Consider the following 54324-nt stretch of genomic DNA (forward strand, 5'->3'; position numbering starts at 1 on the left):
CAAGACGTTGTCGGCCCGTAGGTCCCCGTGGAGCAGGGTGCCGCCCGCCGCCCCCTCGGCCCAGCCGGACTCGAGCTCGGCCAGCTCGCCGAGGTGACGCAGCGCCCACGGGTCGAGCCCGTCGGTGTCCTCCTCCAGTAGGCGGCGCCAGCCGCGGAACGACGAGTCGAGGGCCTCGGCCACGGGCGGCGCGGCGATCGGGGCGGGGGTGAGCTCGGCCGACATCCGCCTGACGGCGTCGAGCACCCGGTCGAGCTGGTCGCGCCGCCACGGCAGCTCGGGATGCTCGCCCTCGACGTCCTCGAAGACCAGCGCGACCCAGCCCTCCAGTTCGAAGCCGGTCAGCAGCCTGGGCGCGGGCACGGAGTCCGGCAGCGCGGCGGCGATCTCCAGCTCGGCGCGGTAGATGCGGACGCTCTCGGCATTCGGCTCGGGGCCGACGGCCTTGACGAAGGCGCGCCTGCCGTTCTCCGCGCGCAGGCGGGCCGCGGCCGCCGGGGAGAAGCCGCCGGGCTGGGTGACCGCCTCGGTGACGCGCGCCCCGAGGAAGTCCTCGACCTCCGCGCGCACCTGCGGGTGCACATCGCCCCAGGGCAGGCGTACGCCGGACGCGGGCGGGCTGGTGTTCACAGTCACCCCTCCATGATCCTGGACGAGGGGAAGGGGACCGCAAACCGTTTTTCAGGCGCGTGAGGCGTACACGATGATGTTGTCCAGGTATTCGCCCTTGGCGTAGTCGAACTTGCCGCCGCAGGTGACCAGCTTGAGGCCGTCCTCCAGGTACACGCGCCTGGTGGGGAAGCTGTCCTTGTGCACCTGCTCGATGTGGTCGACCTTGAAGCTCACGACCTTGCCGTCGCTGCGCTCGACCTTGACGGTCTCGCCCTTGCGTAACTGCCTGAGCTTGTAGAACACGGCGGGGGCCGTCTTGGTGTCGACGTGGCCGATGATCACCGAGGCGCCCTTCTCGCCGGGCACGGCGCTGCCGGAGTACCAGCCGGCGACCTTCGGCTTCTCGTACGGGGGCAGCTCGACCTCGCCGTCCTTGGACAACCCGAGCTTCATGAGCGGCGCGTCGACGTCGATCGAGGGGATGTCGATGCTCTCGGGCACGATCGACGCGGTGGGCGTGGAGCCGGTCTGCATGCCCTTGCCGAACGCGACCAGCAGCAGGCCCGTGGCGGCGCCGGCGAGCACCACCCGTCCAGGGCGGGCCATCGCTACGCCTTGCGGCGCTTGACCGCGAAGCCGATGCCCGCGACCAGGGCGAGGCCGACCAGCACACCCGCGGGACCGATCGGGATCGAGGAGTCGTCGCTCGCGTCCATCCCGTACGTGCCGCCGCCGCCGGCCTTGGGCGCCTTGCTCGGCACGGTGGAGGGCACGGCCTCGGCCGCGGCGACCCTGAGGGTGGCCCGGCCCAGGTCGTTGGTGCCGTCGCACTTGACGTCGACCCGGTAGGAGCCGCGTCGGACCGTTCCCGAGACCTGCGCCTCGCCACGCACCCAGGGCGAGCCGTTGGCGGGCGTGGCGGTCGCGGTGGGGGTCGCCGTGGCCCCGGCAACGGGGTTGAGCACGACCCCGTTCACGAATGCGCGCGAGGTCCCGGTGCCGGTGTGCGCCGGGCCGCCGGTCGGCACGGGGCAGTTGGCCAGGATCCACACCTTGGAGGTCTCGCCCGCGGTGACGCGGTCGGGGTTGAGCTGGACCGAGATGGTCTGCCTGGTGGTCGTGGGCCGCGGGCTGCCCGTGGCGGTGGCGCTCGGGGCGGTGGCGCTCGGAGCGGCGGTGCCGCTGGCTGTGGGGGTGGGCGTGGCTGTGCCTGTTGGATTTGTCTCGGCGGAGGCCGTGCAGCCGGTCAGACCGACCATCACGATGGCACCCGCATACGCGACTCGCCTGACCCTGAGCACCGGCCGCACCCCACTCCGCCGTCGTACCACCCAGCATCCATCAGAAATATGGATGTCGCCCCTCCTGATACCCAGAAAATCTGGGCCAATCCCTGACCAACGATCATGATTTATGTCTTTGGCCTGGTACGTCAAGGGTGCCAGTATTGCCGAAAATTGACGGCTGTTTTAGCCTTCCAGCGGCTCAGACGGCGTGTCGGCCCATCTCGGACCCACTCCGCGCAGGGTGACAATGCGGGCCTCCTCGCCCGCCTCGCGGTCGATGTGGATCTCCAGCCGGTCGTCGGCCAGCCCCTCGACCAACCCCTCGCCCCACTCCACGACGGTGACGGAGTCTTCCAGCGAGGCGTCCAGGTCGAGGTCGTCGACCTCCAGGTCGCCGCCGAGCCGGTAGGCGTCCACGTGCACGAGCGGCGGCCCCTGGCGCAGCGAGGGATGCACCCGGGCGATCACGAACGTGGGCGAGGTGATCGGGCCGCGTACTTTGAGCCCTTCGGCGATGCCCTGCACGAGCGTGGTCTTGCCGGCGCCGAGCGCGCCCGACAGGACGAGCAGGTCTCCGGCGTGCAGCAGCCCGGCCAGGCGGGCGCCGTACGCGCGCATGTCCTCGGCGGTCGCGAGCCTCACTGCATCTCCACCCTCTTGATCAGGTCGCGCAGCGCGTCGTTGACGGCGCCCGGCCGCTCCAGCTGGATGAGGTGGGACGTGTCGGGCACCTCGGTGAGCTGCGCCTTGGGCAGCGCGGCGGCGATGGCCTTGCTGTGCTCGGGCGGGGTGAGCCAGTCGCGCTCACCCACCATGATCGCGGTGGGCACCGGGTCGAGGACGTCGAGCGCGGAGAGCTTGTCGTGGTTCATCAGCGCCGGGTAGAAGTCGGCCACCACCTCGGTCGGTGTGGCCCTGATCATCGACTCGGCGAAGTCGACCACGGTCGGGCTGACGTTCTTGGAGTCGCCGAAGCCCATGTAGCGGGTCATCAGGAACGCGATGTCGCTGCCCGCGCTGCGGGTGCGGTCGACCAGGGCGCCGCCCTTGCCCAGGATCGAGACCGTGGACGGGGCGATCTTGTGCACCACCTTGGACACCATCGCGGGCAGCCCCAGCGTGAGCTCGGCCAGCTTGCCCGCCGAGGTCGCGATGAGCGCCACGCCGCGGATCTTGTCGGCGAAGAGCTCGGGGTGGCTGTCGGCCAGCGCCATGATCGTCATGCCGCCCATGGAGTGGCCGACCAGCACGCACGGGCCCGGCACGAACCGCTCGATCACCTCGGCGAGGTCGGCGCCCAGCCGGTCGATCGTGCTGTCGTCGGAGCCCGCGCGCTGCGAACGCCCGTGCGAGCGCTGGTCCCACAGCACCATGCGGTAGTTTTCGCGCAGGTCCTTGCGCTGGTAGTGCCAGGACTCCAGGTTGAGGCAGTAGCCGTGGCAGAAGACAACGGTCAGCTCGGCGTCTTCGGGCCCGTCGATCTCGACGTGCAACGCTTTCCCGTCCGAGGTGATGAGCGTGCGCTCCCTGCCCCGCAGCTCGCCGAACGGCTCGCTGGCCTCGGCGTCGGGGCGCAACCTGATCCGGCCGACCGCGTACCGCTTGGCCAGCGCCGCCGCCGCGACGCCGGCGGAAGCCGCACCGACGAGCGCGCCGGCGATGCCTACCCTGCGCCGTGTTGTCGTCGTCATCTCCCCGATCCTTCTCCGCTCATGCCCGACGCGAAGTGCCCGTCGTCACTCCGAGCGCCTGTGCTCGTAGACCCGCGGCACGCGCGACCCGATCCTGGTCACGATCTCATGCGTGATCGTGCCGAGATTATCCGCCCACTCCTGAACGGTCGGCTCGCCCCCGTCACCGGGCCCGAACAGCACGACCTCGTCGCCCGCCGACAGGGGGTCGTCGCCCATGTCGATCATGAACTGGTCCATGCACACCCGGCCCGCGATCAGCCTGCGCCGCCCGCCGGCCAGCACCTCGGCCCGCCCCGTCGCGTGCCTGAGGATCCCGTCGGCGTATCCGAGCGGCACGAGACCGAGCGTGGTCTCGCGGTCGGTGACGTACAGGTGAGCGTATGACACGCCCGAGCCCTCCGGAACCCGCTTGACCAGCCCGGCCTGCGCCACGAGCGTCATCGCCGGCCTGAGCCCGAAGTCGCCCAGCTCGGGGACGGGGCTGAGGCCGTACATCGCGATGCCGGGCCTGACCAGGTCGTAGCGGGCCTCAGGGAGCGTCACGGTGGCCGCGGAGTTGGCGAGGTGCCTGATCACGTGGGAGCCTGCCGCGCCGGCCCGCTCGGCCAGCTCCAGCGCCGTCCTGTACGCCTCCTGCTGCTGCTCGATCGACGGGTGGCCGGGGATGTCGGCGCAGGCGAAGTGGGACCAGAGCCCGACGATCTCGACGACGCCCTCGGCCTGGAGCTTCAGCGCCCCGTCGAGCAGCCCCTGCCAGGCGGCCAGCGGCGAGCCGCCCCTGCTCATGCCGGTGTCGGCCTCCAGGTGCAGCCTGGCCGTGCGCCCCGTGCGGCGGGCGGCGGCCTCGATCTCGCCGAGCAGCCCGGCGTCGGAGGCCGACAGCTCGATGTCCTGGTCGAGGGCCTCGTCCAGGGGCTCGCCCGGGGTGATGAGCCACGACAGGATCGGCGCGGTCACCCCGCCCGCGCGCAGCTCGAGCGCCTCCCGGACGAACGCCGTGCCCAGCCGGCTGGCCCCTCCCTCGATCACGGCCTCGGACGCCGGCACCAGGCCGTGCCCGTACGCGTCGGCCTTGACGGCGCCCATCAGCTCCGCGCCGCCGGCCCGCTCCTTGAGCAGGGCCACGTTGTGCCTGATCGCGGCCAGATCGACCCGCGCCTGCGCCGGTGTGGCCATCGAGGAGTACATCCTTCCAGTGTGGCAGCTCACGCGGGTGGTCGAGCGCGATTTCCGCCCCCGCCCGACGACCCGCCGCCCCTACGACGAGCGGCCCTCGCCGGTCACCGCGCGGATGGTCGCCGGCACCGCCGCGGCCACGTCGGCCGCGGTCAGAGGCGCGCCGTCGGCGGCCCGCCGCCCGGCGAGCCCGTGCAGGAACGCCCCGCAGGACGCCGCGTCGTAGCAGCTCAGCCCCTGGGCGAGCAGCGCCCCGGCGATCCCCGCCAGCACGTCGCCGGTCCCCCCGGTGGCCAGCCAGGACGTGCCCGTGACGTTCACCCTGACCGGCCGCGACTCCTCGGCCACCACCGTCGTGGAGCCCTTGAGCAGCACGGTCACGCCCAGCTCGGCCGAGGCCCGGCGGACGTGCTCCAGCCGGGCGGCCTCGATGGCATCCCGGTCGGCGCGGATGAGCCGCGCCAGCTCTCCGGCGTGCGGCGTGATCAGGACGGGCGCCTGCCGCCGCAGCAGCCCGCGGTCCCGGGCCACCAGCGTCAGCGCGTCGGCGTCGATCAGCACGGGCACGTTGGACGCCAGCACCTGGGCGGCCACCTCGTGTGCCCACTCGCCGGTGCCCAGACCCGGCCCGAGCACCCACGCCTGCACCCGGCCCACGTCCTCGATGGAGGGCCGGTCCAGCTCGGTGACCACGGCCTCCGGCCAGTGCGCGCGCACCTGCGCGACCGGCGCGCCGGGGCCCGCGTACCGCACCATGCCGGCCCCCGCCCGCAACGCGCCGCCCACGGCCAGCACGGCGGCGCCGGTGAACAGGTCGCTCCCCGCGGCGACGCCCAGCACGCCCCTGCGGTACTTGTCGGACTCGTTGCCCGGCCGCGGCAGCAGGAGGTCCACGTCGCCGCCGCTCAGCGCCGCGACGTCGGGATCGGGCAGGTAGGCCCCGAGCCCGATGTCCACCAGCTCGACCCTGCCCGCGTGCCCGGCGCCGGGATCGACGAGCAGGCCCGTCTTGTACGCCCCCATGGTCACGGTCACCCGGGCCCGCACCGCCGCGCCCTCCACCCGGCCGCTGCTCGCGTCCACGCCGCTCGGCACGTCCACCGCGACGACCGGCCCGCGGGCCGCGTTGGCCTCCTCGACGAGCGCCCGGTACGGCTCCCGCAGCGCCCCTGAGGCCCCGATCCCGACGAGCCCGTCGATGATCAGGTCCGCGCGCTCCAGGACGTCACGCTCGACGACCCGCCCGCCTGCCTGCCTGAGGGCGGCGAGCCCGGCCTCGTGCGTCTTGGACCCGGCCAGGACGGCGCCCACCCACGCCCCGCGCCTGGCCAGCCGCTCGCCCGCGTAGAGCGCGTCCCCGCCGTTGTCGCCGCTGCCGACGAGGAGCACGACGCGCCTGCCGTAGACCCTGCCCAGCAGGTCGGCGCAGACGGCGGCGAGCCCGGTGGCGGCCCGCTGCATGAGCGTGCCCTCGGGCAGCCGCGCCATCAGCTCGTGCTCGGCACCCCGGATCTGGTCTGCGGTGTAGGCAGTGTTCATGGCCTCACTTCGTTCGGCTGCTCGGTCGCCATATGCCGCCGGCACTCCCTCGCGGTGTTCATGGCCTCACTCCGTGAGGCGCGCTCGGTCGCCATACGCCGCCGCCTTCCCCCGCTCTGGTCGCTTCGCTCCCGCCACTCCTCCAGGCGACGGCACTCCCTCGCGGTGTTCATAGCCTCACTCCGTGAGGCGCGCTCGGTCGCCATACGCCGCCGCCTTCCCCCGCTCTGGTCGCTTCGCTCCCGCCACTCCTCCAGGCGACGGCACTCCCTCGCGTTCATGACCTCAGAAGCTATCCCTCCGCGATCACATAGGCCACGGCCACGCCCGCGTCATGGCTGAGCGAGACGTGCCAGCGCTTGACCCCGAGGTCGTAGGCGACCTCCGCGGCCTTGCCGGTGATCCGCAGCTCGGGCTTGCCGCGCTCGTCGCGGCGCACCTCGGCCTCCAGGTGGGCCAGCCCCCTGGGCGCGCCGAGCGCCTTGGCCACCGCCTCCTTGGCGGCGAACCTGGCGGCCAGCGACCGCACCGGCAGCTCTATCTCGGTCTCGGTGAACAGCCGCTCCTTGAGCTGAGGCGTGCGCTCCAGCGCCGCCTCGAAGCGGTCGATGTCCACGACGTCAACGCCGATGCCAAGGATCATCACCCCAGCGTACTCAGAACAGCCCGCGCTCCCACGGACCCCAGATAGCGAATGACCTGCCCTGTTTCGCCTGGACGTTGACGTACAGGGTGTGGCCGCCGGGCCCGAACGTCGAGCCCGCGAACTCCGCCCCGGCGTCGTCGGGGATCGGCTCCAGGCGGCAGAAATCGAAGACCTCCCCCGATTTCGTGAGCCCGCGCAGGTAGTTGTCGCCGTCGCCGTCCTCGCACAGCACGAGCGTGCCGCGCCGGCTGGCCGTCACGTTGTCGGGCAGGTCGAGCACCGACGAGCGCGGCGACTCGTAGGCGAGCCTGAGCCGCCCGCTCCACGTCTCGTACGCCCACACCTGCCCCCGCCCCTTGCCGAACCCGGAGGGCGGCGTGTCGCCGGGCGCGGTGGCCCCTCCCTGGGTGGAGACGAAGTACACGACCCCCTGGTGGAAGACGGCCCCCTCCAGCCGGGAGAAGACGGCGGCGCCCGCCTCGCGCCCCTGCGTGCCCACGGCCTGGACGGCGTCGTCGTAGGCGGGCCTGCCGGTGAAGGTCGGGTCGGGGTCCTCGATGTCCATCCAGACGGTCTGGTACGCGGCCCCGGGCTGCTGCCCCACGGACAGGTCCTTGCGCTTGGCGCCCTTGACGGCCAGCATCTGCAGCCGCCCGCCGTCGAGCAGCCGTCCGGCCTGGACGGGGTGCTTCGGCGGCAGGTACCGGTAGAAGCCTGAGGGGAAGGAGAAGTTGTCCTCGGTCATGTAGAGCGCGCCCGTCGAGGGGTCGAACGCCACCGACTCGTGCGGGAACCGGCCGGCCGACTTGATCGGCCTGGCGGTGGCGGCGCGGTTGACCGGCACCTCGAAGATGTAGCCGTGCTTGCGCGTGAGCTTGGAGTTGTCGCCGCCGGAGAAGTCGTCGGCCACGTCGGGGCCGTTGACCGTCTCCTCGCAGCTCACCCAGGCCCGCCATGCCATGGGGCCACCCGAGCAGTTCATCATGGTGCCGTTGAGCGAGGGGGCGGCCTGGATCACCTCTCCGTAGCGCGTGACGCGCAGCGTGGAGGTGCCGCCCCCGGCCATCGGGTCGTACGCCTTGGCCTTGTCGCCGAACGCGCCGACGGGGCCGTTGACCTCGTGGTTGCGGATCAGGATCGCGCTGTCCTTGGGGCCGGAGAACGCCGCCATGCCGTCGTGCCTGCCCGGCACGGCCGACCCGTCGCTGAACTTCTCGCCGGCGGCGCTGAACGAGCGATATTTGAACCCCTCGGGCAGGTGCAGCCGCACCTTCCCGTCACGCAGGTCGGGCACGGGCCTCAGCCGCCCGTAACCCCCCTGCGCGGGCTTCGCGCCTCCTTGCGCTCCCGCGCACGCGACCCCGGCGAAGGGACCCGCGACGGCGATCACGTTCGTGATGAAGCGACGACGGTCCATGAGACCTCCCAGCCCTGCACAGTAGCCGCCGACACATGTTCATACGCGTGGTTCGGCAAGACGGATCTTCATTCCCCGAACTGAGTCTCGGTAATCCCACGTCTTTGTCCACAGCCTGTGGATCTCGCTGCGCGCACCCGGCCATGATCCGGTTTGCCGCTCATCGCTACGCTGCCTAGGTGAACAACGGCTACGTGGAACTGAGCAGGGAGCAGTGGAGCGAGCTCCGCAAGAACACGCCCTTGACTCTCACCGCAGACGAGCTGGAAGAGCTTCGCGGCGTCGACGACCCCATCGATCTCACTGAAGTCACCGACATCTACCTCCCCCTGACCCGGCTGCTGAACCTGCACTTCACCGGGTCCAAAGAGCGCAGCAGCGTGCTGAGCGCGTTCCTGGGGCATCCCGAGCAGCGCGTCCCGTACATCCTGGGCATCGCGGGCAGCGTCGCGGTCGGCAAGTCGACGACGGCGCGGCTCCTGCACACCCTGCTGGCCCGCTGGCCCGAGCACCCGCACGTGGAGCTGATCACCACCGACAGCTTCCTCTACCCGAACGCGGTGCTGGAGGCCAAGGGGATCATGCACCGCAAGGGCTTCCCGGAGAGCTATGACCGCAGGGCGCTGGTCAGGTTCGTGGCGGAGGTGAAGGCCGGGGCGGCGGAGGTGCGCGCGCCGATCTACAGCCATCTGGAGTACGACATCGTCCCCGACGCACGCCAAGTCGTGAAAAGTCCGGATATCTTGATCATTGAGGGGCTCAACGTCCTCCAGCCGGCCCCGCCCACGTCCCTCGCCGTCAACGACTACTTCGACTTCTCCATCTACGTGGACGCCAAGGTCGAGGACATCCGCACCTGGTACGTCGACCGCTTCCACAAACTCCGCCGCACCGCCTTCGAGGACCCGAAGTCATACTTCCGCCACATCGCGGAGCTCTCGTACGACGAGGCCACGACCTTCGCGGTCAACGTCTGGCGCGACATCAACGAGCGCAACCTCGTCGAGAACATCGCCCCCACGAGGGGCCGCGCCGACCTCGTGCTCAAGAAGGGCGCCGACCACTCGGTACGGCGGGTACGGCTCCGCCAGACCTGAACACCTCCTCGAACAGGTAACGGGCGAACCTGCCCCCGCACTCCTGGTCGTCCACCGCGGCGAACCAGCACTCCTCACCATGGTCGTGACATCGGTATCGGATCATGCGCGTCAGCCTCATGCACATATGTCAAAACGCCATCAACGTCCAATAGACGACAATGGCCTCTGTGCTACATCTGCGACTGATCAGCCCGGCCGCGCGGACCGACGAGGCGACGGCGGTGTTGGAGGACTGCCCGGGCGTCACCAACATCGTCGTCCTGCCGGGCGCGGCCCGCGAGCCGGCGGGCGACGTGATCCTCTGCGACGCGGCGCGCGAGTCGGCCAACGAGGTGCTGAACAAGCTCAAGTGGCTGGAGACCGAGGGCTCCATCGCCATCGAGCAGGTGGATCTGTCGCTGTCCAGGGTCGCGACCGACGCGGTCGAGGAGGCGCCCGGCGAGCCCGACGACGCCGTGGTGTGGGAGGAGCTCGCGCACAGGGTGCACGCCGACTCCCGCATGACGTGGGCGTACCTGGCCTTCCTGGCCATCGCCACGCAGCTCGCGGGCATCGGCATCCTGCAGAACTCCCCCATCCTGATCGTCGGCGCGATGGTGCTCGGGCCGGAGTTCGGCGCGATCGCGGCCATCTGCTTCGGCCTGCTGCGCGGCAGGTGGCACCTAATCATCGCGTCGCTGAAGACGCTGGTCGTCGGGTTCGCGGTGGCGATCGCGATCACCTTCGCCTGCGCGCTCGTCTCGAACTGGCTCGGCTGGATCGACGCCGGCCATCTCATCCGGAACGAGGAGGTCCAGTTCATCGTCAAGCCGGACCGGTGGTCGTTCATCGTGGCGCTGCTCGCGGGCGCGGCCGGGGTGCTGTCGGTCACGGCGGGCAAGTCGTCGGCCCTGGTCGGCGTCTTCATCTCGGTCACCACCGTGCCCGCGGCCGGCTACGTGGCCGTCGCGCTGGCGCTGGGCGACTGGAAGGAGGTCTCCGGCTCGGTCTCGCAGCTCGCGGTCAACATCCTCGGCATGATCATCGCGGGCACGGCCACGCTGCTGGTCCAGCGGAAATTCTGGCCTCAAGTAGGACGGCGTTCATCCGTCTGAACGAGGCGGCGGCCCCGGCCCGCCGGGTACGGTCGGGCACATGCACATCCTCGCCACCGAGGGGCTGACCAAACGCTTCCCCACCGTCACCGCGGTCGACCAGCTCACGGTCACCGTGGGGCCCGGCGTCACCGGTCTGGTGGGGGCGAACGGCGCGGGCAAGTCGACGCTGATCAAGATCCTGCTCGGCCTGCTGCCGCCCACCGGCGGCGCGGCCAAGGTGCTCGATCTGGACGTGACCGCGCAGGGCGCCGAGATCCGCCGGCTCGTCGGTTACATGCCCGAGCACGAATGCCTCCCGCCCGACGTCTCCGCCACCGAGCTGGTCGTCCACCTCGCACAGATGTCCGGCCTGCCGCGCACCGCCGCCCGCGAGCGCGCCGCCGACGTGCTGCGCCACGTGGGCCTGGCCGAAGAGCGCTACCGTGCCGTCGGAGGCTACTCCACGGGCATGAAGCAGCGCGTCAAGCTGGCCCAGGCCCTCGTGCACGACCCCAAGCTGATCTTCCTGGACGAGCCCACCAACGGCCTCGACCCGCGCGGCCGCGACGAGATGCTGACGCTGATCAGGCGCATCGGCACCGAGTTCGGCATCAGCGTGCTGGTCACCTCCCACCTGCTGGGCGAGCTGGAGCGCATCTGCGACCACGTGATCGTCATCGACTCCGGGCGGCTGCTGCGCTCGTCCGCGATCGGCGAGTTCACCCAGGCCACGCAGACCGTCACGGTCGAGGTCGAGGAGGGGCTGGAGCCGCTGGCCGCCCGGCTGACCGAGGCCGGCCAGACGGTCTCGCAGCAGGGCCGCCTGCTGGTGGTCAAGGTCCTCGGGCCCGAGACGTACGACGCGATCCGGGACGCCGCCGTCGAGCTGGACCTCTGCCTCATCCGCCTCGAACAGGGACGTCACCGCATCGAGGACGTCTTCAGGGAGGAGGTGGCGGGTGTCTGAGATCTACGACATCGGCTACCGCCACTACGACGGGCCCCGGCTCGGCCGCGCCTACGCGACCCGGGCGCTGACCGTCCACAGCCTGCGCGGCATCTTCGGCCTCGGGCGCACGGCCCGCAGCAAGATCATGCCGTTCTCCCTCTTCGTCATCATGCTCCTGCCGGCCATCGTGGCCGTCGCGACGATGGCCCTGGCCAAGCAGCGCATCCTCCCCCACAGCGGCTTCGCCGTCATCATGCAGGCCGTCGTCGCGGTCTTCCTGGCCGCGCAGGCGCCCACCGCGGTCGCGCCCGACCTGCGCTACCGCGTGCTGCCGCTCTACCTGTCGCGTCCCGTCTCGGTCGCCGAGTACGTGGGCGCCAAGGTCACAGCGATGACCGCGGCGCTCTTCCTGCTGGTGGCGGCGCCCCTGACGTTGATCTACGCCGGCGAGCTGGTGGTGGACATGCCCGGGCCGCCGGCCACCGGCGAGTACCTCGGCTCCGTCCTCATGGCGCTGGTGCTGGCCGTGCTGCTGTCGTCGTTCGGGCTGGCGCTGGCCTCGTTCACGCCGCGGCGCGGGCTCGGGGTGGCCTCCGTGATCGCCGTCTACCTGCTGTCGTCGGCGTCGGTGCCGTTGATGTACGCGTCCCTGTCCGCCTCGGGCCACGAGGCCGCGGCCTCCTGGGCCTGGCTGGCCAACCCGTTCTGGCTGGTGGACTCCGTACAGTCCTGGCTGTTCGGCACCCCGCCGCACATCCCCGACGGGGACTACCCGAGCGGCCCCGCCTCGGCCGCGCTCCTCGTGGTGCTGGTGGCGCTCGCCCTGGGCGCCCTCGCGCTGCGTTACAGGAAGGCGGCCTCGCGGTGAAGATCGAGCTGTCTCAGGTTTCCCGCTGGTACGGCAACGTGGTGGCGGTCAACGACGTCACCATGACGATCGGCCCCGGCGTCACGGGCCTGCTCGGCCCCAACGGGGCGGGCAAGTCCACACTCCTGCACATGATGGCGGGCTTCCTGGCGCCCTCCGGCGGCTCGGTGACGCTGGACGGCCAGCAGGTCTGGAAGAACCACCATATTTACCGAAATATCGGCCTAGTCCCGGAACGGGAGGGCGTCTATGGCTTCCTCACCGGGTGGCAGTTCGTCCTCTCGGCCGCCCGCCTCCACGGGCTGGGCGACCCGGTCGAGGCGGCCCGCAAGGCCCTGGCCACGGTCGAGATGGAGGAGCCCAAGGACCGGCGCGTGGAGACGTACTCCAAGGGCATGCGCCAGCGCGTCAAGGTGGCCGCGGCGCTCGTCCACGACCCGCCCGTGCTCCTGCTCGACGAGCCGTTCAACGGCATGGACCCCCGCCAGCGCCTGCACCTCATGGACCTGATCCGCACCATGGGCACGGCGGGCAAGACGATCCTGTTCAGCTCCCACATCCTGGAGGAGGTCGAACGGGTCGCCCAGCACATCGAGGTCCTGGTGGCGGGCCGGCACGCGGCGTCGGGCAACTTCCGCGAGATCCGGCGCCTGATGACCGACCGGCCCCACCTGTTCGTGATCCGTTCGAGCGACGACAGGAAGCTCGCCGCCGCTCTCATCCGCGACCAATCGACGGGCGGCATCACCCTCCGTCCCGACGGCCTGGAGGTCCAGGCCGCCGAGTTCCGCCGCTTCGCCTGGCTCCTGCCCCGGGTTGCCCAGGCGGAGGGCGTACACCTGCACCAGGTCTCCCCGGCGGACGAGGACCTGGAGAGCGTCTTCTCCTACCTCATCACCAGGAGCACCTGATGAATCCGCGACGGACTTCAGCGACCGAGCCGCCGAACGGAGTGAGGCCATGAACACAGTCGTTGCTGGTATCACTTACCGCGCTTTGCTCGGGCGGCGGCGGATCATCCTGCTCCTGCTGCTGCCGCTCGCCCTGATCGGGCTGGCCGTGCTCTTCCGCGTGCTCGGCGGAGGCGACCAGGGCGCGGCCGTGGAACTGATGCAGCAGTTCGCCATCAGCACCATGCTCCCCCTGCTGGGCCTGATCGCCGGCACGGGCGTCATCGCCCCGGAGATCGACGACGGCACGATCATCCACCTGATGTCCAAGCCGATCTCCCGCCCGGTCATCATCCGGACGAAGTTCCTGGTGGCGGCCTCGCTGATGGCCCTGTTCGGCGCCGTGCCCACTTATGTGGCGGCCTGGATCCTGGCCGGCAACGAGGACGGCATCGCCCCGGGCTTCGCCCTGGGAGCGCTGGTGGCCGGCATCGCGTACGCCGCCGTCTTCCTCCTGCTGGGCGTCGTCACCCGGCACGCGGTCACGATCGGCATCATCTACGCCCTCGTCTGGGAGAGCGTGGTGGGCAACTTCATCCAGGGCGCCCGCAAGTTCTCGATCCAGCAGTGGGGCCAGACGATAGCCAAGCAGATCTCCGACTCGGCCTTCGTGCAGGCGGACGTCGCCCTGAGCTTCGCCGCGCCGGCCCTGATCGTCGTCACGGTGGTCGGCGTCTTCTGGGCGGGGCAGCGGCTGCGGGTCTTCTCGCTCACCGGGGACGAATGAACGAACGGCCCGCGGGATCACCCCGCGGGCCGTTCGAACAGTCGCTCAGACGCAGGCCGTGCGCACCACGCCGGCGAGCCGGTCCGCCACCTGGGTGGCGTGCTCCTCCGACGCGGCCTCGACCATGACCCGGATCATCGGCTCGGTGCCGCTCGGCCTGATCAGGACGCGGCCCGTCTCCCCCAGCTCGGCCTCCGCCTCGGCGACGGCGGCCAGCAGCTCGGGGGCGGCGGCCTTGCCCTTGTCCACGTCCTTGACGTTGATCAGGATCTGCGGCAGCGGCGTCATCACCGCGGCCAGCTCCTTCAGCGGCACACCCGACTTGGCCACCACGCCCAGCAGGTGGAGCGAGGTGAGCAGGCCGTCGCCGGTGGTGGCGTGGTCGAGCATGATGACGTGGCCCGACTGCTCCCCGCCCAGGTTGTAGCCGTCGGACTTCATCCGCTCCAGCACGTAGCGGTCGCCGACCGCGGTCTCCACCACGGTGATGCCCGCCTCGCGCATGGCCAGCTTGAAACCCAGGTTGGACATCACGGTCGCCACCACGGTGTCCTTGGCCAGCAGGCCCTCGCCGTGCATGGCGGCGGCGAGGATGGCCATGATGTGATCGCCGTCGACGATCTCGCCCGTGTGGTCGATCGCCAGGCAGCGGTCGGCGTCGCCGTCGTAGGCCACGCCCAGGTCCGCCCCGCGCGACACGACCACCTGCGCGAGCTTGTCCAGGTGGGTGGAGCCGTGGCCGGCGTTGATGTTGAGGCCGTCGGGCCTGGCGCCGATGGCCTCGACCCTGGCGCCCGCCCGCACCAGCGCCTCCGGGGCCACCATGTGGGCGGCGCCGTGAGCGCAGTCGACCACGATGTTCAGCCCGTCGAGCGCGGCCTTCATCGTGGTCAGCAGGTGGGAGACGTACCGGTTGGCCTCACCGTAGGCTTCCCGCACCCGGCCGACGGCCGAGCCGACGGGGAAGCTCCAGTCCTCGCCCAGCCGCCGCTCGATCTCGTCCTCGACCGCGTCGGACAGCTTGAAGCCGCCGCGGGCCAGGAACTTGATGCCGTTGTCCGGCGCCGGGTTGTGCGAGGCCGACAGCATGACGCCGAGGTCGGCGCCGAGCGCGGCGGTGAGGTGGGCGACGGCCGGGGTGGGCAGTACGCCGAGGCGCAGCACGTCCACACCGGACGCCGCGAGGCCGGCGACCACCGCGGCCTCGAGAAATTCTCCCGAGGCGCGGGGGTCCCGGCCCACGACCGCCACCGGCCTGCTCTTGCGGCCGGCAGCGGCGAACGCGCCCGCATCGCCGAGGACGTGAGCCGCCGCGACCGAAAGGTCCATGGCGAGCTGCGCCGTGAGGTCGCGACCGGCGACCCCACGTACCCCGTCGGTGCCGAAAAGGCGCGCCAATTTAGCGCTTGCTGTACTGCGGAGCCTTGCGGGCCTTCTTGAGGCCGTACTTCTTCCGCTCCGTGGCGCGGGCGTCACGGGTGAGGAAGCCGGCCTTCTTCAGCGGCGGCCGGTTGACCTCGACGTCCAGGATCGCCAGGGCGCGGGACAGACCCATGCGCAGCGCGCCGGCCTGGCCGGTCACGCCGCCGCCGTCGATGCGCGCGATGACGTCGAACGCCTCCTCGGCGCCGAGCACCACGAAGGGCTCGTTGACGATCTGCTGGTGGACCTTGTTCGGGAAGTAGACGTCCAGCGAACGACCGTTGATCGTCCACTTGCCGGTGCCGGGGACGATGCGCACGCGGGCGATCGCCTCCTTGCGGCGGCCGGTGCCGTACGAGTTGCCCGTGGTGACGGGCTTGCGCACGGGCGCGTCGGCGCTGGCGGCGGACTCGGTGGTGTACTCGGACGGGAAGTCCTCGCCGGAGAATTCCTCCAGCTCGGCCTCGACGGCCGTCTCGACACCGGTGGGCTCAGCCACGGTTCTCCTCTAACTCTTTCGAACTACTACTGGGCGATCTGGGTGATCTGGAACGGCACCGGCTGCTGGGCCTGGTGCGGGTGCTCCGAACCCGCGTAGACCTTCAGCTTCTTCGCCATCTTCCGGCCGAGGGAGTTCTTCGGAAGCATGCCCTTGACGGCCTTCTCGACGGCCTTGTCCGGCCGCTTCTCCATGAGCTCGCCATAGCTGACGGAACGCAGACCGCCCGGGTAGCCCGAGTGGCGGTAAGCCTTCTTCTGCTCAAGCTTGTTGCCACTGAGCGCGATCTTGTCCGCGTTGATCACGATGACGAAGTCACCGGTGTCGACGTGGGGAGCGAAGATCGGCTTGTGCTTGCCGCGGAGCAGGGTCGCGACGTGGCTGGCCAGCCGGCCCAGCACGACATCGGTCGCGTCGATGACGTACCACTGACGCTGGACGTCGGCGGGCTTCGGTGAGTACGTGCGCACGGTCGTAGCCTTCTTTATGCTCGCGTCTTCGGCGCTGTCGGATGCGACAGCTACATTTGGTCGGTCGGTGCGGGCACACGACGGCCCGGACCTTCCGTCTCCTCATCACGGGAGATGACGCCGGACGCGCCGCGCATTGGTCACGCGGGACCTATGCACACAACGAACCTAAGCTACTCGCCCAAAGGCGCGCAGGTCAAAACGACCAGTAGCCCTGGGCGAGTCTACCCGAACGCAGAACGGTTCGGTTTCGTTTCCCTGGGACCTCTTCTTTCCCAGGACCAGACATCCCTATCGTTAGCGGCGGTATGTGGCAGAACTCTCACTCCCGGCCAACCCAGCGGGGCGCTCGACGCCGGAATCACCTGGGGGTGCTGGCCTGCCTCATGACCGTGCTCTTCACGGGGGTGCTGCTCGGCCGGCTCACCGACGACGCCGAGCCGACCCCCCACGTCTACCTCAACGAGACCGCCCCGCCCGCGGCGGCCACCGCCAACCCCGCGCCGACGACGGCCAGGAAGGCGCAGCAGCAGGTCGAGATGATCCCCAGGGAGATCACGACCAAGGCGCTGCCTCGCGACCGGGCCACCCCCAAGGCCACCAGGACGCCCGACGGCCAGATCGCCGGTTTCAACACCCAGGACAACCCGGCGATGCTCAGCGACGGCAGCGGCGGCGTGCAGATCATGCCCGGACTGGCGGCGAAGGTCGTCTCGCTGACCAACTCCGCCAGATCCCGCCACGGCTGCACGGCGCTCCGGGTGGACGCCGGTCTCTCCAGCTCCGCGCGTACGCACTCGCTGGAGATGGCCCAGAGCGGGCAACTCGCGCACACCTCCCCCGACGGCTCGTCGCCGTGGGACCGGATGGAGCGGGCGGGATACCGCTGGGGCGCCGCCGAGAACATCGGCGCCGGCTACAGCACCCCCGACGAGGCGGTACGCGGCTGGCTCGACAGTCCCGTCCACCGCAAGAACATCCTCGACTGCGGCCTGAAGGCCATCGGAGTGGGCGTCGCTTCCGGCCCCGACGGGCCTTGGTGGACCCAGGACTTCGGAACCCGATGACGCGCATCACGGTAATCTCGCCGCATGGCTTTTCCCGAAGGACGTGAAAACAGCGCCCCCTATGGCATGGGGAGTGTCTTCCAGCCTGCGGGCAGACGCCGCGCTCCAAGCGGTCCCGGCGGTCCGGACGGCCCCGATGGTCCCGGCGGCCCTGGCGGTCCCGGCGGGCCCGGCTTCTTCGGCCCCCCCAACGGCCCTGGCGGTCCCGGCGGTCCTGGGGGTCCCGGCGGTCCTGGGGGCCCCGGCGGCCTGAACGGTCCTGGGGGGCCCGGCGGTCCTGGCGGCCCCGGTGGCCCGAACGGACCCGGCGGCCCTGGTGGGCCCGGCTCCGGCGGGCCCGGCTTCTTCGGCGGACCGGACGGCCCCGGCGGGCTTGGTGGTCCTGGTGGTCCCGGAGGGCCCGGCGGCCCTGACGGCCCGAACGGTCCGGATGTTCCCGGCGACGGCGACGACACTCCGCGCCGCGGCCGCCGCGGCCGCAAGGAACGCGCCGCCGACGACTCCGACAAGGAGAGCAAGTCCGACAGCACGCCCCAGAGCTCCGACAGGGCGCCGCAGAGCAGGGTCGGCTGGAGCCCGTACGACGAGGGCCCGAGCTCGCGCGCCCCGCTGTGGTTCGCCCTCGGCGGTCTGGCGGTGCTCGGCCTACTCGGCGGCGGCCTCGCGATGATGTGGAACGCCGACAAGCCCGTCACGGCCCAAACCGCCAACACCCGCATGACCGCGCCGCCGCTCGCCACGGCCCCGCCCGGCAAGTACGGCTTCGCGGCCGAACGCTCCACCGACCCCGACCCGATCACGGTCAAGGAGATCTTCGGCAAGACGAAGAAGTTCACGGTCTCGGGCCGGTCGTACGAGATGACGATCACCAGCAAGGACAAGAAGTGCGCTGACGGCGCCCTGGGCGACGCCTTGAAGAAGGCGCTCAAGGCCGGCAAGTGCAACCAGCTCGTACGCGCCAGCTTCCGCGACAAGGCCGGCAAGATCATCGGCACGGTCGGCGTGGCCAACCTCAAGACCAGCAAGTGGGCGTCCAAGGTGGCCAAGGCCGGCAGCACGGCCAACTACGTGAAGCCGCTGGCGGGCAAGGACAGTGTCACCAAGCAGCTCGGCTCGGGCGCGGGCGGCGCCAAGATCTGGACGCACGGCCACTACGCGATCATGGTCTGGTTCCAGAACAAGGACGGCACGAAGCCGGACAAGAAGGGCTCCAAGCAGATCTTCGCCGCCATCGGCGACATCACCAAGGCGACGGTCTTCAAGGCTCTGGACCACCGTTCGGTCACCGGAAGCCCCCTGTAGCGAATCCGGCTTCTTATTTGATAAGCCCCCAAACGGGATGCCGGATCCCGCTGGGAACGCTCATACCGACATAACGATCTCGCTACTCTCGCTAGGCTCGCCCTATGCGTGGCCAGGAACCCGGGTCTGAGCACGATCGCAGGGAAGCCGACGGATCGGCCGCACCAGCGACGCCACCGCCGAGCTTCGGCCAGACCAGCGGGCGAGACGTACCACCGGCGTTCGCCCCCGCCGACGAGGAGGTGCGCGGCTCCTCCGACGACGCGTCGCACGGCGCTGCCGACGACGTGCCGCCCGCCCCGCCGGGCGAGGCGGGCGACGCCGTTCCCGTCCTCCGGGAGCCGCCCGACTCCGAGACGCGGCCCTCCGTCCCCATCCTCGGAGGGCCGCCCGACCCCGGGACGCGGCCCGCCGTTCCCATCCTCGGAGGGCCGCCGCCCGAGCCCGGGACGCGGCCCGCCGTTCCCGTCTTCGGGGGGCCGCCCGACTCCCCCGGCCCCGACGAGCCGCCCGGCGTCCAGCCGTGGGAGGTGGCGGGCGACGACGCCGCGCCGTACGACTGGTTCGAAGACGAGTCCGAGCCCACCCGGCCGGGCGGCCTGCGGCCGCCTCACGCGGCCGCCGAGGCGGAGGACCCCGACCAGACGCTCATCGGCCGGTCGCGACCCACGCTGGGCGAGCAGATGCGAGCCGAGCAGGTGCGCGCCATCCGCCCCTGGGACGAGCCGGAGCCCGGCGGCCCGTCGTGGGAGCCGCCACCGGCGTTCACCGCCGCCGCGGCCGGCATGCCGGTGTGGCCCGCGCCCCCCGGCGACCCGCACGCCATGCCGCCCTGGCCCGCCGCCACGGGCGAGCTGGTCGCCGAGCCCGACAACGACGAGCCGGGCGCCCCCTTCGACCCCAACGCCACCCAGCCGGAGGGCGTCACCCGCCCGGCCCACTACTTCGACCCGGAGGCGGCCCGCAGGGAGGCCGCCCAGCAGGCGGAGGTGGTCAGGGCCCAGCCTGCGTCCATCGCCGACCAGGACACCCCACCGGACGGCTTCCTGCCGGCCCCGATCGCACCACCCGAGGAGGCCGTCACCGATCCGGTGGTCCCCTCCTTCGGCCCGAGTCCCGCCGAACGCGGCACCCCGCCGCTCTCACTGTCCGATCCGGCCGGCCCGTCGGCCCGTACGCCCGAGCCCGGCGACGTGCCCGTCTGGCCCCCTGTCCCAGCATCCGAGGCCAAGCTGCCCGATCTCCCGTTCCCCAGGGACACCTGGGGACAGAAGCCCACCGCCCCGCTCAGCCGGCCCCAGGGCGGCAGCCCGGCGTTCCCGCCTGGAGCGTTCAAACAGCCCCCGTTCCAGACCCCGCCCCCGCCGCCCGCCCCACCCGGCAAGAGCAAGCGGGCCCTGCTCGTCACGCTGGGCGCGCTGGCCCTGGCGGGGGTGGCGACCGGCGGCTTCTTCGCCTACCAGGCGGTCACCTCCCCCAGGCCCACCACGGCCGCCGCCCGGCCCAGCGCGTCAGGCGAGCCCAGCTCCGAGGCGCCCGCCGCGAGCGCGCCCTCCGACGCGCCCGACGGCACGTCCATCCTCAACTCCGAGCAGACCGACCCGCAGAAGCTGTCGCTCTCGGAGGCGTTCCCGAAGAAGAAGGTCACCGCGGCGGGCACCACGTTCACCAGGGTCAAGGCGGCGGTCGAGACGAGCTGCGACAAGGCCGCCACAGGGGAGTTCGCGGACGCGCTGAAAGAGCAGAAGTGCAGCCGCGTGCTCAGAGCCACCTACGTCGACAGCAAGCGCCGCTACGCGGTCACCACGGGCATAGCGGTCCTGCCCGACAAGGACGCGGCCATCATCGCCGACCAGTCCAAGAACCTCTCACGCAACGTCTGGTTCCGCCCGCTTCCCGGCTCCGACGGCTCGGGCGGCGAGCGCGTGAACATCGCCGGCGGCTACGCGGCCGGCCTGGTGTGGGGCCGCTACATCGTCTTCAGCTACGCCACCTACGCCGACGGCCACACCCCGGAGTCCAAGGAGAAGACGCTGCCGAAGGTCAGCGGGGCGTTCCGGGACCAGGTCTCACTCGTCCTCGAGCGCCGCGTCACCAAGGGCTGACGGCGTCCGCTGGAGGGCGGCGGTGCGCACTCGCCGCGTGGCCCGAGCCCGCGCGGCGAGCTCCGGCTCCGCCGGGTAGCCCACCTCCTCCAGGCACAGCCCGTGCGCGGGCGCGACGTGCACCCCCGAGTCCCGTACGGCCCGCGCCAGCACCTGGCCGGGCCACTCCACAGGCCGGCTGCCGTCACCGGCCGCCAGCAGCGAGCCGACCAGCGCCCGCACCATCGAGTGGCAGAACGCGTCCGCCACGACGGTCGCCACCAGCACCCCGTCGGGCTCGCGCGTCCAGTCCAGCCGCTGCAGCTCCCTGATCGTGGTGGCGCCCTCGCGCTTCTTGCAGAACGCCGCGAAGTCGTGCTCCCCGAGCAGCCGCGCCGCCGCCGCGTTGAGCGCGCCGACGTCCAGCGACCTGTTGTGCCAGACCACCTCGCGCCGCCGCAGCGGGTCGACACCGCCCGCCCGGTCGCTCACCCGGTACGCGTACCGCCGGAACATCGCCGAGAAACGCGCGTCGAAGCCCTCAGGAGCCACGCAGACCCGATGAACCCGTACATCCGGGGGCAGGATGCCACCCAGGCGCCTGACAAGCGCAGCGAGCCGCTCGTGGACGTCCAGGGGCCCTCTGTTGCCGTCGAGCTCGGCCGGCGACTCGTCGGGCACGTCCACGTGGGCCACCTGGCCGCGCGCGTGCACGCCGGCGTCGGTACGGCCGGCCACGGTCAGCATCGCGGGCTCGCCGAGGCGCAGGATCCTGCCGAGCGCCTGCTCGATCTCGCCCTGGACGGTCCGGCGTCCCGGCTGCCTGGCCCATCCGGAGAAGTCGGTCCCGTCGTACGCGAGGTCGAGGCGGAGCCGTACCACGATGATCCTCCTTCAACTGAAAACGGGCCCGCACCCCGCAGGGGGTCCGGGCCCGTCTCGTCCGACCTGAAAGATCAGGCCTCGTCCTTCTTCGCCTCTGCCTCGGCGGCCGGGGCCTCCTCAGCGGCGGGAGCCTCAGCGGCGGCGGCCTCGGGGGCCTCGCTCTCCTCGGCCTTGGGAGCCTCGGTCTCCTCCGCGGCGGGCGCCGGAGCCGCGGCGGCGGCCGGGGCCTCGGTGCGGCGGGTCGTGACGCCGTTCAGCGGCTCGGTCACCAGCTCGATGACCGCCATCGGGGCGTTGTCGCCCTTACGCGGACCGACCTTGGTGATCCGGGTGTAGCCACCGGGACGCTCGGCGAACGTCGTCGCGATCTCGGTGAAGAGGTGGTGCACGACGCCCTTGTCCTTGACGACGGTCAGGACCTGGCGACGGTTGTGGATGTCGCCCTTCTTCGCCTTGGTGATCAGGCGCTCCGCCACCGGGCGCAGGCGCTTGGCCTTGGCGACCGTCGTGCGGATCTTGCCGTGGCGGAACAGATCGGTGGCCAGGTTGGCCAGGATCAGCCGCTCGTGCGCCGGGCTGCCGCCAAGACGTGCACCCTTGGTGGGCTTGGGCATTTCTCTCTCCTTGTGGTTAACCCGCCCCGGCCGTACCAGGTACCGGAGTCGGGCCGGCGCCGCGTCCGCGCGACGCCGTTACGTTCACCCGCGTCCCCCGTGCGGGCCTGAGCCCGCCCGAAGACGTCCGGCCTCCAGAAGGCTCCGGAAGGCCATCGTCCCCCGCGCCTCCACGAGGGACGCGCGGGGACCGCGGAAGTGTCAGTACTGCTCGGTCTCGACGTAAGCGCTGTCGTCGTCGTCGTAGCCGCCGCCGGCCACCGCGCTCGGGTCGAACCCGGGCGGGGAGTCCTTGAGCGCCAGCGACATCTCGTGCAGCTTCTGCTTGACCTCTTCGATCGACTTGGCGCCGAAGTTGCGGATGTCCAGCAGGTCCTGCTCGCTGCGCGCGACGAGCTCACCCACGGTGTGGATGCCCTCGCGCTTGAGGCAGTTGTAGGAGCGAACGGTGAGGTTGAGCTCCTCGATCGGCAGCGCCAGGTCGGCGGCCAGGGCGGCGTCGGTCGGCGACGGGCCGATGTCGATGCCCTCGGCCTCGACGTTGAGCTCGCGGGCCAGGCCGAAGAGCTCGACGAGGGTCTTACCGGCGGAGGCCACCGCGTCGCGGGGCTTCATGGCCGGCTTGGTCTCGACGTCGAGGATGAGACGATCGAAGTCGGTGCGCTGCTCGACTCGGGTCGCCTCGACCTTGTAGGTGACCTTGAGCACCGGGGAGTAGATCGAGTCGATCGGAATGCGACCGATCTCCTGGCCCGGCTGCTTGTTCTGGGCGGCGGAGACGTAGCCGCGACCGCGCTCGACGGTCAGCTCCATCTCCAGCTTCGCCTTGCCGTTGAGCGTGGCGATGCGCAGCTCGGGGTTGTGCACCTCGACACCGGCCGGCGGCGCGATGTCGGCGGCGGTGACCTCACCCGGGCCCTGCTTGCGCAGGTACATCACGACCGGCTCGTCGTGCTCCGAGGAGACGACCAGCTCCTTGAGGTTGAGGATGATGTCGGTGACGTCTTCCTTGACCCCGGGAACGGTCGAGAACTCGTGCAGGACGCCCTCGATCCGGATGCTCGTCACGGCCGCGCCCGGAATGGACGACAGCAGCGTGCGGCGGAGCGAGTTGCCGATGGTGTAGCCGAAGCCCGGCTCCAGCGGCTCGATGACGAACCGGGACCGGGTGTCGTCGATCGACTCTTCGAGAAGAGTCGGGCGCTGAGCGATCAGCATGTGGGGTCTCCCCTTTTTCGTGTGGCGCCCGCCATATGACGCCACTCCGATAAACAGCGTAGTTGAGGTGCGGAGACCCGCACCTCAACTCAGGCTCACTTCGAGTAGTACTCGACGATGAGCTGCTCCTGGACCTGGGTGTCGATCTGCTGGCGAACCGGCAGCTGGTGAACCAGGACGCGGAGCTTCTCGGGCACGACGCCGAGCCACGCGGGAACGGTGCGCTCGCCCGCGGTCGCCCGGGCGACCTCGTAGGGCAGAAGGTTGCGCTTGTTCTCGCGGACCTCGATGATGTCGTGCTCGCGAATGCGGTAGGACGGGATGTCGACCTTCTTGCCGTTCACCAGGATGTGGCCGTGGCGCACCTGCTGGCGGGCGGCGTCGCGCGACTGGGCGAACCCGGCGCGGTAGACGACGTTGTCGAGACGGCTCTCCAGGATCTGGAGCAGCGCCTCACCGGTCTTGCCGGTCTTGCGCGTGGCTTCCTCGTAGTAGTTGTGGAACTGCTTCTCGAGGACGCCGTAGATGCGGCGGGTCTTCTGCTTCTCACGAAGCTGAAGCTGGTACTCGGACTCCTTGGGACGTCCGCGGCCGTGCTCACCCGGCGGGTAAGGACGGATCTCGATGGGGCACTTGGCAGACTCGCACTTGCTGCCCTTGAGGAAGAGCTTGGTCTTCTCGCGACGGCAGAGCTTGCAGTCGGCGCCCGTGTAACGAGCCATTTCTCAATATCTCCTGGGCTTGTTCAGACGCGGCGGCGCTTCGGCGGCCGGCAACCGTTGTGCGGGACCGGGGTGACGTCCTGGATCGAACCCACCTCGAGGCCGGTGGCCTGGAGCGAGCGGATCGCGGTCTCACGGCCGGAGCCGGGACCCTTGACGAAGACGTCCACCTTGCGCATGCCGTGCTCCATGGCGCGGCGAGCGGCGTTTTCCGCGGCCATCTGAGCGGCGAACGGGGTGGACTTACGGGAGCCCTTGAAACCCACGTGGCCGGCGCTGGCCCAGGAGATCACGTTCCCGTTGGGGTCCGTGATCGAGACGATCGTGTTGTTGAACGTGCTCTTGATGTGGGCGTGCCCGTGAGCGACGTTCTTCTTTTCCTTGCGGCGCACCTTCTTCGGGGCGCCCTGACGGCTCTTAGGAGGCATTGTTTGCCATTACTCCTGAGGTCTTCGGTCCGCGGCTGTGGACTACTTCTTACCGGGCTTCTTCTTACCGGCCACGGTCTTCTTCTTGCCCTTGCGGGTGCGCGCGTTGGTCTGCGTGCGCTGACCGTGGACGGGCAGGCCCTTGCGGTGCCGGATGCCCTGGTAGCAACCGATTTCGATCTTGCGACGAATGTCGGCCTGGACCTCGCGGCGCAGGTCACCCTCGATCTTGAAGTTCGCCTCGATGTAGTCACGCATCGGGACGAGCTCGGTGTCGGAGAGCTGGTGCACGCGCAGGTCGCCGCTGACACCGGTGGCCTGGAGGATCTCCTGGGCGCGGGTGCGGCCGATTCCGTAGATGTAGGTGAGAGCGATCTCCAGCCGCTTCTCGCGGGGGAGGTCGACGCCAACCAGGCGAGCCATGGTCGGGCATTCTCCTTCTTTGTGGCGGAGGTCTTGCGCCGCACTACCCCTCCCCAATGCCCGGGGTGAGGGCCCCGGCCTCCGACCGGGGGTCTCCCGAGTGGTTCGGACCTTTCGAAAAGGGCCCGCCTGCTCAAGTGTGGGACGCGATTACTGACTCAGGCTCCTCATACGTCGAGCCCGCTCCCTCAATCGGGGCGGACTCGGAGGAGCCTTGCGGCGACTAACCCTGGCGCTGCTTGTGGCGCAGGTTGTCGCAGATCACCATGACGCGACCGTGCCGGCGGATCACCTTGCACTTGTCGCAGATCTTCTTGACGCTCGGCTTTACCTTCATTGTCCTTCGTGATTCCTCAGACGTCTTACTTGTATCGGTAGACGATCCGCCCACGACTCAGGTCGTAGGGGCTCAGTTCAACGACTACCCGGTCGTCCGGCAGGATCCGGATGTAGTGCATCCGCATCCGCCCGCTGATATGGGCCAGGACCTTATGGCCGTTGTCGAGCTGCACCCGGAACATGGCGTTCGGGAGCGACTCGACCACAGTGCCCTCGATCTCGATGGCGCCGTCTTTCTTGGCCAAGATTCCTCGCGTTTCACTGATCGATCGTCTGAGGCTACGGTTCACTAAGCAGCCGCGACCTCACGCTTCGAAGAGAGCGGCGACCTGCAAAGGCCGCCGACGCGTGAAAGTCATAGTGAGCCGACTAAGGAGTGTACGACACCTGAGCCTAAAACGCGAAACGCGTGCCAGGTGTCCTGACATAACCACGGACGAGTCTACCCCACGTTCACCGGCCTTCAGACCTTCCCGGAAAGCGGAAGGCCCGCCGAGGGAGAGATCCCGGCGGGCCCTGTGCCAGTGGGTGAGGTCCTAGTAGATGCGGTGCGCGGGACCGCAGTACTTGAACGGGCCGCCCCAGCAGGTGTAGGTGTACAGCTTCTTGATGCCGAACTTCGACCAGGTCGCCTGGTACGAGCCGTCCCATCCCTGGACGAACTTGTGCCAGCTGCCGCCGGAGTAGTACTTGAACCACACGTACCCCTTCTTGGGGGTGAACTCCTTGCCGTACCAGTGGGTGTAGACCTTGCCGTTCTGCTTCCAGGTCTTGCCGTAGGTGTAGGCCTTGTGGTTGGTGGAGTAGTACTTGCCCCAGCTGCTGATCGACGTGACCGTCGGCTGGGTGGTGGTGGCCGCCTGGGCGGCGGGGGCGACGGCGAGCCCGGTGAGGGCGATCGAGCCGGCGAGGGCGGTGGCCGCAAGGATCTTGCGCATTTCGGTTCCTCCGTGAGTTGTGCTTCCCGACACAGCTCACGTTAGGAATCCAGACATATCCGTACTGCGCACGAATGCACACAGTGCACTAGTGCACACAGCCCTACTTGTGCTTCTTGGATTTCTTGGACTTCTTGGGCGGCGGGCCGCCGAAGACGGTGCTGATCAGCAGGATCACGCCCCACGGGCCCATGACCCACAGCGGCCAGGGATAGATCAGGTGCTCGGACGTGATGCTCACGATCAGCCAGATCACCCAGTTGATGCCGCTGGCCGACGCCCAGGCGCCCCAGGCCGCCCGCATGCCCGGATGCATGCCGGTGCGCCGTGCGGGGCTCTGCGGCACCGTGGCGGGCCGGTTGCGCAGGTCCACGTCGGGCAGGTCGACCGTCAGCTTGGCCAGCTCTCCGTACGTCCTGCTCTTGTAGAGCTGTTCGAGCCGCTCGTTGAACTCGTCCATCGTGATGCGGCCCTGCGCGGTGTGCTCGCGAAGGATGGCGGCGACGCGGTCGCGGTCGGCGTCGGAGGCTCGCATCTCGGGGCTGTTCGCCATCCCACCCACTCCCGGGGGTCAGTTCTGCGGTTGGGTAAGGCGCTCTTTACCGCCGTCCAGGGCGGTCAGCACCCAAGGTCCATTATGTGTCACGGCGACACTGTGCTCGAAGTGCGCGGAGTGCTTGCCGTCGACCGTCACGACGGTCCACTCGTCGGCCAGCACGCGGGTGCGTTCGGTGCCCAGGTTCACCATGGGCTCGATGGCCAGGCACATGCCCTCTTCCAGCACCGGGCCCCGGCTGGGCCGGCCGTGGTTGGCGATCCACGGGTCCATGTGCATCTCCGTGCCGATGCCGTGCCCGCCGTACTCCGGGGGGATGCCGAAGCGGCCCTGCGACTTGACGTAGCGCTCCACCTCGTAGCCGATGTCGGACAGGTGGCGGCCGACCCGCAGCGCCGCGATGCCGCGCCACATGGCCTCCTCGGTGATCCGCATCAGCTCGGTCAGCTTCGGGTCCACCTCGCCGACCGGGACCGTCACGGCCGAGTCACCGTGCCAGCCCTCCAGGATCGCGCCGCAGTCGATGGAGATGATGTCACCCTCGCGCAGCTTCCTGGCGTCGGTCGGGATGCCGTGCACCACCTCGTCGTTCACCGACGCGCAGATCGTCGCCGGGAAGCCCTGGTAGCCCTTGAACGACGGGATCGCGCCCTCGTCCCTGATCGCCTTCTCGGCGATGACGTCGAGGTCGAGCGGCGTCATGCCGGGCTCGACCGAGCGCTTCAGCAGGTCGAGCGTGCGCCCGACCACCAGGCCCGCCGCGCGCATCTTCTCCAGCTGCTCCGGCGACTTGATCTGGATGCCGTGTCTGTTCCTTTTGAACATCTTCTGCCCCCCTGGGTCTCAACGGGCCACAATGGGGGCCCAATTCCCCCCACAATAGCCGCGAGGTGGCACGGAAACCCGTGCCACCTCCGCAAATCGCTCGTAACAGGAGCTATCCCATGAACGGGCGGATCGCCTCCATGGCCCGCTGAGTGACCTCCTCGACCGGGCCCGTGGCGTCGACCCCCACGAGAATGCCCTCGTCGGCGTAGTAGGAGACCAGCGGCGCCGTCTGCTCCTGGTAGACCTCCAGGCGGTGCCTGACGGTCTCCTCCTTGTCGTCGTCACGCTGGAAGAGCGCGCCCCCGCACGCGTCGCACTTGTCGTCCTTCTTGTCGTCGAACTCGACGTGCCAGATGCGGCCGCACTGGCTGCAGGTGCGCCGGCCGGCCAGCCGCCTGACCACCTCGTCGTCGTCGACGACGAGCTCGAGTACGAGGTCGAGCGCCTGGCCCCAGTCCTTGAGCATGTCGCGCAGGATCTCCGCCTGTGCGACGTTCCTCGGGAAGCCGTCGAGCAGGAACCCGTCCTGCGCGTCGTCCTCGGACAGACGGTCACGGACCATGGCGATGGTGACCTCGTCGGGCACCAGATCACCACGGTCCATGTACGTCTTGGCCAGCTTGCCAAGATCCGTGCCTCCCGAGACGTTGGCACGGAAGATGTCACCTGTCGAGATCTTCGGGATGGACAGGTTCGATGCGATGTACTGGGCCTGTGTCCCCTTACCCGCTCCGGGGGGCCCGACCAGAACGAGACGCACTACCGCAGGAAACCTTCGTAGTTACGCTGCTGGAGCTGGCTCTCGATCTGCTTAACGGTGTCCAGGCCGACGCCTACCATGATCAGAATGCTCGTCCCTCCGAACGGGAAGTTCTGGCTCGCACCGGACACCGCCAGCGCGACGATCGGGACCATGGCGATCAGACCCAGATAGAGCGAGCCCGGCGCGGTCAGACGAGTGAGCACGAAGTTGAGGTATTCAGCCGTCGGCCTGCCAGGACGGATGCCCGGAATGAAACCACCGTACTTCTTCATGTTGTCGGCGACTTCAGTGGGGTTGAACGTGATGGACACGTAGAAGTACGTGAAGAAGATGATCAGCAGGAAGAACGTGGCCATGTAGATCGGCGTGTCGCCGGTGGCCAGGTTCTGCGAGATCCAGCGGATGAACGCGTTGTCCGTGGTCTGGAAGAGCGACGTCAGCAGCTGCGGCAGGTAGAGCAGCGAGGACGCGAAGATGACCGGGATGATGCCGGCCTGGTTGACCTTCAGCGGAATGTAGGTGGACGTGCCGCCGTACATTCTGCGCCCGACCATCCGCTTGGCGTACTGCACCGGGATGCGGCGCTGAGCCTGCTCGACGAACACCACCGCGGCGATCATGAAGACACCGACGACCATGACGACCGTGAAGGTGAACTTGTTCGCCTGGAAGATGTTGGCCAGCTCGGACGGGAAGACCGCGACGACCTGCGTGAAGATCAGGATGGACATGCCGTTGCCGACGCCGCGGTCGGTGATGAGCTCACCGAGCCACATGATCACCGACGTACCGGCGGTCATGATGACCACCATCGTCACGATCTGGAAGATGTTGTCAGGGTCGAGCAGCACGTCCTGCTGGCAGTTCGGGAACAGCTGCCCGGTGCGGGCCAGCGCGATGAAGGCGGTCGACTGGAGGACGGCGAGACCGATGGTCAGATAACGCGTATACTGCGTGATCTTGGTCTGACCGGCCTGCCCCTCCTTCTTCAGCGCCTCGAGTCGCGGAATGACGACGACGAGCAGCTGGAGAATGATGCTCGCGGTGATGTACGGCATGATGCCCAGCGCGAACACCGAAAGCTTCAGGAGCGCACCACCACTGAACAGCTGCACCATCCCGTAGATGTTGCCGGCGGCTCCGTTACGGGCCTGTTCGAAACAGGCCGCGAGGTTCTGGACGTGAACTCCCGGAGTCGGAAGAACCGAGCCGAGACGGAAAAGCGCGATGATGCCCAGGGTGAAGAGCAACTTCTTGCGCAGGTCCGGTGTCCGGAACGCCCGGGTAAACGCGGTCAGCACGGTCCCTCCTGCGCGCCTTTACGGCGGTGTGAGTATGCGATGGTGCGGGGATCTGCCATCTGTGTCTTAGGTCAAACGAGTCGGTCAGAAGCCTGCCGTCTCGCGAACTCTAACGCACTACGGGCGTGGGGGCATTTGTCAAAGCCCCCACGCCTCGTAATAGCTCTTACAGCTCGGTAACGGAACCACCCGCAGCGGCGATCTTCTCCTTCGCGGCGGACGAGAAGGCGTGAGCCTGAACGTTCACCGCGACCGAGATCTCGCCGGTGCCGAGCACCTTCACGAGCTGGTTCTTACGGACAGCACCCTTCGCGACCAGCGCCTCGACGGTGACCTCGCCACCCTCGGGGAACAGCTCGCCGAGCTTGTCCAGGTTGACGACCTGGTAGGTCGTCTTGAACAGCGCGTTGGAGAAGCCCTTGAGCTTCGGCAGACGCCTCTGCAGCGGCACCTGGCCACCCTCGAAACCGAGGGGAACCGTCGTACGGGCGTGGCTGCCCTTGGTGCCGCGACCGGCGGTCTTGCCCTTCGACGCCTCGCCGCGACCCTTGCGGATCTTGGCCTTGTTGGCGCCGGGGGCGGGACGCAGGTCGTGAATCTTGAGCGGAGCCTTGTCAGTCATGACTAGTCGACCTCTTCCACCTCGACGAGGTGCGTCACCACGGAGACCATCCCGCGAATCTCGGGGCGGTCCTCCTTGACGACGACGTCGCCGATTCGCTTCAGGCCAAGCGAACGCAGCGAGTCACGCTGGTTCTGCTTGCCACCGATCTTCGAGCGAACCTGAGTGATCTTCAGGCGTGCCATGACTAGCTCACCGCCTTCGCGGCCGCCGCCTCGGCGAGACCCTCACGCTGAGCCTTCAGCATGCGGGCCGGAGCGACGTCCTCGATCGGCAGGCCACGGCGGGCGGCGATCTCCTCGGGGCGCGAGAGGCCCTTCAGAGCCGCCACGGTGGCGTGCACGATGTTGATCGGGTTGTCGGAGCCGAGCGACTTCGACAGCACGTCGTGGATGCCGGCGCACTCCAGCACCGCACGCACCGGACCGCCGGCGATGACGCCGGTACCGGCCGAGGCCGGACGCAGGAAGACGACACCGGCCGCCTCCTCGCCCTGCACGGTGTGCGGGATGGTGCCCTGGATCCGAGGCACCTTGAAGAAGTGCTTCTTCGCCTCTTCGACGCCCTTGGCGATGGCCGCGGGCACTTCCTTGGCCTTGCCGTAGCCGACGCCGACCAGGCCGTTGCCGTCACCGACGACGACGAGGGCGGTGAAGCTGAAGCGACGACCACCCTTCACGACCTTGGCCACTCGGTTGATCTTCACTACGCGCTCGATGTACGAGACGCCCTTGTCGGCGGCGCCACCGCGGCGATCGTCACGACGGTCCCGCCGCTCGCCACCGGTGCCGCCACCGCGACGCGGAGCTGCAGCCATCAGTGGTTCCTCTTCTCAGTTGCCATCATTTGCGATCCTCGGGCCCTCATTAGAATTCGAGCCCACCCTCGCGAGCGCTGTCAGCCAGCGCCGCGATCCGGCCCGCATACCGGTTGCCGCCGCGGTCGAAGACGACCTTGGTGATCCCGGCTTCCTTGGCCCGCTGAGCGAGGAGCTCGCCGACCTTCTTCGCCTTCTCGGTCTTGTCCGCCTCCAGCGTGCGCAGTGCGGCGTCCATGGTGGACGCGCTCACCAGCGTGTGGCCGACGGAGTCGTCCACGATCTGGACGAACATGTGACGTGTCGAGCGGTTGACGACCAGGCGCGGACGCTCTGCCGTACCGACGACCAACTTGCGGACGCGGCGGTGACGGCGGGCCCGCGAGACGGTGCGGGCAGCCGTGTGCTTGCTGAACGCAGTCTTCGGAGCCATGCCTACTTACCAGCCTTTCCGACCTTGCGGCGGATCTGTTCGCCCTGGTAGCGCACGCCCTTGCCCTTGTACGGGTCAGGCTTGCGCAGCTTGCGGATGTTGGCCGCGACCTCGCCGACCTTCTGCTTGTCGATGCCGTCCACGTGGAACAGTGTCGGCTTCTCGACGCGGAAGGTGACGCCCTCGGGGGCGTCCACGATGACCGGGTGGCTGAAGCCCAGCGAGAACTCCAGCTGCGTCGGGCCCTTGGCCTGGACGCGGTAACCGACGCCGACGATCTCCAGGGACTTGGAGTAACCCTGGGTGACGCCCTGCACCATGTTGGCGATCAGCGTCCGCGACAGGCCGTGCAGCGCACGGACCTTGTTCTCGTCGTTGGGCCGGGTGACGGCGATGGCGCCGTCCTCGTCGCGAGCGACCGTGATGGGCTCGGCGACCTTGTGACTGAGCGTGCCCTTCGGGCCCTTGACCTGGACATCCTGGCCGGCGATCGTGATGTCTACGCCGCTGGGCACAGGGATGGGCAGCCGTCCGATTCTCGACATGCTGTGTTCCTCCCCTCTACCAGACGTAGGCGAGGACTTCCCCGCCCACGCCACGCTTGCCGGCCTGCTTGTCGGTCATGAGACCGGCGGACGTCGAGATGATCGCGACGCCCAGCCCGCCCAGGACTCGAGGCAGGTTGTCCTTCTTTGCATAAACCCGCAGACCGGGCTTGGAAACCCGGCGCAGGCCCGCGAGCGAGCGCTCACGGGTAGGCCCGAACTTGAGCTCCACCACGAGGTTCTTGCCAACCTTGGCGTCTTCGACGGTCCAAGCCTGGATGTAACCCTCCTGCTGGAGGATCTCGGCGATGTGCGCCTTGATCTTCGAGTACGGCATCGTCACGCTGTCGTGGTACGCCGAATTCGCGTTACGCAGACGTGTGAGCATGTCTGCGATCGGGTCGGTCATCGTCATGGCCAGTGGCCTTCCTCGCCGCGGTTTCCAGTCGGCCAAGCAGCGCTCTGCCGGTGGACCTTCGGCGCGGTCATGGACGCTCCGGAGAGCGCCCGGTTTCTACTTGAAAATATGATCACCTGAGGGGCGACCTGAGGCCGCCCCTCAGGGTATCTACCAGCTCGACTTGGTGATACCGGGCAGCTCGCCCCGGTGCGCCATCTCGCGGAAGCACACGCGGCAGAGCCCGAACTTGCGGTAGACGGCGCGCGGCCGGCCACAACGCGAGCAACGGGTGTACGCCCGGACCTCGAACTTCTGCTTGCGCCCCGCCTTGGCGATCAGCGACTTCTTCGCCATTGGATCAGGCCTCCTTGAACGGGAAGCCGAGGAGCTTCAGCAGCGCCCGGCCCTGGTCGTCGTTCTTCGCCGTGGTCACGATCGTGATGTCCATGCCCCGCGGCCGGTCGACCTTGTCCTGGTCGACCTCGTGGAACATGACCTGCTCGGTCAGACCGAACGTGTAGTTGCCGTTGCCGTCGAACTGCTTGGGCGACAGGCCACGGAAGTCCCGGATACGGGGCAGGGCCAGCGCCAGCAGGCGGTCGAGGAACTCCCACATGCGGTCGCCACGCAGCGTGACGTGCGCGCCGATCGGCATGCCCTCGCGCAGCTTGAACTGGGCGATGGACTTGCGCGCCCGGACGACGGCCGGCTTCTGGCCGGTGATCACGGTGAGGTCGCGGACGGCGCCCTCGATGAGCTTCGAGTCGCGAGCCGCCTCGCCGACGCCCATGTTGACCTTGATCTTGGTCAGCGCCGGGATCTGCATGACGTTCTCGATGCCGAACTGCTCGCGAAGCTGAGCCGCGATCTCCTCGCGGTACTTCGTCTTGAGTCGCGGCGTCGGGCGCTCGGTCTCAGTGGTCGTGGCAGTCATCAGCTGTCCTCACCCGTCTCGTCGGCCTTCTTCTCGTCGGCCTTCTTCTCGGCGGGCTTCTCGTCCTTGAGCTTCTTCACGTTCGAGACGTGGATGGGGCCCTCCATGGTCTGCACGCCGCCGGTCTTGGCGCCGCGCGGACCCTGGTGGGTCTCCTTGGAGTGCTTCTTGATCATGTTGACGCCCTCGACCACCACACGGTCCTCGTGCGGGAGCGTGGCGATGACGTGACCCTTGGCACCCTTGTCCTTGCCGGCGATGACCTTGACCAGGTCACCCTTCTTCACATGCAGCTTCGGCATTACAGCACCTCCGGGGCGAGCGAGATGATGCGCATGAACTTCTTGTCGCGCAGCTCGCGGCCCACCGGGCCGAAGATACGAGTGCCACGAGGGTCACCGCTGTCCTTGATGATGACGGCGGCGTTCTCGTCGAAGCGGATGTAGGAGCCGTCGGGCCGGCGGCGCTCCTTGACCGTGCGGACGATGACGGCCTTGACCACGTCGCCCTTCTTGACGCCCGTGCTGCCCGGCAGCGCGTCCTTGACAGTGGCGACGATGATGTCGCCGATACCGGCGTAGCGTCGGCCCGAGCCGCCGAGCACACGGATGCAAAGGATTTCCTTCGCGCCCGTGTTGTCGGCGACCTTGAGCCGCGACTCCTGCTGGATCACGTTGAACTCCTGTTAGTCGCGCCGGTTCTCATTTCTGAGCCTGGCGGAACCGTCGTTGTCTTGTTCCCACGGCCACACCGCCCGTAGGCGCCGCACCGCAGGCGACGCGAGACCACATGTGGCCCCGCGTCCTTGGACGCCGTCATGGGGGCTCTCAGAGCCCCCACGAGGCGCGGTATATGTCGAGAAGGTCGGTGTTACTTGGCCTTCTCGAGGATCTCCACGACCCTCCACCGCTTGGTGGCGGAGAGGGGGCGGGTCTCCATGAGCAGCACGCGGTCGCCGACGCCGCAGGCGTTGGCCTCGTCGTGTGCCTTGTACTTGGTCGTACGGCGGATGACCTTGCCGTACAGACGGTGCTTGACGCGGTCCTCGACGGCGACGACGACGGTCTTGTCCATCTTGTCGCTCACCACGAGGCCCTCGCGGACCTTGCGGAAGTTCCGCTGCTCGTTCGTCTCAGTGGTCTCGGTCTCAGCCATCGCTCGTCTCCTTCTCGACCGTGACGATGCCCAGCTCGCGCTCGCGCATCACGGTGTAGATACGGGCGATCTCGCGGCGGACGGCGCGCAGCCGCCCGTGGCTCTCCAACTGACCGGTCGCCGCCTGGAAGCGGAGGTTGAACAGCTCCTCCTTCGCCTCCTTCAGCTTCTGGACGAGGGTGTCCTCGTCCTCGAGCCGCAGCTCGCCGGCGGTCAGGCCCTTAGCCATCACGCCTCACCCACTTCACGCTTAACGATCTTGCACTTCATCGGCAGCTTGTGGATCGCACGCTGAAGCGCTTCGCGGGCGATCGGCTCCGCCACGCCGGACAGCTCGAACATCACGCGTCCGGGCTTGACGTTGGCGATCCACCACTCCGGCGAACCCTTACCGGAACCCATGCGGGTCTCGGCAGGCTTCTTGGTGAGGGGACGGTCGGGGTAGATGTTGATCCACACCTTGCCGCCACGGCGGATGTGACGGGTCATGGCGATACGAGCGGACTCGATCTGACGGTTGGTCACGTAGGAGTGCTCAACCGCCTGGATGCCGAACTCGCCGAACGTGACCCTGGTGCCGCCCTTGGCGGCTCCGCTGCGGTCAGGCCGGTGCTGCTTGCGGTGCTTGACCCTGCGCGGGATCAGCATGGTCAGCTCCCTTCAGCACCCGGCTGCGCAGCCGGGCCGGTCTCGGGGGCGGCCTGCGAGGCCGCCTCAGTGCGGGGGGCGCGGTCGCCACGGCCGCCGCCACGACGGGGGCGGTCGCCGCCACCACGACGCGGACGGTCGCCGCCGCCACCACGACGGTCGTCACGCTCGCGACGCTGACCGGCGCGAGCGCCGGCGGCGGCCGCCTCGCGCTCGGCGCGGCTGGTCGGAGCCTCGCCCTTGTAGATCCAGACCTTCACGCCGATGCGGCCGAAGGTCGTGCGGGCCTCGTAGAAGCCGTAGTCGATGTCCGCGCGGAGGGTGTGCAGCGGCACGCGGCCCTCGCGGTAGAACTCCGACCGCGACATCTCGGCGCCGCCCAGACGACCGGAGCACTGGACACGGATGCCCTTGGCGCCGGACTTCATGGCCGACTGCATCGCCTTGCGCATGGCACGGCGGAACGAGACACGGCTGGACAGCTGCTCGGCCACGCCCTGCGCGACGAGCTGCGCGTCGATCTCCGGGTTCTTGACCTCGAGGATGTTGAGCTGGACCTGCTTCTTGGTCAGCTTCTCCAGGTCGCCACGGATACGGTCCGCCTCGGCGCCGCGGCGGCCGATCACGATGCCGGGACGCGCGGTGTGGATGTCCACCTGCACGCGGTCCGTCGTGCGCTCGATCTCGACCTTGGAGATGCCGGCCCGCTCCATGCCCTTCTGCAGCATGCGGCGGATCGCCACGTCCTCGGCGACGTATGACTTGTACAGCTTGTCGGCGTACCACCGGCTCTTGAAGTCGGTCGTGATGCCGAGGCGGAACCCGTGCGGGTTAACCTTCTGGCCCACTATCGGGTCCTTCCCTTCGGCTCGCGGGACTCCACGATCACGGTGATGTGGCTCGTCCGCTTGTTGATCCGATAGGCACGACCCTGGGCGCGCGGGCGGAACCGCTTCAGCGTCGGGCCCTCGTCGACCCACGCCCGGCTGACGACGAGCGTCTGCGGGTCGAGGTCGAAGTTGTGCTCCGCATTCGCCATCGCGCTGCTGAGCACCTTGTAGATCGGCTCGCTCGCCGACTGGGGAGCGAACTGCAGCACGGCCTGCGCCTCCGAAGCGGGCAGCCCGCGAATGAGGTCCACCACGCGGCGGGCCTTCTGGGGCGTGACACGGACGAACCGCGCCTGAGCCCTGGCTTCCATCGCTTTCTCCTACTTCCGGGACGCTTACCGCCGGCTGCGGCGGTCTTCCTTGACGTGGCTGCGGAAGGTCCGCGTGGGGGCGAACTCTCCCAGCTTGTGGCCGATCATCGACTCGGTGACGAAGACCGGGACGTGCTTGCGGCCGTCGTGCACGGCGATCGTGTGCCCGAGCATGTCGGGAACGATCATGGAGCGCCGCGACCACGTCTTGATGACGTTCTTGGTGCCCTTCTCGTTCTGGACGTCGACCTTCTTCTGAAGGTGACCGTCCACGAAGGGACCCTTCTTAAGGCTACGTGGCATTTCGGCTGCTCCTACCGCTTCTTCCTCTTGCTCCGACGACGGATGATCAGTCGGTCGCTGGCCTTGTTAGCCTGGCGGGTGCGCCCCTCGGGCTTGCCCTTCGGGTTCACCGGGTGGCGACCACCGGAGGTCTTGCCCTCACCACCACCGTGCGGGTGGTCGACGGGGTTCATCGCGACACCGCGGACGGTGGGGCGCTTGCCCTTCCACCGCATACGGCCGGCCTTGCCCCAGTTGATGTTGGCCTGCTCGGCGTTGCCGACCTGGCCCACCGTCGCCCGGCAGCGCACGTCGACCATGCGCATTTCACCGGACGGCATACGCAGCGTGGCGTACTGGCCTTCCTTGGCGAGCAGCTGGATCTGGGCGCCCGCAGAACGGCCGAGCTTCGCGCCGCCGCCCGGACGGAGCTCCACCGCGTGGATGAAGGTACCGGTCGGGATGTTGCGCAGCGGCAGGCAGTTGCCCGGCTTGATGTCGGCAGTGGGGCCGTTCTCGATACGGTCGCCCTGCTTGATGCCGGTCGGCGCGATGATGTAGCGCTTCTCGCCGTCGGCGTAGTGGAGCAGAGCGATGTTGGCGGTGCGGTTGGGGTCGTACTCGATGTGAGCGACCTTGGCCGGAATGCCGTCCTTGTCATGCCTACGGAAGTCGATGATCCGGTAGGCGCGCTTGTGACCGCCGCCCTGGTGGCGGGCGGTGACCCGGCCGTGTACGTTACGGCCGCCCTTGCTGTGAAGGGGCGCAAGCAGCGACTTCTCGGGCGTGCTGCGGGTGATCTCGGAGAAGTCCGAGACACTCGACCCGCGGCGACCCGGAGTCGTCGGCTTGTACTTACGGATGCCCATCTTTTTCGTTCATCCTTCGTCGGTTACATGGGTGAGCCCGCCGCGCGAAAGCGCGACGGTCTCGACCCCGCACAGGCCGTGCGGCCTGCACTCACTTCTATGGCGCTGCTAGCCGATCTGACCGAAGATGTCGATCCGATCGCCCTCGACCAGGCTCACGATCGCGCGCTTGGTGTCGGGACGCTTGCCGAAACCGGTACGGGTGCGCTTGCGCTTGCCCTGCCGGTTGATCGTGTTCACGCTGGTGACCTTGACCCCGAAGATCTGCTCAACGGCGATCTTGACCTGGGTCTTGTTCGCGGTCTTCTTCACCAGGAACGTGTACTTGTTGTTCTCATCGATCAGGCCGTAGCTCTTCTCAGAGACGACCGGCTTGATGATGATGTCGCGCGGGTCGGCGATCTTCTCCATCAGGCCTCTTCCTTCCCGCTGTCGCTCAGGCGAGCGACGACCTGGTCATACGCCTCCTGCGTGAAGACCACGTCGTCCGCCACGAGCACGTCGTACGTGTTGAGCTGACCCGCGTCCAGCAGGTGGACCTCGGGAGCGTTACGCAGGCTCAGCCACGTCAGCTCGTCAGCCTCGTCGACCACGACGAGGACGCGCGGAGCCTGGGTGATCTTGCGCAGCGCCTCGAGGGCGGCCTTGGTCTTGGGCGTCTCGCCCGCGACCAGCGAGCTGACCACGTGGACGCGGCCGCCGCCGGCCCGGTCGGAGAGGGCGCCACGCAGGGCGGCGGCCTTCATCTTCTTGGGCGTGCGCTGCGAGTAGTCGCGCGGCACGGGGCCGTGGACGGTGCCACCGCCGGTGAACTGCGGCGCACGGGTCGAGCCCTGACGGGCGCGGCCGGTGCCCTTCTGGCGGTACGGCTTCTTGCCACCGCCGGAGACCTCACCACGGGTCTTGGCCTTGTGGGTGCCCTGCCGGCGAGCGGCGAGCTGGGCCACGACCACCTGGTGGATCAGCGGCACGTTGACCTTGGCACCGAAGATGTTCTCGGGCAGGTCGACGGTGCCGGCCTTCGCGCCGCTGGCGTCGAGGACGTCAATAGTGGTGCTCACTTGGCAGCCCCCTTCTTGGCAGCGGTACGGACGAGGACCAGGCTTCCGTTGGCGCCGGGGATCGCACCCTTGATCAGGATGAGGCCCTTCTCGGCGTCCACGGAGTGAACCTTGAGGCTCTGCACAGTGGTGCGGACGTTACCCATCCGACCAGCCATGCGCAGACCCTTGAAAACGCGGCCCGGGGTGGCGCAGCCACCGATGGAACCCGGCGAACGGTGCTTGCGCTGCGTACCGTGCGACGCGCCCAGACCACCGAAGCCGTGCCGCTTCATGACACCGGCGAAGCCCTTGCCCTTGCTCTTGCCCGTCACGTCGACGAACTGGCCGGCCTCGAAGGTGTCGGCCAGCAGCTCCTGGCCCAGGGTGTAGTCGCTCGCGTCGTCGGTGCGGATCTCCGCGAAGTAACGGCGCGGGGTGATGTCGTGCTTACGCAGGTAGTCGCCGAGCGGCTTGTTGACCTTCCGGGGGTCGACCTGCCCGAAGCCGAGCTGAACGGCGGAGTAGCCGTCCTTGTCTGCAGTGCGGACGCGGGTCACCACGCACGGACCGGCCTCGACCACGGTCACCGGCACCAGCCGGTTGTCCGCGTCGAAGACCTGGGTCATGCCGAGCTTCTTGCCCAGGACGCCCTTGATCGTCTTAGCCATGTCAGTGCGTTCCCTCAGAGCTTGATCGAAATGTCGACACCCGCGGGGAGGTCGAGCCGCATGAGCGAGTCAACCGTCTTGGGGGTCGGGTCGATGATGTCAATCAGCCGCTTGTGCGTGCGCATCTCGAAGTGCTCGCGGCTGTCCTTGTACTTGTGCGGCGAGCGGATGACGCAGTACACGTTCTTCTCGGTCGGCAGCGGCACCGGGCCCGCGACCTTCGCGCCAGTCCGCGTCACCGTCTCGACGATCTTCTTGGCCGAGCTGTCGATGACCTCGTGGTCATAGGCCTTAAGCCGGATGCGGATCTTCTGTCCCGCCATAGTGGCCTCGGTGTCCTTCGCTGTCGTCTGAAAAAGTATCGTGCGGCCTGTTGCCGCTGTATTGGTGCAGGTCCAAGCCTGCTAGACCCCACGAGGCAGACGCAGTCGATCTGCCTTTTCTTCCGTGATCCGGCAGTGACTTCGGTCATATCTCTTCGGCCGAAGCGACTGCTGGATCACGGCCTCTACATGAGGTCCCTCGTTAACGTGGTTCGGCGGTCGGTCCCAGATGTCCGGGGCCGACCGCCGCCCCGACGGTCTAGCTACTTGATGATCTTCGTGACCCGACCGGCGCCGACGGTGCGGCCACCCTCACGGATCGCGAACTTGAGGCCTTCCTCCATGGCGATGGGCTGGATCAGCTCAACGCGCATCTCGGTGTTGTCGCCCGGCATGACCATCTCCGTGCCCTCGGGGAGGTTCACGACACCGGTCACGTCAGTCGTACGGAAGTAGAACTGCGGGCGGTAGTTGTTGAAGAACGGCGTGTGGCGGCCGCCCTCGTCCTTGGACAGGATGTAGACCTGGCCGTTGAACTCGGTGTGCGGGGTGGTCGTGCCCGGCTTGATGATGCACTGGCCGCGCTCGACGTCGTCGCGCTTGATACCACGGAGCAGCAGGGCGGCGTTGTCGCCCGCGTGACCCTCGTCGAGCATCTTGTTGAACATCTCGATGCTGGTGACGGTGGTGGTGGTCTTCTCCGGCTTGATGCCGATGATGTCGACCTGCTCGTTGATCTTGACGACACCGCGCTCGATACGGCCGGTGACGACCGTGCCACGACCGGTGATCGAGAAGACGTCCTCGACCGGCATGAGGAACGGCTTGTCCGTCTCACGCGGGGGCTCGGGCACGTTCTCGTCGACGGCGTTCATCAGCTCGATGATGCTGTCGGCCCACTTCTGGTCGCCCTCGAGAGCCTTGAGAGCGGAGACGCGGACGACGGGCAGGTCGTCGCCGGGGAACTCCTGAGCGGACAGGAGCTCACGGACCTCGAGCTCGACGAGCTCGAGGATCTCCTCGTCGTCGACCATGTCGGCCTTGTTGAGGGCCACGACGATGTAGGGGACGCCGACCTGGCGGGCCAGGAGGACATGCTCCTTCGTCTGCGGCATCGGGCCGTCGGTGGCGGCGACCACGAGGATGGCGCCGTCCATCTGGGCAGCACCGGTGATCATGTTCTTCACGTAGTCGGCGTGACCGGGGCAGTCAACGTGAGCGTAGTGACGCTTCTCGGTCTGGTACTCGACGTGCGCGATCGAGATCGTAATACCGCGAGCCTTCTCCTCGGGCGCCTTGTCGATCTTGTCGAACGGGGTCGCCTTGTTCAGCTCGGGGAAACGGTCGTGAAGCACCTTGGTGATCGCCGCGGTCAGCGTGGTCTTGCCGTGGTCGATGTGTCCAATGGTGCCGATGTTCATGTGCGGCTTAGTCCGCTCGAACTTGGCCTTGCCCACTGGTTCTCTCCTTGAGAATCTGACTGACTTTCGTCTACACACTCGGGCCCGGGAGCTCCCGAACCCCTTGGCGGCGGGGTGGCTCTCACCACCCCACCAGGGACCAGGACTCTATTCGCCCCGGGCCCCTTGGCAGCAGGGCGACGATCTCCGCACACCCCAGCCACCTCAGGACCTGGACTTATTCGCCCCGGGCCTTCGCGACGATCTCCTTGGCGATGCCCGGGGGCACCTCCGAGTAGGAGTCGAACTGCATGCTGTAGCTCGCGCGCCCCTGCGTCTTGCTACGCAGGTCACCCACGTAGCCGAACATCTCAGACAGCGGCACGAGCGCCTGGACGACGCGCGCACCGGCACGCTCGTCCATCGCCTGGATCTGCCCGCGGCGACCGTTGAGGTCACCGATGACGTCACCCATGTAGTCCTCGGGCGTGGTGACCTCGACGGCCATCATCGGCTCGAGAAGAACGGCGTCCGCCTTGCGCGCGGCCTCCTTGAAGGCCATCGAGCCGGCGATCTTGAAGGCCATTTCCGAGGAGTCGACGTCGTGCGCGGCACCGTCCTGGAGCGTCACCTTCACGCCCACCATCGGGTAGCCGGCCAGCACGCCGAACTCGGCGGCCTCCTGGGCGCCGGCATCGACCGACGGGATGTACTCCCTCGGGACGCGGCCACCCGTGACCTTGTTCTCGAACTCGTAGCCGTCGTTGCCCTCGCCGAGCGGCTCGAGGTCGATGATCACCCGCGCGAACTGACCGGAACCACCGGTCTGCTTCTTGTGGGTGTAGTCGATCTTCTCCACCTTGCGGCGGATGGTCTCGCGGTAGGCGACCTGCGGACGCCCGACGTTGGCCTCGACCTTGAACTCGCGACGCATACGGTCGACGAGGATCTCCAGGTGAAGCTCGCCCATGCCCCAGATGACCGTCTGACCGGTCTCCTCGTCACGGCGGACCTGGAAGGACGGGTCCTCCTCGGCCAGCCGCTGGATGGCGGTCGACAGCTTCTCCTGGTCGCCCTTGGTCTTGGGTTCGATGGCGACGTTGATGACCGGAGCCGGGAACGTCATCGACTCGAGCACGACCTGGTTCGACGGGTCGGACAGCGTGTCACCGGTCGTGGTGTCCTTCAGACCCATGACGGCGACGATCTGACCGGCGATGGCCGTCGGGCGCTCCTCGCGCTTGTTGGCGTGCATCTGGTAGATCTTGCCGATCCGCTCCTTCTTGCCCTTCACAGAGTTGACGACCTGTGAACCGGCCTCGAGCGTGCCCGAGTAGATGCGGATGTAGGTGATCTTGCCCAGGTGCGGGTCGCTGGCGATCTTGAACGCCAGAGCGGAGAACGGCTCGCTCGGGTCCGCGTGACGCTCGACGACCTTGTCCTCGTTGCCGACCGCGTGGCCCTTGAAGGCCGGGATGTCGGTCGGGGCGGGGAGGAAGGCGACGATCGCGTCGAGCAGGGGCTGCACGCCCTTGTTCTTGAACGCGGTCCCGCAGAGCACCGGGTTGATGGCGCTGGCCAGCGTGGCGCGGCGGATGGCCGCGACCAGCTGCTCCTCGGTGGGCTCGACGCCCTCGAGGAAGAGCTCCATCAGCTCGTCGTCGTTCTCGGCGACGGTCTCGATGAGCCGGTCACGCCACTCGCGAGCGGCCTCGGCGTGGTCGGCCGGGATGTCGACGGTGTCGTACATCTCGCCCTTGGCCGCCTCGGCGCTCCAGATGTAACCCTTCATCTTGATGAGGTCGATGACGCCCTTGAAGTCGGCCTCAACGCCCCACGGAAGCTGGATGACAGCCGGGGTCGCGCCCAGACGGCTGATCATCATGTCGACGCAGCGGTGGAACTCCGCGCCGACACGGTCCATCTTGTTGACGAAGCAGATCCGGGGGACGTCGTAGCGGTCAGCCTGGCGCCACACCGTCTCCGACTGCGGCTCGACACCCGCGACGCCGTCGAACACGGCGACGGCACCGTCGAGGACGCGCAGCGAGCGCTCCACCTCGATGGTGAAGTCGACGTGACCCGGGGTGTCGATGATGTTGATGGTGTGACCGATCCACTCACAGGTGGTCGCGGCAGACGTGATCGTGATGCCGCGCTCCTGCTCCTGCTCCATCCAGTCCATCGTGGCAGCGCCCTCGTGGACTTCACCGATCTTGTAGTTGATGCCGGTGTAGAACAGGATGCGCTCGGTCGTGGTGGTCTTGCCCGCGTCGATATGGGCCATGATCCCGATGTTTCGGACCTTGGCCAGGTCAAGAGCGGTCGTGGTGGCCACTTCTCTCGCGTCCTCGTCGTCTCGTCGAACCCGCCGGGGTTACCAGCGGTAGTGGGCGAAGGCCTTGTTGGACTCGGCCATCTTGTGGGTGTCCTCGCGCTTCTTGACACTCGCCCCAAGGCCGTTGCTGGCGTCGAGGAGCTCGTTCATGAGGCGCTCGGTCATGGTCTTCTCGCGGCGGGCGCGGGAGTACTGCACCAGCCAGCGCAGGGCCAGGGTGGTGCTGCGCGCGGCGCGCACCTCGACCGGCACCTGGTACGTGGCGCCACCGACGCGGCGGCTGCGGACCTCGAGAGTCGGCTTGACGTTGTCGAGCGCGCGCTTCAGGGTGACGACCGGGTCGTTGCCGGTCTTCTCCCTGCAACCCTCGAGGGCGCCGTACACGATGGACTGCGCGATGGAGCGCTTGCCGTCGAGAAGCACCTTGTTGATCAGGGCGGTCACCAGGGGCGAGCTGTAAACCGGGTCAGACATGAGCTGACGACGGCCAGGAGAACCCTTGCGAGGCATTGTTAGCTCTTCTCCTTCTTCGCGCCGTAGCGGCTGCGGGCCTGCTTGCGGTTGCGGACACCCTGGGTGTCCAGCGAGCCGCGGATGATCTTGTAGCGAACACCGGGCAGGTCCTTCACACGACCGCCACGCACGAGCACGATGGAGTGCTCCTGGAGGTTGTGACCCACACCCGGGATGTAGGCCGTGACCTCGATGCCGTTCGTGAGCCGAACGCGGGCCACCTTGCGCAGTGCCGAGTTGGGCTTCTTCGGGGTGGTGGTGTACACGCGCTGGCACACGCCGCGCCGCTGCGGACTCCCCTTGAGGGCAGGAGTCTTGGTCTTCGCGACCTTGTCCTGCCGGCCCTTGCGGACCAACTGCTGAATAGTGGGCACTGCCACTCCGTTTCGTGCCTTGGCCGGTGTTACGTCAGTTGTGATGCATTTCGCAGGTGCTGCCGGTGTCATGACCTGCTGATTTTTCTTGTCTCGGTGCCCCCGCGCTCGGGCGTGTCGCGCTATTCACGCAGACGTCCCGCGAGGTTTACGAGCCAGGAAGCCGTCCCGCGCCCGCAATGAGCGCACGGTCGAGAGCCCGCTAGAGACGGGCACGAAGCTCAAGACTACCCAGGCCTCTGCGACACGTCAAAGCGGCGCGGCAAAGCGGACAAGCCTTGCCACTCCAGGACGCCGAGACCGTTTTCATCAGTGCTCGGCTACTGCTCCGCATCCATGATATCGGGATGGAGGGGCGAACTGTGACGGGTTCGCAAGGACTGCCAGGGCAGCCATTTGCATGACGGTAACCCCTTCCCTCAGCGCGGGTCCGTGGTCGGGCCAGAAAGTCCCACTATGCGGGCATCCGACCAGGCCAGAGCGTGGGACCGCCCCCGCGTACCAGTAGACGGGGGGCACCCCCGCAGAGGGGGAAGTCCTCGCATACGAGCCGCCGGTGGGGCGGTGACGACCGTGCCGAGCGCGGCCTCGTGGGCCCGGCGTACCAGAGCGGCGGCGGTGGGGTCGCTCACGCCGGACAGCACCCTGACGCTGCCCCGGCCCCCACCGCTCCTCCACCACCGCGCGGCCCCAGCTCCCGCCATCTCCTCTGCCAACCGCACAACGCGCGGGCGACGGCCCGGGGCACCGCGTCCTCCGTCGCGGCCCTGACGGTTATCCCGTCCTCCGCGAAGGTGCGGACGACGTTCGCGCGCTCACCCGCGCACCGTTCCCACGGTGACCACCGCCTGATCGAGCCGGTGGACCAGCGCGGCGACGGCCGTGACCGGATTGCACCGCATGGCGGCTCTTCGAACTTGAGCGGGGTTGAGCCAACCGCACGGAAGACCAACCGGCCACCCGCCCCGGCCCCGCTCCTTCGAACCTGCCGACTGAGATACTGGCCCGGACATGGAGCAGGCTGCTCGGCGAAGGAGAAACGCTGTGCGTCAGGCCATCGATACCGCGCTGTTGTCCATCATCGGCTACGTCAATCAGGCGGTGTTCGCAGTCTCCAGGGGCCGCGTGGTGCTCTATCGCTTCCAGGGCATGCCGGGGGAGCTCCTCACCATCACCGGACCGGCTGCTCCCGCCGGCGAGACCGTGATGGTGAGCTACCTCCTGGACGGCGAGGACTACATCGTGCTGGCCGCAGAGGCTGAGACCAGACTTCCGGCCACACTGCGCACCGCCACTGCCGCGACACTTACCGATCAGCAGATACCAGTCGGCATCACCACGCTGACCGCCGACACCGAACGCGCGGCTCTGCTCAGCCGACTCCTCAAACAGGCTTCGCTCTATGAACGACACGAGGTGAGGCAGCATTGCCAAGTCCCCATCGCCCGACTGACACCGCACTGCAGGTCCGCACCCTGTAGCTCGGTCGTATTTGCCGGGCTTGGCTGAAGGCGTTTGCCGGCTCTCGAACGTGATCGGGGTTGAGACCTGAGCCTGCGCGGTCCGAGGAGAGCGCGGTCGAGCGTTGAGAGAGCTCGCGGCTCTCGTTGATCATTCCTGTTGTCGAAGCAAGATTCACAACAGAAGAGCCGCGAGCGTGGTCAACGATACGACCCGGTTGCCGGGTCTGGAGGGCTGGCCGTTGTCGAGGTCGTCGCCGCAGGTCAACGCGGCGACGGTGGGCCAGCGGTGCACTTAGGGACCGCTGATGAGCGAGCCCACGCGTGTCCGGCGTGTGGGTGTTCGCCGTGCGAGTCAAGGAGTGGGTGACCACCCGGCCGCGAGATCTGCCCGTCGCGGGACGGCGGTGCGAACTGCGGTGGCGCAAACGCCGGTGGTACTGCGATGAGCCGGGCTGCCCACGGGGACGTTCACCGAGCAGGTGCCACAGGTCCCGGCCCGCGCCCGGCTGACCCTGCGCTTACGGCAGGCCAGCGGGGCGGCGGTGGCCGATGCTGGTCGCACGATCGTGCAGTCCGCCCGCGATCATGGGCTGTCGTGGCCGGTGGTGTCGGCGGCGCGGCCGAAGCAGGGCGGCCGGAGGGCGCTCAGCGCGCCAAGCACGGCCTTCCTCGGCCCCAGATGGGCCCGGCGGTGCACACCATGCGCGGCCTGCCCGCATCGACGTCCTGTGCACGGCCCCTGTCCACGCCCACACGCTGGGGATATCGTGCTCCATCGTCGTGTCGTACAGCTCGACTCGATAGCCGGTCTCCGCGGCGATCGCGGCGGCCTGCAGCGGGATGGTGCGATCCCATGCCGTGCCGGGGTCGATCCGCGGCACCGGGAAGCGCCCGTATCAGGTCATGGAGAAGGCAGCGGACGCGGCCCGTCGAGCCCGGCCAGCGCGGCACAGTGGTCCAGCGACCCCGCGACCAGCGCCTCCTCGGCCGAGTAGCCCACGGCGGCGAGCGGGGCCAGGAACACCGCGTGGGCAGTCAGCAGCACGTCACCGCCCGCCACGAGGTCACGAGGGCAACCCGCGCTCGGTGCCCGTCCCGTACGCGGAGGAGCAGCGCCGGGCCTGCCACCGATGCTTGCACCGTTCGGCGTCGGCCGGTAGCGAGCACGTGGTGCCGGGCGCCAAGGCCAGCACGCCGCGCTCCCCCGCGTCCTCGACCAGCTCACGCTCGCGCAACGTGGTCAGCAGGCTCGCCACGAACGCGTGCCGCTCGTCGGGCAGCTCCGCGATCAGTTCAGCCAGGTCCTGCTCCCATCGAGGTGCACCGCCATCCGCTCCACCCGGCTCGTACGGCGTCCGCTTCCGCAACCGCAGCTCCCGGTCCTCAGCCCCTGGGACCCGGGCCTGCCCGGCCAACCCCAGGTCGGGCAGGACGTCGTCGCCGGGCCGGACCACGTCGGCGACCAGGCCAGGCTCGTAGACGTACAGGTCGCCCCAGGCTGGCGGGGATCCGACGACCAGCGCTTCCCCCTTGCGCCGCAGCGTGGCGAACCTCGACAGAACCGGCCCCTCCGGCACCGCCGGCCGTGGCGGCGGTGGGCACAGCGGGTCGAGCGTGTAAAGGGGCGTGCCGTTCCGGATGACTGTGATCTTGAGTCAGCCTCCGGCGCGCAGCCGTTCGACGAGCGGTCCCCCGCCCGTGCGGGGTCCAGCGGCCAGGTCGCGGAACAGGTCGAGCTCGTCCCGAAAAGCCTCTTGGCCGGAAGAAATACCGGCTGCATGCTCACCAGCGTTTGCGGGGAAGAAGCCATCCAGTCATGAGCACCACCGTCTCGACGCGCGGCACGGGTGCCAGGACCAGCGACGATCGCGTACGCCGGGCCATAGACGTCACCAGGAGCCTGTTCCTGCGATCCGGCTACAAGCGGACCACGGTGGACGAGATCGCCCGGCGGGCGGCCATCGACAAGGGCAACATTTATCTCAGTTGGGACACGGAAGACGACCTCATAAGAACGCTTGCCATTCAGGAAATTGTCGGACTCTGCCGTGATATTTCGCGAGCAGCAGCGCTTCGTCTTGCCACCGCACGACTCTCGGAGTTCTCAAGCGAGCTGTTCAAGCATCCACTCTTCCGAACGCTCTACACCTATGACATGGAAACGATCGGAAGAGCCTGCGACGATCCGCAGCTCGGATTCCAGTGTTATCGCTTCACCAGGTTCTGGCTATTTCACGATTCTCTCTGAATGCGTTCACGCTCGACGCCCTGCTTTCCGGTTTCATCAAGCTCCGCATGCACGCCGAGCATCTCCGGGACGCGACCGATCTGGCGGCCCACGCCGACAACCTGGCCGACCTCATCAGGAACTTCTTCTAACCGCCCAGGTCCCGGCCGAAGAACTGACCGATCGCCGCCCGCCGTACTGCCGAGATCTTCGACGGGGCGGCGGCGAAATACCGGCGAAACTCATTCCCTCAGCCTTCGGCCACCTCCCTCTTAGGAGTCAATTATGAACGAGACGCACGTCCCGCCGGACCCGACGATGACGATGCCAATCGACTTTCGCCGCCTATCGCGGACGGCGACCACGCCCTCCCCAAATGGCTCGGAACGATGCGGAACGAATAGCCGGTCTGGCGCAACGCATGTGGCATCTTCCGTGTTTCCAGCATGTGGCTGCATAGCGGTCGATTTAGGATTATGCGACATTCTTCTCTCACATCAACCTGCTCCGGCCGGCAGCGATTCGTTCAGCGCGGGCAGCCTGATGTTCACCGACCCGCCGGAACGCCGAAAGCTCCAGAAACTCATCAGCCAGGCGTTCACCCCGAAAATGTCGTCGGATCGCCGAGCTCACCACAGCGCTGCTGGACGAGATCGACGAGGAGGACGAGTTCGGCCTGGTTGTGAAGATCGCGCCTCAGCTGCCCGTGATGGTGATCGCCGAACTGCGCGGGACCCGATCCACGACCGCGAGCTGTTCCGCACCTGGACCGACCGGCTGGTGCAACCCCATGTTCGGCGTCAAGAGCCTGCCGGTACGCGTCAAGCGTGCGCCCCGATGACGATCCCCATGGGAACCACCTCAGCGCCGCCTTCAGTCGCTGGCGACGGGCTGTCCCTGTTCGCCTGGCTGCGCCTGATGCGTGGCCCCACTCGGTCTGACGGGATTCCTCTGGGATGTCCGCTACGGCGACGTACGCGCCGTTCTGGCGGCCCACGAGCGGCTCTCCCCGACCGGACCAGGCTGATGGGACGGCAGCCGTTCGGCCAGGGCGGCATCACGATGATCGACCCGCCCGAACACCGCCACCAGCGCCGGCTGATCACCACGGCCTTCCCTCCGAGCTCCATCGCGGCTCTCGAACCACGCATCGCCGCGACCGAGGACGGCTTCCTCGACGCCCTGCCCCGGCCCCGACTTCGACCTGGTCGAGGGCCTGGCCTACCCCCTGCCTGTCACCGCCGTCGCCGAGCTGCTCGACGTCCCGCCCTCCGACCGCGACCTGTTCCGCACCTGGTCGGACCGGCTCATGTCCCTCCAGGTGCCCGATTTCGCCGACCCGCCACTGGCCGGGCGGGTGACGGCGGCCATGGGGAGACGAACGACTCACGTGCGCGGACCGCCGTACTGTGGGCTGGGCGCGGCAGCGGCAGGCGCGGCCTGCGGTCCGTACGGGGCCTGCGGCGAACGCGCGCCATCGGCCGGTGCGCGGCGGGTGCCTGAGCCAGGCGGGGCGGAGTGCAACCCGTGCGCGGCATGCGGCGTGTGCGGGCGCGCGCCGTGCGGTCGGTGGGGAGAAGCCATGGAGTCGGTCAAGCGGGCGCCGTTGCGGCGGTCGGCCGGTGAAGGGTCAGAGGCGTCTCCTGGAGGGCCACGAGCCCCGTACGGCGAGTGGCGCCCACCGTGCCCTGCCGTAACCGAATGATCTTGAGCCCTCGCCCTACCGAATGAGCCGCGCCCCGCCGTACCGGAGGATTTTGAGCCCCCGACCTACCGGATGAGCCCGAGCCCCACCGTGCCCCGCCGTACCAAAAGAGCCGGGATAGCAGCGCGCCCGGGCCCCAGAATCGGGGCCCGGGCGCGTTACCCGGCGACTAGAAGAACATCACCGGTTGTACTGACCGAAGTCGTACTCCTCCAGAGGAACCGCCTCGCCGCTGCCCGTCCCGAAGGTGTAGTCGGCGGCCGAGCCGTCGTAGCCACCCACGGTGTACATGGCCGCCTTGGCCTCCTCGGTCGGCTCCACCCGGATGTTGCGGTACTGGGGCATGCCCGTGCCGGCCGGGATGAGCTTACCGATGATGACGTTCTCCTTCAGGCCCAGCAGCGAGTCGGACTTGGCGTGGATCGCCGCGTCCGTCAGCACCCTGGTCGTCTCCTGGAAGGAGGCCGCCGACAGCCACGACTCGGTGGCCAGCGACGCCTTGGTGATGCCCATGAGGACCGGACGGCCGGCGGCCGGCGAGCCGCCCTCCGCCACCGTCTCCCGGTTCATCAGCTCGAAGCGCGGCCGCTCCACGAGCTCGCCGGGCAGCAGGTCGGTGTCACCGGACTCGAGCACGTTCACGCGCTTGAGCATCTGCCGCACGATGATCTCGATGTGCTTGTCGTGGATCGACACACCCTGCGACCGGTAGACCTGCTGGACCTCCGCCACCAGGTGCAGCTGCACGGCCCGCGGGCCGAGGATGCGCAGCACCTCGTTGGGGTTGACCGCACCGGCGACGAGCTGCTGGCCGACCGTGATCCGCTGACCGTCCTGCACGAGCAGGCGCGAGCGCATCGACACCGGGTAGGCGATCTCCTCCGAGCCGTCGTCCGGAGTGATGACGATCTTCCTGGTCTTGTCGGTCTCGTCGATGCGAGCCCGGCCCTCGGCCTCGGAGATCGGGGCGACACCCTTGGGGATGCGCGCCTCGAACAGCTCCGTGACACGGGGCAGACCGTGGGTGATGTCGGCGCCGGCCACACCACCGGTGTGGAACGTACGCATGGTCAGCTGCGTGCCCGGCTCACCGATCGACTGGGCGGCGATGATGCCGACCGCCTCGCCGACGTCCACGAGCTTGCCGGTGGCCAGCGAGCGGCCGTAGCAGGTCGCGCAGACACCGATCTTGGCCTCGCAGACGAGCGCGCTGCGGGTGCGGACGGTCTCGATGCCGGCCTCGACCAGCGCGGTGACGTGGTTGTCGTTGATGTCGACACCCGCCGCCGCGATGACCTTGCCGTCGACCTCGACGTCCTCGGCCAGGATGCGGCCGTGCACGTTGGACTCGGCGTTCTCGGCCTTGACCAGGTTGCCCGACGCGTCGCGCTCGCCGACGTGCAGCGGGACGGCGCGGTCGGTGCCGCAGTCGATCTCGCGCACGATGACGTCCTGCGCCACGTCCACCAGACGACGGGTCAGGTAGCCCGAGTCGGCGGTACGCAGGGCGGTGTCGGCCAGACCCTTCCGCTGACCGTGGGTGGAGATGAAGTATTCCAGCACCGACAGGCCCTCGCGGAACGAGGCCTTGATCGGCCGCGGAATCGTCTCACCCTTGGTGTTGGACACCAGGCCGCGGATGCCGGCGATCTGCCGGACCTGCATCTTGTTACCACGGGCGCCGGAGTTGACCATCATCCAGACCGGGTTGGTCGCCGGGAAGGCGTTGACCATGTCGGTCTCGACGTCGGCCGTCGCGTGCGTCCAGATCTCGATGAGCTCCTGACGGCGCTCCTCGTCGGTGATCAGACCACGCTCGTACTCCCGCTGGACCTTGTCGGCCCGGCGCTCGTAGTTTTCCATGATGTCGGTCTTGTTCGGCGGCGCGACGACGTCCTCGATCGAGATCGTGACACCGGAGCGCGTCGCCCAGCGGAAGCCGGCGTCCTTGAGCGCGTCGAGCGAAGCGGCGACCTCGATCTTGGGGTAGGTCTCCGCCAGCTCGTTCACGATCGTGGACAGCTGCTTCTTGCCGACCTGGAAGTCGACGAACGGGTAGCTGTCGGGCAGCGTCAGGTTGAACAGGCACCGGCCGAACGTGGTCTCCAGCCGGATCGGGTCGCCCTGCTCCCAGCCCTCGGGCGCGACCCAGTCGCGCGGCGGCAGGATGTCCTTCATCCGGATCTGGATCTTCGCCTGAATCTCCAGCTCGCGGCGGTCGAAGGCCATCTGCGCCTCGGCGATCGAGCCGAACACGCGGCCCTCGCCCAGCGCGCCCTCCTTCTGGGTGGTCAGCCAGTAGAGGCCGATGACCATATCCTGGGTGGGCATCGTCACGGGCTTGCCGTCGGCCGGCTTGAGGATGTTGTTGGTCGAGAGCATCAGGATGCGCGCCTCGGCCTGGGCCTCAGCCGACAGCGGCAGGTGCACGGCCATCTGGTCGCCGTCGAAGTCCGCGTTGAACGCGGTGCAGACGAGCGGGTGGATCTGGATGGCCTTGCCCTCGACCAGCTGCGGCTCGAACGCCTGGATGCCCAGGCGGTGGAGCGTCGGAGCGCGGTTGAGCAGCACCGGGTGCTCGGTGATGACCTCTTCGAGCACGTCCCACACCACGGGGCGGGCGCGCTCGACCATGCGCTTGGCCGATTTGATGTTCTGGGCGTGGTTGAGGTCCACCAGCCGCTTCATCACGAACGGCTTGAACAGCTCCAGCGCCATCTGCTTGGGCAGACCGCACTGGTGCAGCTTGAGCTGCGGGCCGACGACGATGACCGAACGGCCGGAGTAGTCGACTCGCTTGCCCAGCAGGTTTTGCCGGAAACGACCCTGCTTACCCTTGAGCATGTCGCTCAGGGACTTCAGCGGCCTGTTGCCGGGACCGGTGACCGGGCGACCGCGACGGCCGTTGTCGAACAGCGCGTCGACGGCCTCCTGCAGCATCCGCTTCTCGTTGTTCACGATGATCTCGGGCGCGCCGAGGTCGAGAAGCCTCTTGAGGCGGTTGTTGCGGTTGATGACCCGGCGGTAGAGGTCGTTGAGGTCGGAGGTCGCGAACCGGCCACCGTCGAGCTGCACCATCGGGCGCAGGTCCGGCGGGATGACCGGGATGCAGTCGAGCACCATGCCGCGCGGCGAGTTGGTGGTGTTGAGGAACGCCGACACGACCTTGAGCCGCTTGAGGGCGCGGGCCTTCTTCTGGCCCTTGCCGCTGCGGATGGTCTCGCGCAGGTTTTCGGCCTCGGCGTCGAGGTCGAAGCTGATCAGGCGGTCCTGGATCGCCTGCGCGCCCATGCCGCCCTTGAAGTAGCGGCCGAAGCGGTCGCGCATCTCGCGGTAGAGCAGCTCGTCGCCCTCGAGGTCCTGGACCTTGAGGTTCTTGAAGCGGCTCCAGACCTCGTCGAGCCGGTCCAGCTCGCGCTGGGCCCGGTCGCGGAGCTGACGCATCTCGCGCTCGGCGCCCTCGCGGACCTTGCGGCGCTGGTCGCCCTTGGCGCCGGCGGCCTCGAGCTCGGCCAGGTCGGCCTCGAGCTTCTTCTGCCGGGCCTCGACGTCGGCGTCACGGCGCTGCTCGATGTGCTGCCGCTCGACGGAGATCTTCGCCTCCAGCGAGGGCAGGTCACGCTCACGCATCTCGGTGTCGACATGCGTGATCATGTAGGCCGCGAAGTAGATGACCTTCTCCAGGTCCTTCGGGGCCAGGTCGAGCAGGTAGCCGAGGCGCGACGGGACGCCCTTGAAGTACCAGATGTGCGTGACCGGCGCGGCCAGCTCGATGTGGCCCATCCGCTCACGACGCACCTTGGCGCGAGTCACCTCGACGCCACAGCGCTCACAGATGATGCCCTTGAAGCGGACGCGCTTGTACTTGCCGCAGTAGCACTCCCAGTCGCGGGTCGGACCGAAGATCTTCTCGCAGAAGAGCCCGTCCTTTTCCGGCTTGAGGGTGCGGTAGTTGATGGTCTCGGGCTTCTTGACCTCGCCGTGCGACCACTGACGGATGTCGTCGGCCGTCGCGAGGCCGATCCTGAGCTCGTCGAAGAAGTTGACGTCCAGCATTTTGTGCGATCTCCCCCTCAGACTTCTTCCACGCTGCTCGGCTCACGCCGGGACAGATCGATGCCGAGCTCTTCCGCCGCGCGGAAGACGTCCTCGTCGGTGTCGCGCATCTCGATGGACATGCCGTCGCTGGAGAGCACCTCGACGTTGAGGCACAGCGACTGCATTTCCTTGATGAGGACCTTGAAGGACTCCGGAATGCCGGGCTCGGGGATGTTCTCGCCCTTGACGATGGCCTCGTAGACCTTCACCCGGCCGAGAACGTCGTCGGACTTGATGGTCAGCAGCTCCTGCAGGGCGTAGGCGGCGCCGTAGGCCTCCAGCGCCCACACCTCCATCTCACCGAAGCGCTGACCACCGAACTGCGCCTTACCACCCAGCGGCTGCTGGGTGATCATCGAGTACGGAC

65 protein-coding genes and 2 pseudogenes (1 of these 67 running past the window's edge) are annotated in these 54324 nt (G+C 68.4%); 13 read left to right on the top strand and 54 right to left on the bottom strand.

Annotated elements, in window-relative coordinates:
- The 9 genes from ACFKCF_RS12970 to ACFKCF_RS13010 all read right to left on the bottom strand — a co-directional run.
- Positions 1-636, bottom strand: partial view of an aminoglycoside phosphotransferase family protein gene (locus ACFKCF_RS12970; RefSeq protein WP_394493330.1) — the 5' portion only. It extends 294 nt beyond the left edge of the window; only the first 636 of its 930 coding nucleotides appear in the window; its start codon is at positions 634-636; the stop codon falls past the left edge of the window.
- 45 nt (positions 637-681) lie between these two features.
- Complete coding sequence (locus ACFKCF_RS12975; RefSeq protein WP_394493332.1) at positions 682-1218, bottom strand: class F sortase; 537 nt, start codon at positions 1216-1218, stop codon at positions 682-684.
- A gap of 2 nt (positions 1219-1220) precedes the next feature.
- Positions 1221-1874 (bottom strand): hypothetical protein, encoded by a 654-nt coding sequence (locus ACFKCF_RS12980; RefSeq protein ID WP_394493334.1) that lies wholly within the window; start codon positions 1872-1874, stop codon positions 1221-1223.
- Positions 1875-2081: 207 nt separating this feature from the next.
- Entirely contained in the window at positions 2082-2540 is a 459-nt protein-coding gene (tsaE, locus tag ACFKCF_RS12985; RefSeq protein WP_394493336.1) for a tRNA (adenosine(37)-N6)-threonylcarbamoyltransferase complex ATPase subunit type 1 TsaE, read from the bottom strand.
- Complete coding sequence (locus ACFKCF_RS12990; RefSeq protein WP_394493338.1) at positions 2537-3589, bottom strand: alpha/beta fold hydrolase; 1053 nt, start codon at positions 3587-3589, stop codon at positions 2537-2539. The genes tsaE and ACFKCF_RS12990 overlap by 4 nt, the downstream gene beginning before the upstream one ends.
- A 45-nt stretch (positions 3590-3634) precedes the next feature.
- Positions 3635-4768: an alanine racemase gene (alr, locus tag ACFKCF_RS12995; protein WP_394493395.1), complete on the bottom strand. Its 1134-nt coding sequence runs from the start codon at positions 4766-4768 to the stop codon at positions 3635-3637.
- Positions 4769-4849: 81 nt separating this feature from the next.
- Positions 4850-6307, bottom strand: a complete 1458-nt coding sequence (locus ACFKCF_RS13000) for an NAD(P)H-hydrate dehydratase (protein WP_394493340.1) — start codon at positions 6305-6307, stop codon at positions 4850-4852.
- Positions 6308-6599: 292 nt separating this feature from the next.
- Entirely contained in the window at positions 6600-6950 is a 351-nt protein-coding gene (locus ACFKCF_RS13005) for a holo-ACP synthase (protein WP_394493342.1), read from the bottom strand.
- A gap of 13 nt (positions 6951-6963) precedes the next feature.
- Positions 6964-8370, bottom strand: coding sequence for an alkaline phosphatase PhoX (locus tag ACFKCF_RS13010; protein ID WP_394493344.1), 1407 nt, complete (start codon positions 8368-8370; stop codon positions 6964-6966).
- Between the two features lie 194 nt (positions 8371-8564).
- Here ACFKCF_RS13010 and coaA point away from each other — a divergent pair, with 194 nt between their 5' ends.
- The 6 genes from coaA to ACFKCF_RS13040 all read left to right on the top strand — a co-directional run bounded on the left by coaA (position 8565) and on the right by ACFKCF_RS13040 (position 14040).
- Positions 8565-9467, top strand: coding sequence for a type I pantothenate kinase (gene coaA, locus ACFKCF_RS13015; protein ID WP_394493397.1), 903 nt, complete (start codon positions 8565-8567; stop codon positions 9465-9467).
- Positions 9468-9628: 161 nt separating this feature from the next.
- The gene (locus ACFKCF_RS13020; RefSeq protein ID WP_394493346.1) at positions 9629-10564 is read left to right on the top strand and encodes a DUF389 domain-containing protein; all 936 of its coding nucleotides are present in this window, start codon (positions 9629-9631) and stop codon (positions 10562-10564) included.
- 40 nt (positions 10565-10604) lie between these two features.
- Positions 10605-11513: an ABC transporter ATP-binding protein gene (locus ACFKCF_RS13025; RefSeq protein WP_394493348.1), complete on the top strand. Its 909-nt coding sequence runs from the start codon at positions 10605-10607 to the stop codon at positions 11511-11513.
- Positions 11506-12363 carry an ABC transporter permease gene (locus tag ACFKCF_RS13030; protein WP_394493350.1) on the top strand — a complete coding sequence of 286 codons (858 nt, stop codon included), beginning with the start codon at positions 11506-11508 and terminating at the stop codon, positions 12361-12363. Before ACFKCF_RS13025 ends, ACFKCF_RS13030 begins: the two co-directional genes overlap by 8 nt.
- Positions 12360-13274: an ABC transporter ATP-binding protein gene (locus tag ACFKCF_RS13035; protein WP_394493351.1), complete on the top strand. Its 915-nt coding sequence runs from the start codon at positions 12360-12362 to the stop codon at positions 13272-13274. The genes ACFKCF_RS13030 and ACFKCF_RS13035 overlap by 4 nt, the downstream gene beginning before the upstream one ends.
- Positions 13275-13323: 49 nt before the next feature.
- Positions 13324-14040, top strand: coding sequence for an ABC transporter permease subunit (locus tag ACFKCF_RS13040; RefSeq protein WP_394493353.1), 717 nt, complete (start codon positions 13324-13326; stop codon positions 14038-14040).
- Positions 14041-14085: 45 nt separating this feature from the next.
- Here the strand turns inward: ACFKCF_RS13040 and glmM are convergent, their stop codons facing one another.
- The 3 genes from glmM to rplM are packed head-to-tail and all read right to left on the bottom strand — an operon-like array spanning position 14086 to position 16431.
- Positions 14086-15438: a phosphoglucosamine mutase gene (glmM, locus tag ACFKCF_RS13045; RefSeq protein ID WP_394493355.1), complete on the bottom strand. Its 1353-nt coding sequence runs from the start codon at positions 15436-15438 to the stop codon at positions 14086-14088.
- A 1-nt stretch (position 15439) separates the two neighbouring features.
- Entirely contained in the window at positions 15440-15961 is a 522-nt protein-coding gene (gene rpsI / locus ACFKCF_RS13050) for a 30S ribosomal protein S9 (protein ID WP_185070658.1), read from the bottom strand.
- Between the two features lie 26 nt (positions 15962-15987).
- Positions 15988-16431 carry a 50S ribosomal protein L13 gene (rplM, locus tag ACFKCF_RS13055; RefSeq protein ID WP_185070656.1) on the bottom strand — a complete coding sequence of 148 codons (444 nt, stop codon included), beginning with the start codon at positions 16429-16431 and terminating at the stop codon, positions 15988-15990.
- Positions 16432-16817: 386 nt separating this feature from the next.
- Here rplM and ACFKCF_RS13060 point away from each other — a divergent pair, with 386 nt between their 5' ends.
- The 3 genes from ACFKCF_RS13060 (at position 16818) to ACFKCF_RS13070 (ending at position 20905) form a co-directional block, all read left to right on the top strand.
- Complete coding sequence (locus tag ACFKCF_RS13060) at positions 16818-17498, top strand: CAP domain-containing protein (RefSeq protein WP_394493357.1); 681 nt, start codon at positions 16818-16820, stop codon at positions 17496-17498.
- A 24-nt stretch (positions 17499-17522) separates the two neighbouring features.
- Positions 17523-18800 (top strand): hypothetical protein, encoded by a 1278-nt coding sequence (locus ACFKCF_RS13065; RefSeq protein ID WP_394493358.1) that lies wholly within the window; start codon positions 17523-17525, stop codon positions 18798-18800.
- Between the two features lie 104 nt (positions 18801-18904).
- Positions 18905-20905 (top strand): hypothetical protein, encoded by a 2001-nt coding sequence (locus tag ACFKCF_RS13070; RefSeq protein WP_394493360.1) that lies wholly within the window; start codon positions 18905-18907, stop codon positions 20903-20905.
- On the opposite strand, the gene truA is transcribed toward ACFKCF_RS13070, so the two are convergent.
- From truA to rpsL, 38 genes are all read right to left on the bottom strand, one after another.
- On the bottom strand, positions 20870-21766 hold the full coding sequence (gene truA, locus ACFKCF_RS13075; protein WP_394493362.1) for a tRNA pseudouridine(38-40) synthase TruA: 897 nt from the start codon (positions 21764-21766) through the stop codon (positions 20870-20872). The two genes, ACFKCF_RS13070 and truA, sit on opposite strands and share 36 nt — an antisense overlap.
- A 74-nt stretch (positions 21767-21840) precedes the next feature.
- A complete protein-coding gene (gene rplQ / locus ACFKCF_RS13080) occupies positions 21841-22383 on the bottom strand; it encodes a 50S ribosomal protein L17 (protein WP_394493363.1) in 543 nt (180 codons plus the stop codon).
- A gap of 201 nt (positions 22384-22584) precedes the next feature.
- A complete protein-coding gene (locus ACFKCF_RS13085; protein WP_103960866.1) occupies positions 22585-23601 on the bottom strand; it encodes a DNA-directed RNA polymerase subunit alpha in 1017 nt (338 codons plus the stop codon).
- 95 nt (positions 23602-23696) lie between these two features.
- Positions 23697-24323 (bottom strand): 30S ribosomal protein S4, encoded by a 627-nt coding sequence (gene rpsD / locus ACFKCF_RS13090; protein WP_185070645.1) that lies wholly within the window; start codon positions 24321-24323, stop codon positions 23697-23699.
- Between the two features lie 23 nt (positions 24324-24346).
- Positions 24347-24751, bottom strand: a complete 405-nt coding sequence (gene rpsK / locus ACFKCF_RS13095) for a 30S ribosomal protein S11 (RefSeq protein ID WP_020542285.1) — start codon at positions 24749-24751, stop codon at positions 24347-24349.
- A gap of 42 nt (positions 24752-24793) precedes the next feature.
- Positions 24794-25174 carry a 30S ribosomal protein S13 gene (gene rpsM, locus ACFKCF_RS13100; protein ID WP_125644650.1) on the bottom strand — a complete coding sequence of 127 codons (381 nt, stop codon included), beginning with the start codon at positions 25172-25174 and terminating at the stop codon, positions 24794-24796.
- A 223-nt stretch (positions 25175-25397) separates the two neighbouring features.
- Positions 25398-25511: a 50S ribosomal protein L36 gene (gene rpmJ, locus ACFKCF_RS13105; RefSeq protein WP_003956441.1), complete on the bottom strand. Its 114-nt coding sequence runs from the start codon at positions 25509-25511 to the stop codon at positions 25398-25400.
- A gap of 25 nt (positions 25512-25536) precedes the next feature.
- On the bottom strand, positions 25537-25758 hold the full coding sequence (gene infA, locus ACFKCF_RS13110) for a translation initiation factor IF-1 (protein ID WP_012887858.1): 222 nt from the start codon (positions 25756-25758) through the stop codon (positions 25537-25539).
- A gap of 291 nt (positions 25759-26049) precedes the next feature.
- On the bottom strand, positions 26050-26451 hold the full coding sequence (locus tag ACFKCF_RS13115; protein ID WP_394493365.1) for a hypothetical protein: 402 nt from the start codon (positions 26449-26451) through the stop codon (positions 26050-26052).
- 103 nt (positions 26452-26554) lie between these two features.
- Entirely contained in the window at positions 26555-27004 is a 450-nt protein-coding gene (locus tag ACFKCF_RS13120; protein ID WP_394493367.1) for a DUF1707 domain-containing protein, read from the bottom strand.
- A gap of 18 nt (positions 27005-27022) precedes the next feature.
- A complete protein-coding gene (gene map / locus ACFKCF_RS13125) occupies positions 27023-27832 on the bottom strand; it encodes a type I methionyl aminopeptidase (protein WP_394493369.1) in 810 nt (269 codons plus the stop codon).
- A gap of 112 nt (positions 27833-27944) precedes the next feature.
- Positions 27945-28595, bottom strand: coding sequence for an adenylate kinase (locus ACFKCF_RS13130; RefSeq protein ID WP_185070637.1), 651 nt, complete (start codon positions 28593-28595; stop codon positions 27945-27947).
- Positions 28595-29899, bottom strand: coding sequence for a preprotein translocase subunit SecY (gene secY, locus ACFKCF_RS13135; protein WP_319714567.1), 1305 nt, complete (start codon positions 29897-29899; stop codon positions 28595-28597). Before secY ends, ACFKCF_RS13130 begins: the two co-directional genes overlap by 1 nt.
- 166 nt (positions 29900-30065) lie before the next feature.
- The gene (gene rplO / locus ACFKCF_RS13140) at positions 30066-30521 is read right to left on the bottom strand and encodes a 50S ribosomal protein L15 (protein WP_364835464.1); all 456 of its coding nucleotides are present in this window, start codon (positions 30519-30521) and stop codon (positions 30066-30068) included.
- A 2-nt stretch (positions 30522-30523) separates the two neighbouring features.
- Positions 30524-30706: a 50S ribosomal protein L30 gene (gene rpmD, locus ACFKCF_RS13145; protein WP_080043226.1), complete on the bottom strand. Its 183-nt coding sequence runs from the start codon at positions 30704-30706 to the stop codon at positions 30524-30526.
- Positions 30707-30708: 2 nt separating this feature from the next.
- On the bottom strand, positions 30709-31338 hold the full coding sequence (rpsE, locus tag ACFKCF_RS13150; RefSeq protein WP_091090115.1) for a 30S ribosomal protein S5: 630 nt from the start codon (positions 31336-31338) through the stop codon (positions 30709-30711).
- Positions 31339-31387: 49 nt separating this feature from the next.
- Positions 31388-31771 (bottom strand): 50S ribosomal protein L18, encoded by a 384-nt coding sequence (gene rplR / locus ACFKCF_RS13155; protein WP_394493371.1) that lies wholly within the window; start codon positions 31769-31771, stop codon positions 31388-31390.
- A 2-nt stretch (positions 31772-31773) separates the two neighbouring features.
- A complete protein-coding gene (gene rplF, locus ACFKCF_RS13160) occupies positions 31774-32316 on the bottom strand; it encodes a 50S ribosomal protein L6 (protein WP_394493373.1) in 543 nt (180 codons plus the stop codon).
- A gap of 16 nt (positions 32317-32332) precedes the next feature.
- The gene (gene rpsH, locus ACFKCF_RS13165; RefSeq protein ID WP_192789898.1) at positions 32333-32731 is read right to left on the bottom strand and encodes a 30S ribosomal protein S8; all 399 of its coding nucleotides are present in this window, start codon (positions 32729-32731) and stop codon (positions 32333-32335) included.
- 153 nt (positions 32732-32884) lie between these two features.
- Complete coding sequence (locus ACFKCF_RS13170) at positions 32885-33070, bottom strand: type Z 30S ribosomal protein S14 (RefSeq protein WP_020542298.1); 186 nt, start codon at positions 33068-33070, stop codon at positions 32885-32887.
- Positions 33071-33074: 4 nt separating this feature from the next.
- Positions 33075-33650: a 50S ribosomal protein L5 gene (gene rplE / locus ACFKCF_RS13175; protein WP_106253395.1), complete on the bottom strand. Its 576-nt coding sequence runs from the start codon at positions 33648-33650 to the stop codon at positions 33075-33077.
- The gene (rplX, locus tag ACFKCF_RS13180) at positions 33650-33943 is read right to left on the bottom strand and encodes a 50S ribosomal protein L24 (RefSeq protein WP_350731450.1); all 294 of its coding nucleotides are present in this window, start codon (positions 33941-33943) and stop codon (positions 33650-33652) included. The genes rplE and rplX overlap by 1 nt, the downstream gene beginning before the upstream one ends.
- 8 nt (positions 33944-33951) lie before the next feature.
- Positions 33952-34323 carry a 50S ribosomal protein L14 gene (rplN, locus tag ACFKCF_RS13185; RefSeq protein WP_106253399.1) on the bottom strand — a complete coding sequence of 124 codons (372 nt, stop codon included), beginning with the start codon at positions 34321-34323 and terminating at the stop codon, positions 33952-33954.
- A gap of 197 nt (positions 34324-34520) precedes the next feature.
- Entirely contained in the window at positions 34521-34805 is a 285-nt protein-coding gene (gene rpsQ / locus ACFKCF_RS13190; protein WP_185070626.1) for a 30S ribosomal protein S17, read from the bottom strand.
- The gene (rpmC, locus tag ACFKCF_RS13195; protein ID WP_106253417.1) at positions 34798-35034 is read right to left on the bottom strand and encodes a 50S ribosomal protein L29; all 237 of its coding nucleotides are present in this window, start codon (positions 35032-35034) and stop codon (positions 34798-34800) included. Before rpmC ends, rpsQ begins: the two co-directional genes overlap by 8 nt.
- Positions 35034-35453: a 50S ribosomal protein L16 gene (rplP, locus tag ACFKCF_RS13200; protein ID WP_185070624.1), complete on the bottom strand. Its 420-nt coding sequence runs from the start codon at positions 35451-35453 to the stop codon at positions 35034-35036. The genes rpmC and rplP overlap by 1 nt, the downstream gene beginning before the upstream one ends.
- A 2-nt stretch (positions 35454-35455) precedes the next feature.
- Positions 35456-36301, bottom strand: a complete 846-nt coding sequence (rpsC, locus tag ACFKCF_RS13205) for a 30S ribosomal protein S3 (protein ID WP_185070622.1) — start codon at positions 36299-36301, stop codon at positions 35456-35458.
- Positions 36301-36654 carry a 50S ribosomal protein L22 gene (gene rplV, locus ACFKCF_RS13210; protein ID WP_020542306.1) on the bottom strand — a complete coding sequence of 118 codons (354 nt, stop codon included), beginning with the start codon at positions 36652-36654 and terminating at the stop codon, positions 36301-36303. Before rplV ends, rpsC begins: the two co-directional genes overlap by 1 nt.
- A 24-nt stretch (positions 36655-36678) precedes the next feature.
- A complete protein-coding gene (rpsS, locus tag ACFKCF_RS13215) occupies positions 36679-36957 on the bottom strand; it encodes a 30S ribosomal protein S19 (RefSeq protein WP_192789896.1) in 279 nt (92 codons plus the stop codon).
- Between the two features lie 11 nt (positions 36958-36968).
- The gene (rplB, locus tag ACFKCF_RS13220) at positions 36969-37805 is read right to left on the bottom strand and encodes a 50S ribosomal protein L2 (protein ID WP_355378614.1); all 837 of its coding nucleotides are present in this window, start codon (positions 37803-37805) and stop codon (positions 36969-36971) included.
- Positions 37806-37913: 108 nt separating this feature from the next.
- Positions 37914-38216, bottom strand: coding sequence for a 50S ribosomal protein L23 (gene rplW / locus ACFKCF_RS13225; RefSeq protein WP_111180891.1), 303 nt, complete (start codon positions 38214-38216; stop codon positions 37914-37916).
- Positions 38216-38866 (bottom strand): 50S ribosomal protein L4, encoded by a 651-nt coding sequence (gene rplD, locus ACFKCF_RS13230; RefSeq protein WP_394493374.1) that lies wholly within the window; start codon positions 38864-38866, stop codon positions 38216-38218. The genes rplW and rplD overlap by 1 nt, the downstream gene beginning before the upstream one ends.
- Positions 38863-39516 (bottom strand): 50S ribosomal protein L3, encoded by a 654-nt coding sequence (gene rplC / locus ACFKCF_RS13235; RefSeq protein WP_394493376.1) that lies wholly within the window; start codon positions 39514-39516, stop codon positions 38863-38865. The genes rplD and rplC overlap by 4 nt, the downstream gene beginning before the upstream one ends.
- A 14-nt stretch (positions 39517-39530) precedes the next feature.
- A complete protein-coding gene (gene rpsJ, locus ACFKCF_RS13240) occupies positions 39531-39839 on the bottom strand; it encodes a 30S ribosomal protein S10 (RefSeq protein WP_012887830.1) in 309 nt (102 codons plus the stop codon).
- A gap of 263 nt (positions 39840-40102) precedes the next feature.
- Positions 40103-41296: an elongation factor Tu gene (gene tuf / locus ACFKCF_RS13245; RefSeq protein WP_185070617.1), complete on the bottom strand. Its 1194-nt coding sequence runs from the start codon at positions 41294-41296 to the stop codon at positions 40103-40105.
- A gap of 181 nt (positions 41297-41477) precedes the next feature.
- Entirely contained in the window at positions 41478-43526 is a 2049-nt protein-coding gene (gene fusA / locus ACFKCF_RS13250) for an elongation factor G (protein ID WP_394493399.1), read from the bottom strand.
- A gap of 90 nt (positions 43527-43616) precedes the next feature.
- Entirely contained in the window at positions 43617-44087 is a 471-nt protein-coding gene (gene rpsG / locus ACFKCF_RS13255) for a 30S ribosomal protein S7 (RefSeq protein ID WP_043623423.1), read from the bottom strand.
- Positions 44088-44089: 2 nt separating this feature from the next.
- Entirely contained in the window at positions 44090-44464 is a 375-nt protein-coding gene (rpsL, locus tag ACFKCF_RS13260) for a 30S ribosomal protein S12 (RefSeq protein ID WP_043623420.1), read from the bottom strand.
- Positions 44465-45508: 1044 nt separating this feature from the next.
- Between rpsL and ACFKCF_RS13265 the strand changes: the two genes are divergently transcribed.
- From ACFKCF_RS13265 to ACFKCF_RS13275, 3 genes and pseudogenes are all read left to right on the top strand, one after another.
- On the top strand, positions 45509-45973 hold the full coding sequence (locus ACFKCF_RS13265) for a hypothetical protein (RefSeq protein ID WP_394493378.1): 465 nt from the start codon (positions 45509-45511) through the stop codon (positions 45971-45973).
- A 299-nt stretch (positions 45974-46272) separates the two neighbouring features.
- On the top strand, positions 46273-46437 hold the full coding sequence (locus ACFKCF_RS13270) for a transposase family protein (RefSeq protein ID WP_394493401.1): 165 nt from the start codon (positions 46273-46275) through the stop codon (positions 46435-46437).
- Positions 46407-46523, top strand: a pseudogene (locus ACFKCF_RS13275) (hypothetical protein); the annotation flags it as partial. The gene ACFKCF_RS13270 and the pseudogene ACFKCF_RS13275, both read left to right, overlap by 31 nt.
- A gap of 305 nt (positions 46524-46828) precedes the next feature.
- Here ACFKCF_RS13275 and ACFKCF_RS13280 read toward each other — a convergent pair.
- Together ACFKCF_RS13280 and ACFKCF_RS13285 are read right to left on the bottom strand one after the other, a co-directional pair.
- Positions 46829-46987: a hypothetical protein gene (locus ACFKCF_RS13280; RefSeq protein ID WP_394493403.1), complete on the bottom strand. Its 159-nt coding sequence runs from the start codon at positions 46985-46987 to the stop codon at positions 46829-46831.
- A gap of 4 nt (positions 46988-46991) precedes the next feature.
- Positions 46992-47504, bottom strand: coding sequence for a hypothetical protein (locus tag ACFKCF_RS13285; protein ID WP_394493380.1), 513 nt, complete (start codon positions 47502-47504; stop codon positions 46992-46994).
- A 239-nt stretch (positions 47505-47743) separates the two neighbouring features.
- Here ACFKCF_RS13285 and ACFKCF_RS13290 point away from each other — a divergent pair, with 239 nt between their 5' ends.
- Entirely contained in the window at positions 47744-48175 is a 432-nt protein-coding gene (locus tag ACFKCF_RS13290) for a helix-turn-helix domain-containing protein (RefSeq protein ID WP_394493382.1), read from the top strand.
- A 1864-nt stretch (positions 48176-50039) separates the two neighbouring features.
- Here ACFKCF_RS13290 and ACFKCF_RS13295 read toward each other — a convergent pair.
- The gene (locus ACFKCF_RS13295; RefSeq protein ID WP_394493384.1) at positions 50040-53915 is read right to left on the bottom strand and encodes a DNA-directed RNA polymerase subunit beta'; all 3876 of its coding nucleotides are present in this window, start codon (positions 53913-53915) and stop codon (positions 50040-50042) included.
- Positions 53916-53932: 17 nt separating this feature from the next.
- Positions 53933-54324, bottom strand: a pseudogene (locus ACFKCF_RS13300) (DNA-directed RNA polymerase subunit beta); the annotation flags it as partial.

Origin of the sequence: Nonomuraea sp. JJY05, assembly GCF_043496855.1 — a bacterium.
Taxonomy (GTDB): Bacteria; Actinomycetota; Actinomycetes; order Streptosporangiales; family Streptosporangiaceae; genus Nonomuraea.

What these genes read in the sequence shown, in the direction of transcription:
- ACFKCF_RS12975 (WP_394493332.1), bottom strand. Translation starts at nt 1,218, where the DNA reads ATGGCCCGCCCTGGACGGGTGGTGCTCGCCGGCGCCGCCACGGGCCTG.
- ACFKCF_RS12990 (WP_394493338.1), bottom strand. Translation starts at nt 3,589, where the DNA reads ATGACGACGACAACACGGCGCAGGGTAGGCATCGCCGGCGCGCTCGTC.
- alr (WP_394493395.1), bottom strand. Translation starts at nt 4,768, where the DNA reads ATGGCCACACCGGCGCAGGCGCGGGTCGATCTGGCCGCGATCAGGCAC.
- ACFKCF_RS13000 (WP_394493340.1), bottom strand. Translation starts at nt 6,307, where the DNA reads ATGAACACTGCCTACACCGCAGACCAGATCCGGGGTGCCGAGCACGAG.
- ACFKCF_RS13005 (WP_394493342.1), bottom strand. Translation starts at nt 6,950, where the DNA reads ATGATCCTTGGCATCGGCGTTGACGTCGTGGACATCGACCGCTTCGAG.
- ACFKCF_RS13010 (WP_394493344.1), bottom strand. Translation starts at nt 8,370, where the DNA reads ATGGACCGTCGTCGCTTCATCACGAACGTGATCGCCGTCGCGGGTCCC.
- ACFKCF_RS13020 (WP_394493346.1), top strand. Translation starts at nt 9,629, where the DNA reads ATGGCCTCTGTGCTACATCTGCGACTGATCAGCCCGGCCGCGCGGACC.
- ACFKCF_RS13025 (WP_394493348.1), top strand. Translation starts at nt 10,605, where the DNA reads ATGCACATCCTCGCCACCGAGGGGCTGACCAAACGCTTCCCCACCGTC.
- ACFKCF_RS13040 (WP_394493353.1), top strand. Translation starts at nt 13,324, where the DNA reads ATGAACACAGTCGTTGCTGGTATCACTTACCGCGCTTTGCTCGGGCGG.
- ACFKCF_RS13060 (WP_394493357.1), top strand. Translation starts at nt 16,818, where the DNA reads ATGACCGTGCTCTTCACGGGGGTGCTGCTCGGCCGGCTCACCGACGAC.
- ACFKCF_RS13065 (WP_394493358.1), top strand. Translation starts at nt 17,523, where the DNA reads ATGGCTTTTCCCGAAGGACGTGAAAACAGCGCCCCCTATGGCATGGGG.
- ACFKCF_RS13070 (WP_394493360.1), top strand. Translation starts at nt 18,905, where the DNA reads ATGCGTGGCCAGGAACCCGGGTCTGAGCACGATCGCAGGGAAGCCGAC.
- rplQ (WP_394493363.1), bottom strand. Translation starts at nt 22,383, where the DNA reads ATGCCCAAGCCCACCAAGGGTGCACGTCTTGGCGGCAGCCCGGCGCAC.
- ACFKCF_RS13085 (WP_103960866.1), bottom strand. Translation starts at nt 23,601, where the DNA reads ATGCTGATCGCTCAGCGCCCGACTCTTCTCGAAGAGTCGATCGACGAC.
- rpsD (WP_185070645.1), bottom strand. Translation starts at nt 24,323, where the DNA reads ATGGCTCGTTACACGGGCGCCGACTGCAAGCTCTGCCGTCGCGAGAAG.
- rpsK (WP_020542285.1), bottom strand. Translation starts at nt 24,751, where the DNA reads ATGCCTCCTAAGAGCCGTCAGGGCGCCCCGAAGAAGGTGCGCCGCAAG.
- rpsM (WP_125644650.1), bottom strand. Translation starts at nt 25,174, where the DNA reads ATGGCTCGCCTGGTTGGCGTCGACCTCCCCCGCGAGAAGCGGCTGGAG.
- rpmJ (WP_003956441.1), bottom strand. Translation starts at nt 25,511, where the DNA reads ATGAAGGTAAAGCCGAGCGTCAAGAAGATCTGCGACAAGTGCAAGGTG.
- ACFKCF_RS13115 (WP_394493365.1), bottom strand. Translation starts at nt 26,451, where the DNA reads ATGCGCAAGATCCTTGCGGCCACCGCCCTCGCCGGCTCGATCGCCCTC.
- ACFKCF_RS13120 (WP_394493367.1), bottom strand. Translation starts at nt 27,004, where the DNA reads ATGGCGAACAGCCCCGAGATGCGAGCCTCCGACGCCGACCGCGACCGC.
- map (WP_394493369.1), bottom strand. Translation starts at nt 27,832, where the DNA reads ATGTTCAAAAGGAACAGACACGGCATCCAGATCAAGTCGCCGGAGCAG.
- rplO (WP_364835464.1), bottom strand. Translation starts at nt 30,521, where the DNA reads ATGACTGACAAGGCTCCGCTCAAGATTCACGACCTGCGTCCCGCCCCC.
- rpmD (WP_080043226.1), bottom strand. Translation starts at nt 30,706, where the DNA reads ATGGCACGCCTGAAGATCACTCAGGTTCGCTCGAAGATCGGTGGCAAG.
- rpsE (WP_091090115.1), bottom strand. Translation starts at nt 31,338, where the DNA reads ATGGCTGCAGCTCCGCGTCGCGGTGGCGGCACCGGTGGCGAGCGGCGG.
- rplR (WP_394493371.1), bottom strand. Translation starts at nt 31,771, where the DNA reads ATGGCTCCGAAGACTGCGTTCAGCAAGCACACGGCTGCCCGCACCGTC.
- rplF (WP_394493373.1), bottom strand. Translation starts at nt 32,316, where the DNA reads ATGTCGAGAATCGGACGGCTGCCCATCCCTGTGCCCAGCGGCGTAGAC.
- rpsH (WP_192789898.1), bottom strand. Translation starts at nt 32,731, where the DNA reads ATGACGATGACCGACCCGATCGCAGACATGCTCACACGTCTGCGTAAC.
- ACFKCF_RS13170 (WP_020542298.1), bottom strand. Translation starts at nt 33,070, where the DNA reads ATGGCGAAGAAGTCGCTGATCGCCAAGGCGGGGCGCAAGCAGAAGTTC.
- rplE (WP_106253395.1), bottom strand. Translation starts at nt 33,650, where the DNA reads ATGACTGCCACGACCACTGAGACCGAGCGCCCGACGCCGCGACTCAAG.
- rpsQ (WP_185070626.1), bottom strand. Translation starts at nt 34,805, where the DNA reads ATGGCTGAGACCGAGACCACTGAGACGAACGAGCAGCGGAACTTCCGC.
- rpmC (WP_106253417.1), bottom strand. Translation starts at nt 35,034, where the DNA reads ATGGCTAAGGGCCTGACCGCCGGCGAGCTGCGGCTCGAGGACGAGGAC.
- rplP (WP_185070624.1), bottom strand. Translation starts at nt 35,453, where the DNA reads ATGCTGATCCCGCGCAGGGTCAAGCACCGCAAGCAGCACCGGCCTGAC.
- rplV (WP_020542306.1), bottom strand. Translation starts at nt 36,654, where the DNA reads ATGGAAGCCAGGGCTCAGGCGCGGTTCGTCCGTGTCACGCCCCAGAAG.
- rpsS (WP_192789896.1), bottom strand. Translation starts at nt 36,957, where the DNA reads ATGCCACGTAGCCTTAAGAAGGGTCCCTTCGTGGACGGTCACCTTCAG.
- rplB (WP_355378614.1), bottom strand. Translation starts at nt 37,805, where the DNA reads ATGGGCATCCGTAAGTACAAGCCGACGACTCCGGGTCGCCGCGGGTCG.
- rplW (WP_111180891.1), bottom strand. Translation starts at nt 38,216, where the DNA reads ATGGAGAAGATCGCCGACCCGCGCGACATCATCATCAAGCCGGTCGTC.
- rplC (WP_394493376.1), bottom strand. Translation starts at nt 39,516, where the DNA reads ATGGCTAAGACGATCAAGGGCGTCCTGGGCAAGAAGCTCGGCATGACC.
- rpsJ (WP_012887830.1), bottom strand. Translation starts at nt 39,839, where the DNA reads ATGGCGGGACAGAAGATCCGCATCCGGCTTAAGGCCTATGACCACGAG.
- fusA (WP_394493399.1), bottom strand. Translation starts at nt 43,526, where the DNA reads ATGGCCCATATCGACGCGGGCAAGACCACCACGACCGAGCGCATCCTG.
- rpsG (WP_043623423.1), bottom strand. Translation starts at nt 44,087, where the DNA reads ATGCCTCGCAAGGGTTCTCCTGGCCGTCGTCAGCTCATGTCTGACCCG.
- ACFKCF_RS13290 (WP_394493382.1), top strand. Translation starts at nt 47,744, where the DNA reads ATGAGCACCACCGTCTCGACGCGCGGCACGGGTGCCAGGACCAGCGAC.
- ACFKCF_RS13295 (WP_394493384.1), bottom strand. Translation starts at nt 53,915, where the DNA reads ATGCTGGACGTCAACTTCTTCGACGAGCTCAGGATCGGCCTCGCGACG.